Origin of the sequence: Cryobacterium aureum (genome assembly GCF_002954245.1) — a bacterium.
Lineage (GTDB): Bacteria > Actinomycetota > Actinomycetes > Actinomycetales > Microbacteriaceae > Cryobacterium > Cryobacterium aureum.
Map to the genome: position 1 here is coordinate 1 of NZ_PPTG01000003.1, position 47,571 is coordinate 47,571.

At 64.7% G+C, this 47,571-nt stretch carries 55 protein-coding genes and 2 pseudogenes; 33 read left to right on the forward strand and 24 right to left on the reverse strand.

From position 1 onward, the window contains the following. Positions 1 to 183 (reverse strand): annotated as a pseudogene (locus CJ028_RS21125) (hypothetical protein); the annotation flags it as partial. Positions 184 to 307: 124 nt separating this feature from the next. Continuing rightward, positions 308 to 910, reverse strand: coding sequence for an LON peptidase substrate-binding domain-containing protein (locus CJ028_RS01890; RefSeq protein ID WP_105033600.1), 603 nt, complete (start codon positions 908 to 910; stop codon positions 308 to 310). A gap of 287 nt (positions 911 to 1,197) precedes the next feature. Between CJ028_RS01890 and CJ028_RS01895 the strand changes: the two genes are divergently transcribed. After that, positions 1,198 to 1,557 carry a LysR family transcriptional regulator gene (locus CJ028_RS01895; protein ID WP_105033601.1) on the forward strand — a complete coding sequence of 120 codons (360 nt, stop codon included), beginning with the start codon at positions 1,198 to 1,200 and terminating at the stop codon, positions 1,555 to 1,557. 160 nt (positions 1,558 to 1,717) lie between these two features. On the opposite strand, the gene CJ028_RS01900 is transcribed toward CJ028_RS01895, so the two are convergent. Further along, entirely contained in the window at positions 1,718 to 3,382 is a 1,665-nt protein-coding gene (locus tag CJ028_RS01900; RefSeq protein WP_105033602.1) for an ABC-F family ATP-binding cassette domain-containing protein, read from the reverse strand. Between the two features lie 145 nt (positions 3,383 to 3,527). Between CJ028_RS01900 and CJ028_RS01905 the strand changes: the two genes are divergently transcribed. Then, on the forward strand, positions 3,528 to 4,799 hold the full coding sequence (locus tag CJ028_RS01905) for an MFS transporter (protein ID WP_105033603.1): 1,272 nt from the start codon (positions 3,528 to 3,530) through the stop codon (positions 4,797 to 4,799). 49 nt (positions 4,800 to 4,848) lie between these two features. Further along, a pseudogene (locus CJ028_RS21270) lies at positions 4,849 to 5,058 on the forward strand (thioredoxin family protein); the annotation flags it as partial. A gap of 376 nt (positions 5,059 to 5,434) precedes the next feature. Here CJ028_RS21270 and CJ028_RS01915 read toward each other — a convergent pair. Further along, complete coding sequence (locus CJ028_RS01915) at positions 5,435 to 6,001, reverse strand: HhH-GPD-type base excision DNA repair protein (RefSeq protein WP_105033605.1); 567 nt, start codon at positions 5,999 to 6,001, stop codon at positions 5,435 to 5,437. Positions 6,002 to 6,196: 195 nt separating this feature from the next. On the opposite strand from CJ028_RS01915, the gene CJ028_RS01920 reads away from it, so the two are divergent. Further along, positions 6,197 to 6,379: a hypothetical protein gene (locus CJ028_RS01920; RefSeq protein ID WP_105033606.1), complete on the forward strand. Its 183-nt coding sequence runs from the start codon at positions 6,197 to 6,199 to the stop codon at positions 6,377 to 6,379. A 65-nt stretch (positions 6,380 to 6,444) separates the two neighbouring features. Here CJ028_RS01920 and CJ028_RS01925 read toward each other — a convergent pair whose 3' ends face one another. The 5 genes from CJ028_RS01925 to ychF all read right to left on the reverse strand — a co-directional run bounded on the left by CJ028_RS01925 (position 6,445) and on the right by ychF (position 9,388). Further along, positions 6,445 to 6,660, reverse strand: a complete 216-nt coding sequence (locus tag CJ028_RS01925) for a dodecin (protein WP_105033607.1) — start codon at positions 6,658 to 6,660, stop codon at positions 6,445 to 6,447. 147 nt (positions 6,661 to 6,807) lie between these two features. Then, complete coding sequence (locus CJ028_RS01930; protein WP_240607030.1) at positions 6,808 to 7,065, reverse strand: DUF4177 domain-containing protein; 258 nt, start codon at positions 7,063 to 7,065, stop codon at positions 6,808 to 6,810. 184 nt (positions 7,066 to 7,249) lie between these two features. After that, entirely contained in the window at positions 7,250 to 7,924 is a 675-nt protein-coding gene (locus CJ028_RS01935; protein ID WP_105033609.1) for an SDR family NAD(P)-dependent oxidoreductase, read from the reverse strand. 77 nt (positions 7,925 to 8,001) lie between these two features. Then, positions 8,002 to 8,301, reverse strand: coding sequence for a HigA family addiction module antitoxin (locus CJ028_RS01940; RefSeq protein ID WP_276309361.1), 300 nt, complete (start codon positions 8,299 to 8,301; stop codon positions 8,002 to 8,004). A gap of 13 nt (positions 8,302 to 8,314) precedes the next feature. Then, on the reverse strand, positions 8,315 to 9,388 hold the full coding sequence (ychF, locus tag CJ028_RS01945) for a redox-regulated ATPase YchF (RefSeq protein WP_105033611.1): 1,074 nt from the start codon (positions 9,386 to 9,388) through the stop codon (positions 8,315 to 8,317). A gap of 76 nt (positions 9,389 to 9,464) precedes the next feature. Between ychF and CJ028_RS01950 the strand changes: the two genes are divergently transcribed. Continuing rightward, complete coding sequence (locus CJ028_RS01950; RefSeq protein ID WP_105033612.1) at positions 9,465 to 10,079, forward strand: exonuclease domain-containing protein; 615 nt, start codon at positions 9,465 to 9,467, stop codon at positions 10,077 to 10,079. 90 nt (positions 10,080 to 10,169) lie between these two features. Further along, complete coding sequence (locus tag CJ028_RS01955; protein WP_105033613.1) at positions 10,170 to 11,603, forward strand: DNA recombination protein RmuC; 1,434 nt, start codon at positions 10,170 to 10,172, stop codon at positions 11,601 to 11,603. 121 nt (positions 11,604 to 11,724) lie between these two features. On the opposite strand, the gene glpX is transcribed toward CJ028_RS01955, so the two are convergent. Continuing rightward, complete coding sequence (gene glpX / locus CJ028_RS01960; protein ID WP_105033643.1) at positions 11,725 to 12,657, reverse strand: class II fructose-bisphosphatase; 933 nt, start codon at positions 12,655 to 12,657, stop codon at positions 11,725 to 11,727. Positions 12,658 to 12,866: 209 nt separating this feature from the next. Here glpX and fbaA point away from each other — a divergent pair, with 209 nt between their 5' ends. Together fbaA and CJ028_RS01970 are read left to right on the forward strand one after the other, a co-directional pair. Further along, positions 12,867 to 13,892 carry a class II fructose-bisphosphate aldolase gene (fbaA, locus tag CJ028_RS01965; RefSeq protein ID WP_105033614.1) on the forward strand — a complete coding sequence of 342 codons (1,026 nt, stop codon included), beginning with the start codon at positions 12,867 to 12,869 and terminating at the stop codon, positions 13,890 to 13,892. Between the two features lie 17 nt (positions 13,893 to 13,909). Further along, entirely contained in the window at positions 13,910 to 14,485 is a 576-nt protein-coding gene (locus tag CJ028_RS01970) for a DUF6264 family protein (protein ID WP_129590352.1), read from the forward strand. Between the two features lie 60 nt (positions 14,486 to 14,545). Here CJ028_RS01970 and CJ028_RS01975 read toward each other — a convergent pair whose 3' ends face one another. Beyond that, a complete protein-coding gene (locus CJ028_RS01975) occupies positions 14,546 to 15,586 on the reverse strand; it encodes a 4-hydroxy-3-methylbut-2-enyl diphosphate reductase (RefSeq protein WP_105033644.1) in 1,041 nt (346 codons plus the stop codon). 147 nt (positions 15,587 to 15,733) lie between these two features. On the opposite strand from CJ028_RS01975, the gene xseA reads away from it, so the two are divergent. The 7 genes from xseA to CJ028_RS02010 all read left to right on the forward strand — a co-directional run bounded on the left by xseA (position 15,734) and on the right by CJ028_RS02010 (position 20,710). Further along, entirely contained in the window at positions 15,734 to 16,981 is a 1,248-nt protein-coding gene (gene xseA, locus CJ028_RS01980) for an exodeoxyribonuclease VII large subunit (protein WP_105033616.1), read from the forward strand. Positions 16,982 to 17,001: 20 nt separating this feature from the next. Beyond that, complete coding sequence (locus tag CJ028_RS01985; protein ID WP_105033645.1) at positions 17,002 to 17,256, forward strand: exodeoxyribonuclease VII small subunit; 255 nt, start codon at positions 17,002 to 17,004, stop codon at positions 17,254 to 17,256. Further along, positions 17,253 to 17,906 carry a DUF4245 domain-containing protein gene (locus tag CJ028_RS01990; protein WP_161498870.1) on the forward strand — a complete coding sequence of 218 codons (654 nt, stop codon included), beginning with the start codon at positions 17,253 to 17,255 and terminating at the stop codon, positions 17,904 to 17,906. The genes CJ028_RS01985 and CJ028_RS01990 overlap by 4 nt, the downstream gene beginning before the upstream one ends. Then, positions 17,903 to 18,553, forward strand: coding sequence for a carbonic anhydrase (locus CJ028_RS01995; protein WP_105033618.1), 651 nt, complete (start codon positions 17,903 to 17,905; stop codon positions 18,551 to 18,553). The genes CJ028_RS01990 and CJ028_RS01995 overlap by 4 nt, the downstream gene beginning before the upstream one ends. Before the next feature lie 59 nt (positions 18,554 to 18,612). Then, positions 18,613 to 20,037 (forward strand): class II fumarate hydratase, encoded by a 1,425-nt coding sequence (locus tag CJ028_RS02000; RefSeq protein WP_105033619.1) that lies wholly within the window; start codon positions 18,613 to 18,615, stop codon positions 20,035 to 20,037. 152 nt (positions 20,038 to 20,189) lie between these two features. Beyond that, entirely contained in the window at positions 20,190 to 20,453 is a 264-nt protein-coding gene (locus tag CJ028_RS02005; protein ID WP_105033620.1) for a type II toxin-antitoxin system Phd/YefM family antitoxin, read from the forward strand. Beyond that, positions 20,453 to 20,710, forward strand: coding sequence for a Txe/YoeB family addiction module toxin (locus CJ028_RS02010; protein ID WP_105033621.1), 258 nt, complete (start codon positions 20,453 to 20,455; stop codon positions 20,708 to 20,710). Before CJ028_RS02005 ends, CJ028_RS02010 begins: the two co-directional genes overlap by 1 nt. Here the strand turns inward: CJ028_RS02010 and CJ028_RS02015 are convergent. After that, on the reverse strand, positions 20,660 to 21,247 hold the full coding sequence (locus tag CJ028_RS02015; RefSeq protein WP_105033622.1) for a GNAT family N-acetyltransferase: 588 nt from the start codon (positions 21,245 to 21,247) through the stop codon (positions 20,660 to 20,662). The two genes, CJ028_RS02010 and CJ028_RS02015, sit on opposite strands and share 51 nt — an antisense overlap. 60 nt (positions 21,248 to 21,307) lie before the next feature. Between CJ028_RS02015 and CJ028_RS21680 the strand changes: the two genes are divergently transcribed. Together CJ028_RS21680 and CJ028_RS02020 are read left to right on the forward strand one after the other, a co-directional pair. Next, a complete protein-coding gene (locus tag CJ028_RS21680; protein ID WP_276309360.1) occupies positions 21,308 to 21,433 on the forward strand; it encodes a hypothetical protein in 126 nt (41 codons plus the stop codon). A gap of 204 nt (positions 21,434 to 21,637) precedes the next feature. Beyond that, the gene (locus CJ028_RS02020) at positions 21,638 to 22,624 is read left to right on the forward strand and encodes an NAD-dependent epimerase/dehydratase family protein (RefSeq protein WP_205683915.1); all 987 of its coding nucleotides are present in this window, start codon (positions 21,638 to 21,640) and stop codon (positions 22,622 to 22,624) included. A 97-nt stretch (positions 22,625 to 22,721) separates the two neighbouring features. Here CJ028_RS02020 and phoH2 read toward each other — a convergent pair whose 3' ends face one another. The 3 genes from phoH2 to CJ028_RS02035 all read right to left on the reverse strand — a co-directional run bounded on the left by phoH2 (position 22,722) and on the right by CJ028_RS02035 (position 26,258). Then, the gene (gene phoH2 / locus CJ028_RS02025) at positions 22,722 to 24,071 is read right to left on the reverse strand and encodes an RNA 5'-3' helicase PhoH2 (RefSeq protein WP_439099020.1); all 1,350 of its coding nucleotides are present in this window, start codon (positions 24,069 to 24,071) and stop codon (positions 22,722 to 22,724) included. Between the two features lie 218 nt (positions 24,072 to 24,289). Continuing rightward, positions 24,290 to 25,411, reverse strand: coding sequence for an aminotransferase class V-fold PLP-dependent enzyme (locus CJ028_RS02030; RefSeq protein ID WP_105033623.1), 1,122 nt, complete (start codon positions 25,409 to 25,411; stop codon positions 24,290 to 24,292). A 61-nt stretch (positions 25,412 to 25,472) separates the two neighbouring features. Then, positions 25,473 to 26,258 (reverse strand): isoprenyl transferase, encoded by a 786-nt coding sequence (locus tag CJ028_RS02035; protein WP_105033624.1) that lies wholly within the window; start codon positions 26,256 to 26,258, stop codon positions 25,473 to 25,475. A gap of 69 nt (positions 26,259 to 26,327) precedes the next feature. Between CJ028_RS02035 and trhA the strand changes: the two genes are divergently transcribed. Then, positions 26,328 to 27,029 (forward strand): PAQR family membrane homeostasis protein TrhA, encoded by a 702-nt coding sequence (trhA, locus tag CJ028_RS02040; RefSeq protein ID WP_105033625.1) that lies wholly within the window; start codon positions 26,328 to 26,330, stop codon positions 27,027 to 27,029. Positions 27,030 to 27,035: 6 nt separating this feature from the next. Here the strand turns inward: trhA and CJ028_RS02045 are convergent, their stop codons facing one another. Together CJ028_RS02045 and mca are read right to left on the reverse strand one after the other, a co-directional pair. After that, complete coding sequence (locus tag CJ028_RS02045) at positions 27,036 to 27,299, reverse strand: hypothetical protein (protein WP_105033626.1); 264 nt, start codon at positions 27,297 to 27,299, stop codon at positions 27,036 to 27,038. After that, positions 27,296 to 28,144, reverse strand: coding sequence for a mycothiol conjugate amidase Mca (gene mca, locus CJ028_RS02050; protein ID WP_105033647.1), 849 nt, complete (start codon positions 28,142 to 28,144; stop codon positions 27,296 to 27,298). Before mca ends, CJ028_RS02045 begins: the two co-directional genes overlap by 4 nt. A 100-nt stretch (positions 28,145 to 28,244) precedes the next feature. On the opposite strand from mca, the gene CJ028_RS02055 reads away from it, so the two are divergent. Then, on the forward strand, positions 28,245 to 28,733 hold the full coding sequence (locus tag CJ028_RS02055) for a DUF4307 domain-containing protein (protein WP_161498871.1): 489 nt from the start codon (positions 28,245 to 28,247) through the stop codon (positions 28,731 to 28,733). Between the two features lie 95 nt (positions 28,734 to 28,828). Continuing rightward, entirely contained in the window at positions 28,829 to 29,320 is a 492-nt protein-coding gene (gene greA / locus CJ028_RS02060) for a transcription elongation factor GreA (protein WP_092340688.1), read from the forward strand. Between the two features lie 17 nt (positions 29,321 to 29,337). On the opposite strand, the gene ilvA is transcribed toward greA, so the two are convergent. Together ilvA and CJ028_RS02070 are read right to left on the reverse strand one after the other, a co-directional pair. Then, a complete protein-coding gene (ilvA, locus tag CJ028_RS02065) occupies positions 29,338 to 30,573 on the reverse strand; it encodes a threonine ammonia-lyase (protein WP_105033628.1) in 1,236 nt (411 codons plus the stop codon). Positions 30,574 to 30,576: 3 nt separating this feature from the next. Then, positions 30,577 to 31,908, reverse strand: coding sequence for an AI-2E family transporter (locus CJ028_RS02070; protein WP_240607032.1), 1,332 nt, complete (start codon positions 31,906 to 31,908; stop codon positions 30,577 to 30,579). A gap of 209 nt (positions 31,909 to 32,117) precedes the next feature. On the opposite strand from CJ028_RS02070, the gene CJ028_RS02075 reads away from it, so the two are divergent. From CJ028_RS02075 to CJ028_RS02090, 4 genes are all read left to right on the forward strand, one after another. Further along, positions 32,118 to 33,338, forward strand: a complete 1,221-nt coding sequence (locus tag CJ028_RS02075; protein WP_105033629.1) for a winged helix-turn-helix domain-containing protein — start codon at positions 32,118 to 32,120, stop codon at positions 33,336 to 33,338. A gap of 130 nt (positions 33,339 to 33,468) precedes the next feature. Next, entirely contained in the window at positions 33,469 to 34,062 is a 594-nt protein-coding gene (locus CJ028_RS02080) for a molybdopterin-dependent oxidoreductase (RefSeq protein ID WP_105033630.1), read from the forward strand. Further along, entirely contained in the window at positions 34,059 to 34,805 is a 747-nt protein-coding gene (locus tag CJ028_RS02085) for a ferredoxin reductase (protein ID WP_240607033.1), read from the forward strand. The genes CJ028_RS02080 and CJ028_RS02085 overlap by 4 nt, the downstream gene beginning before the upstream one ends. Further along, positions 34,805 to 35,062 (forward strand): DUF6510 family protein, encoded by a 258-nt coding sequence (locus tag CJ028_RS02090; protein WP_105033631.1) that lies wholly within the window; start codon positions 34,805 to 34,807, stop codon positions 35,060 to 35,062. Before CJ028_RS02085 ends, CJ028_RS02090 begins: the two co-directional genes overlap by 1 nt. Positions 35,063 to 35,118: 56 nt before the next feature. Here CJ028_RS02090 and CJ028_RS02095 read toward each other — a convergent pair whose 3' ends face one another. Beyond that, positions 35,119 to 36,003 carry a M48 family metalloprotease gene (locus tag CJ028_RS02095; protein WP_105033632.1) on the reverse strand — a complete coding sequence of 295 codons (885 nt, stop codon included), beginning with the start codon at positions 36,001 to 36,003 and terminating at the stop codon, positions 35,119 to 35,121. Between the two features lie 12 nt (positions 36,004 to 36,015). Then, positions 36,016 to 36,582 carry a LemA family protein gene (locus CJ028_RS02100; RefSeq protein WP_105033633.1) on the reverse strand — a complete coding sequence of 189 codons (567 nt, stop codon included), beginning with the start codon at positions 36,580 to 36,582 and terminating at the stop codon, positions 36,016 to 36,018. A 264-nt stretch (positions 36,583 to 36,846) separates the two neighbouring features. Here CJ028_RS02100 and CJ028_RS02105 point away from each other — a divergent pair, with 264 nt between their 5' ends. Beyond that, a complete protein-coding gene (locus CJ028_RS02105; RefSeq protein WP_105033634.1) occupies positions 36,847 to 37,434 on the forward strand; it encodes a cysteine hydrolase family protein in 588 nt (195 codons plus the stop codon). Here CJ028_RS02105 and CJ028_RS02110 read toward each other — a convergent pair. After that, positions 37,415 to 37,927, reverse strand: coding sequence for a VOC family protein (locus CJ028_RS02110; RefSeq protein ID WP_105033635.1), 513 nt, complete (start codon positions 37,925 to 37,927; stop codon positions 37,415 to 37,417). The genes CJ028_RS02105 and CJ028_RS02110 overlap by 20 nt on opposite strands. Between CJ028_RS02110 and CJ028_RS02115 the strand changes: the two genes are divergently transcribed. Further along, positions 37,926 to 38,327: a MerR family transcriptional regulator gene (locus tag CJ028_RS02115; protein ID WP_240607034.1), complete on the forward strand. Its 402-nt coding sequence runs from the start codon at positions 37,926 to 37,928 to the stop codon at positions 38,325 to 38,327. The genes CJ028_RS02110 and CJ028_RS02115 overlap by 2 nt on opposite strands. Before the next feature lie 34 nt (positions 38,328 to 38,361). Here the strand turns inward: CJ028_RS02115 and CJ028_RS02120 are convergent, their stop codons facing one another. After that, on the reverse strand, positions 38,362 to 38,772 hold the full coding sequence (locus tag CJ028_RS02120; RefSeq protein ID WP_205683917.1) for a tautomerase family protein: 411 nt from the start codon (positions 38,770 to 38,772) through the stop codon (positions 38,362 to 38,364). A gap of 75 nt (positions 38,773 to 38,847) precedes the next feature. On the opposite strand from CJ028_RS02120, the gene CJ028_RS02125 reads away from it, so the two are divergent. Then, a complete protein-coding gene (locus CJ028_RS02125) occupies positions 38,848 to 39,600 on the forward strand; it encodes an ABC transporter ATP-binding protein (protein ID WP_105033637.1) in 753 nt (250 codons plus the stop codon). Next, positions 39,597 to 40,331: an ABC transporter permease gene (locus CJ028_RS02130; RefSeq protein WP_105033638.1), complete on the forward strand. Its 735-nt coding sequence runs from the start codon at positions 39,597 to 39,599 to the stop codon at positions 40,329 to 40,331. The genes CJ028_RS02125 and CJ028_RS02130 overlap by 4 nt, the downstream gene beginning before the upstream one ends. 122 nt (positions 40,332 to 40,453) lie before the next feature. Here the strand turns inward: CJ028_RS02130 and CJ028_RS02135 are convergent, their stop codons facing one another. Then, a complete protein-coding gene (locus CJ028_RS02135) occupies positions 40,454 to 41,920 on the reverse strand; it encodes a glycoside hydrolase family 1 protein (RefSeq protein WP_105033651.1) in 1,467 nt (488 codons plus the stop codon). Between the two features lie 249 nt (positions 41,921 to 42,169). Here CJ028_RS02135 and CJ028_RS02140 point away from each other — a divergent pair, with 249 nt between their 5' ends. The 5 genes from CJ028_RS02140 to CJ028_RS02160 form a co-directional block, all read left to right on the forward strand. Continuing rightward, entirely contained in the window at positions 42,170 to 44,380 is a 2,211-nt protein-coding gene (locus tag CJ028_RS02140; protein ID WP_105033639.1) for a hypothetical protein, read from the forward strand. 26 nt (positions 44,381 to 44,406) lie between these two features. After that, positions 44,407 to 45,333 (forward strand): Ppx/GppA phosphatase family protein, encoded by a 927-nt coding sequence (locus CJ028_RS02145; RefSeq protein ID WP_105033640.1) that lies wholly within the window; start codon positions 44,407 to 44,409, stop codon positions 45,331 to 45,333. Between the two features lie 37 nt (positions 45,334 to 45,370). Next, the gene (locus CJ028_RS02150) at positions 45,371 to 45,922 is read left to right on the forward strand and encodes a dihydrofolate reductase family protein (RefSeq protein WP_105033641.1); all 552 of its coding nucleotides are present in this window, start codon (positions 45,371 to 45,373) and stop codon (positions 45,920 to 45,922) included. A gap of 78 nt (positions 45,923 to 46,000) precedes the next feature. After that, positions 46,001 to 46,345 (forward strand): RidA family protein, encoded by a 345-nt coding sequence (locus CJ028_RS02155; protein ID WP_105033642.1) that lies wholly within the window; start codon positions 46,001 to 46,003, stop codon positions 46,343 to 46,345. Between the two features lie 297 nt (positions 46,346 to 46,642). After that, a partial coding sequence (locus tag CJ028_RS02160) for a DUF222 domain-containing protein (protein WP_148666431.1) occupies positions 46,643 to 47,571 on the forward strand: 929 nt, incomplete at its 3' end.

Consider the following 47,571-nt stretch of genomic DNA (forward strand, 5'->3'; position numbering starts at 1 on the left):
TTTCGAGTGTTCGGCGACGGAGGAAAGATCACCGTCCACTCTGGCACGTTTGCGGATCTTGTCGAACCAGGATCTCGACACGTCGTACTCACGCAGGAACGCGGCCACAGCGCCCCGCGGGGCGTCCAAGGGCCAGTGAGCGACGAGCATCCGAATGTCTACGCGAGACGAATTCTTCACCATTCATGAACTGTGACGTTATCGAGAACTGCCCACGATGACCTGAGACACAAATGCGTAACTCACAGTGAGACTTCACAGGCAAATTTCTCGACTTTTCAGCGCGAAACTCACACTTCGGTGGCGCTCACCATGCCAAAGACTCGGCCGCAGCCTCGGTCAGCTCGATGATGTTGTCGAGCAGGGCCGCCATGGTGTCGGATCTCAGCAGCACGATCTGGTCGAGCGGCCCGACCGGGGCGATCGCGGCAAGCTGCCAGGCAGCGGCAGTCGGGTCGTGGGAGAGCTCCACGTCGGGCGACCATTCCTGGTCCCTGAATTCGCTCGCGAGCGACAGGGTGCGACGCACGAGTTGTTCGGCCTGTTCGCGGCGCGGTAATAGTGCGTCGTCCCATTCCAGGTCGGGCAGTTCACGCACCGTGGCGAGTGGATGCGGGTCCTCCGGCATCCACTCGGTCACCTCGATTCTGCGCTCACCCTGAACGACCAGACCGAGGTAGCCTTCTGGCGCCTCCAGCTGGGTGACCCGGGCGACGGTGCCGATGCTGAAGCGACGTTCGCCGCCGCCGACCTCCTGGCCGCGTTCGATCAACACAATGCCGAACTCGGCCGGCGGGGAATCGAGCACGCGTGCGAGCATGACGAGGTACCGCTCCTCGAACACGCGCAGTTGCAGCGGCATGTAGGGGAACAGCACGGATCCCAGGGGAAACATCGGCAGGGTCGTCATGCTCCCAGCGAACCACGTCGGCGGCGCAGCGCCAAGCCCCCGTCGCGTGTTTTCTGACTCGCCTGGGGCAGCGGTTGGGACATCGGCGACTCCGCCGCTGGGCTCGGGATTGGGCCATAGGCAGCGACACTGTTCTGAGCACAGGCGGCTTCGCCCGGGGCGAATCGATCGGGACATTCTCGGGGAATCGATGGAGACATCCGTGGGGTCGGCGGTGGGGTCGGCCGGTTTCGGCGCGTAGCCTAGAAGAGCTGCGCGCAACCCGCGCAACAGACGAGAGGCTCCACGTGGACATCACCCTGCTGGCACATTTCGTGGCGGCCGCTGAGGCACCCGATTTCGCCCGCGCCGCGCAGTCGCTCGGTGTCTCCCGTGACACCCTCAGCGCGTCGGTGAAGCGGGTCGAAGCCGAACTCGGTTACGCGCTGTTCGATCGTGCCGCCGAGAGCACGACCCTCACTGAGATCGGGGTTGCCTTTCTCGACGACGCGCGGCTCGAGCTGGCCCAGACTGCCGGTCGCGGCGGGCAATCCGGCGGCGGTTCAGGTGGTTCCGGCGGCGGCAAGGCGAAGGCCAACAAGGGCAAGGGCCGCGCCCCCGCGGTGAAGGGCCAGCCGAAGCTTGGCAAGAAGCGCCAGTCGCGCTAATTCCCGGCACTTTCACAAAGCGCGGGAGCTGCGCCGGTGCGCGCGAGGCACAACTCGCGCGCAGCGGCGCAGCTCCCGCGTACTGGCGCACCTCCCGCGCAGTGCGAATCCGGGCGCTTGGCTCCATCTCGGCGGCCGTCAGCCACGGGAATCCGACCGGTCAGAGCTCGGTGACCTGCCCGGCCTCGACCTTCCAATGCCGATCGGTGTGCACGTTGGCGAGCATGCGCCGGTCGTGGGTGACGAGCAGAAGTGTTCCCTCATAGCTGTCAAGCGCCTGCTCGAGCTGTTCGATAGCGGCGAGATCGAGGTGGTTGGTAGGTTCGTCGAGTACGAGCAGGTTGACGCCGCGCGCCTGCAGCAGCGCCAGACCGGCGCGGGTGCGCTCCCCCGGCGAGAGCTCACCGATCGGGCGGTTCACGTGGTCGGCTTTCAGCCCGAACTTGGCCAGCAACGTGCGCACCTCGGCGGGCGAAAGTTCGGGAACGAGCAACTCGAAGCTCACGGCGAGAGGCCGGACACCGGTCAGCAGCGCCCGGGCCTGGTCGATTTCGCCGATCATGACGCTGGGGCCGAGGAGAGCGGTGCCGGCATCCGCTTTCTGACGGCCGAGCAGGGCGCGCAGCAGCGTCGATTTACCGGCGCCGTTCGGGCCGGTGATGCCGATGCGTTCGCCGCCGTTGACCTGCAGCGACAGCGGGCCGAGCACGAAGTCGCCCTGCCGAAACTCCGCGTTGCTCAGCGTGGCCACGACCGCACTGGAACGCGGGGCCGAACCGATGGTGAACTCGAGCTGCCACTCCTTACGGGGTTCCTCGACCTCGTCGAGGCGGGCGATGCGGCTTTCCATCTGCCGCACCTTCTGAGCCTGCTTCTCGCTTGACTCGACGGAGGCCTTGCGGCGGATCTTGTCGTTGTCTGGTGCCTTCTTGATGGCGTTTCGCACGCCCTGGCTCGACCATTCCCGCTGAGTTCTGGCCCGGCCAACGAGGTCGGCTTTCTTGGCAGCGAACTCGTCATAGTTCTCCCGGTTGTGCCGGCGCGCCGTTTCGCGTTCCTCGAGGTAGGAGTCGTAGCCGCCACCGAACACCCGATTTGCGCCCTGGGCGAGGTCGAGTTCGAGCACCCGGGTCACGCAGCGGGCGAGAAATTCGCGATCGTGGCTGACCAACACGACGCCGCCGCGCAAGGCCCTGACGAAGGCTTCGAGGCGTTCCAGCCCGTCGAGGTCGAGGTCGTTGGTGGGCTCATCGAGCAGCACAATATCGAATCGGGAGAGCAGCAGAGCGGCGAGCCCGACGCGCGCGGCCTGGCCGCCGGAGAGCGCCGTCATCAGGCTGTCGGCGGTGAGTGTGGTGCCGAGCGCGAGGCCGAGGTCGGCGAGAACGAGGGGCAGCCGCTCGTCGAGGTCGGCAGCGCCGCTGGCCAGCCAACGCTCGAGCGCGGTCGAATAGGTGTCGGCCGGGTCGGCACCATCAGCGCGCCGCTGCGTATCTCCGAGAGCGGATGCCGCGGCATCCATTTCGCGCGTCGCCTCGGCACAGCCGGTGCGCCGGGCGATATAGCCGACGATGGTCTCGCCGGGAACTCGTTCGTGCTCCTGCGGGAGCGCGCCGACGAAGGCGTCCGTCGGGCTCAGGGTGATGGTGCCGGCCTGCGGTTCGGTGAGCCCGGCCAACAGGTTCAACAGGGTGGACTTGCCCGCGCCGTTGGCGCCGACCACGCCGATGACGTCGCCGGGGGCGACCGTGAGGTCGAGCGCTTCAAAAAGGGTGCGGTGGGCATAGCCGCCGGCCAAGCCCTTGGCCACGAGTGTTCCGGTCATTGCTCAATGGTGCCATTTATTGCGCGGTCTCAGTGACGGCACGGATTCAGCGCACCGAGGCGTGCACAGCTCAGTAAAGTGAACTGCAGACGGTGGATCAGCATCACGCGCACGCCAGCGCGAGGCCGCAATCAGAAAAGCACACATGATGAAAAACGACACGACACCCGCCGAACCGACGAAGTTTCCCATCGCTCCGGTTGCGCACACCGCACTGCAGAAGCGCGTGGTGCGGGTACTCATCACCGGCCAGATTCTGGGCGGCATCGGCATGGGCGCGACCCTGTCCCTCGGCGCGCTGCTTGCTGCCCAGTTGTCGGGGTCGAGTGCCTGGTCGGGCATGGCCGCGACTATGAGCACCCTCGGCGCCGCGATCGTGGCCATACCGCTCGCTCGGCTGGCCCAGGCCCGCGGGCGTCGCGTGTCGCTCGCGACCGGCTCGCTAGCCGCCGGCACGGGCGCGATACTCGCCATCACCTCGGTGTCCGTCAACAGCTTTCCGCTGCTGCTTCTCTCGCTCATGCTGCTCGGTGCTGGCTCGGCCACCAACCTCCAGGCCCGCTTCGCGGCCACCGACCTCGCCACCCCGAGCTTTCGGGCCCGCGACCTGTCAATCGTGGTCTGGTCGACCACGATTGGCGCCGTACTCGGCCCGAACCTGTTCGGACCGGGCGAAGTGCTCGGCGCAGCGATCGGCCTGCCAGTGATGACGGGTGCTTTCGCCTTTTCCCTCGCGGCCACGGTCGCCGCCGCCTTCGTCTACGCGCTCGGGCTGCGACCCGACCCTCTGCTGACCGCGCTGGCCGCACGCACGGGCAGCGCGGGCATCCGTCGGGCCAGTGGCGGTCTGGCCATTCTGCGCGGCAACGCCGCGGCCCGTTATGCCGTCGTGGTCATCGCCCTCAGTCACGCCACGATGGTGGCCCTGATGTCGATGGCGCCGGTGCACCTGCGCGACCACGGCGCGACCCTCACGATCGTGGGGCTGACCATCAGCCTGCACGTGGCCGGAATGTACGCCCTCTCCCCCGTGTTCGGCTCCCTCTCCGACCGGCTCGGTCGCCTACCGGTCATTCTCGGCGGGCAAGCGCTACTGGTAGTCGCCCTCACTGTGGCCTGGCTCAGCGACGGATCGCAGGGCACCATGACCGTGAGCCTGATCTTTCTGGGATTGGGCTGGTCGGCATCCGTCGTGGCCGGTTCGGCACTGGTATCTGAGGCCGTCGACATTGAGGATCGCTCCTCGCTGCAGGGATTCTCCGACCTCTCCATGAACGCGGCCGGTGCCCTCGGCGGCGCGATCGCCGGGCCAATCCTGGCACTGGCCGGATATTCTGGGCTCGCCCTCGCCGCCATGGCGCTCGTCGCCGTCGTGGTCGTGTGGTCGGTGGTGCGACTGCGCGGCACCCACGCCTGACGACTTCTTCAATATACCCCATAGGGTATATAGTCACACCAAGGCCACCATAGGCATCACCGAGATAACGTTCGACGCGACCATCATCAACAACGCCATGGTGCTCGTCGACTTCTGGGCCTTATGGTGCGGACCGTGCCGCAACTTCGCCCCGACCTTCACCGCGGCGTCGGAGAAGCACCCCGAGATCACCTTCGCCAAGGTGGACACCGAGGCCGAGCAGGCCCTCGCGTCGGCGGCCGGCATCCGCTCCATCCCACCCTCATGGCCTTTGTGCAGCGTATGCCTCACCCTGCTCTTTCTGGAGACGGCCTTCGGCATCTACGTGAGCTGCGAACTCTCCCAGGTTCTCCCGGACGAAGCCCACGCTGTACCCCGGCGACACCTGCAACTACACGCCGCCGCCGCGTGGCCGCAACGCTGCGGTCACACCGCGACGGTGAGTAGCGGATGCCGCCGGTCGCGAGAATTCGCGGCCCCCGGCATCCGTTCTGCCGCCTTCAGGCCGAGCGTCGCCAGCCAGTAGCCGCCTCCTGCTCGAGGGGGGTGGCGGCGGACAGGTGTGCGACCAGCGCCCAGCGCCCAACTGCGATTGAGCAACAGGTTAGCCGCCGGATGCTAATGGGGGCCCACAGCTAAGCCTTCGCCGCCGCTTTGGCAGCTCGCTTGGTCTCGCGCACGCGGGTGAGCGATTCTGGATCGACGATGTCGGCCACCGATCGGAAAGACCCTTTTTCACCGTAAGGAGCGGATGCCTCGCGCCAGCCGTTCGCGTCGACCCCGAGTCGCTTGCCGAGAAGCGCGAGAAAAATCTTCGCCTTCTGCTCGCCGAATCCGGGCAGCGCCTTCAAACGGTTCAAGATCTCGGGGCCGGTCGGGTTGTCAGCGGTCCAGATCGACGCCGTGTCGCCGTTCCAGTTGCTCACGATGACTGCGGCGATCTCCTGCACGCGTTTGGCCATGGAGCCCGGAAACCGGTGCACGGCCGGCGACTGGCGGAACACGTCGACGAGAGCATCGGCGTCGTAGCGGGCGATCGTTGCGGGATCGAGGGCACCGATGCGGTCGCGAATCTTGGCCGGGCCGGCGAAAGCAGTCTCCATGGCAATCTGCTGGTCGAGGAGCATGCCTACGAGCAGGGCGAACGGGTTCTCGCTGAGGAGAGCGTCGGCGTCGGTATCGCCGGTGAGGTGCAGGGTCATTCGCCCATTGTGCCACTTCGGGCGCGCGGCGTGCAGTGACGCTTGGAGCCCCAGCCGTGCGATCGACCCCGCACAGCGCGTGCAGCACACTAGGAAATTAGACGAGAAACGGACCGAAATTCCTGGACACAACTATGCTGTGCTTACCACCCACACGGGGAAATTAGACGATACGCAGGAATGGCGGTGGGCCCAATGCGCGGACGCGGAACAGGTCTTATCGGGATCATCTATCTCGTCATCGGAATAGTGGTCGCCGCCACGCAGGGGTATCTGGTGGCGTGGAACATTCCCGGCAACATTCTGGAGGGTTTGGCGGCCATCGTTCTGTGGCCGCTCGTTCTCTTCGGGGTTGATCTGCACTCCCTGATTGCCTAGCGCGTCTGCCCAGGGCCACCTCCCAGTCGCAACGACGGACGCAACGCGCTGCCAATTAGAGGGCTCTAACTCACGGGATTGAGCCTGAATCCCAGCTTCAGGTCCACTTGGAAGTGGTCTACGGCGCCGTCCACGATATGACCTTTGATCTGGACCACCTCGAACCAATCCAGGTTCTCCACCGTCTCGCTGGCGCGCCGAACCGCGTTGGCGATCGCCTCGTCGGAACCAACTTTCGACGTGCCGACCACTTCGATAACACGATAGCTATTGTCAGTCATTGTGAGCTCCCTGGCTGTTCGACGTTGAACGGATAGCGTCACGCTACCGCGTACTGAGGTCCTGCAACAGCCACGGGTGCAAATGGCTGACCATGCCGCAGAGAGTCAATACGCAGGACGTGGTCTAGAGGATTACTGGTGCCCGACTCACACGATTCGCTCGAACACCATCGTCGCTTGGACACGATCGCCGCCTCCGAAGCCCTTACTGCCCGACGCCGCGGTGGTAATGGTGTGCAGTCGGTAGCCGAGCGCGGCCTGCGAATTAATCGCCTTCTCCAGCTCCGTAAGATTGCCGGAGCCAGTGCCCAAAAACTTCTCCTTGAGCACGATCTGGATCACTACGTACATGCCATCTGCCGCCATCTGTGCTTCACCTTCACCGCCCCGCAGTCGGAGCATCATCTGAGGAAACCAAGGTTACAGGTGTTGGACGCAATCGCCGCCCAGTAGATTTCGTCACCCGCGAACATCAGGAGCAGAGTCATATCTACCGACGTCGGTGTCGATCGAGGCTCAAGCCTGCGCAGCCATCGGTGCTGACACAGTCATCGGTGGCGAGCATTGCGCGAAGCGCGATGCTGCGACGCTACTCCCTGCCGTCCTCAAGTGGGATGAGCATGGTGCGGAACGGACCGGCTACGTCGTGGAGGTCCCAAATGCGATCGGCGACGCCATCAATGCCGTTGACTAGCTGCAGCTGTGGGATACCGCCAGGAATCACCAGTTGGTTGACACGGATGCCCTCACCCTCGAGTGCATCATGGAGCATCTCGCCGTAGGCGCTCTCGGCGGGAAACGCGATCGACGTTCCGGCGAAGCCGGCGCGGGCCTTCACCGAGGTTCCGCCGTTGATCATGATGATGCTGCCGCTACCTGCCTGCTGCATCGCCGGAAGCACCGCACGTACCGCGTGGATGAGCCCAAGGGCCGAGAACTGCAGTGCCTCTAACGCCAGCTCGGGCGTCATTTCAAGCACCGGCTTCAGGTAGTCGCGCGACGGGAGCGGGCTATATTGCAGCGCGGTGATGGGCCCGAGCTCTGCTGCGGCACTCGCCAGGGCAGCTTCGAGCGACGCCGGCGTGCGGACATCCGCAAGGTAAGCACTCGCGGTGAAGCCGGCAGCGGTGAGCTCGGCTGCCATGGCGTCTAGTTTCGACTGGTTTCTGGCGATCAGGGCAATGGAGAAGCCTTCGCGCCCGAACCTTCGCGCAACTGCTGCGCCGAGTCCTGGTCCGGCTCCGATGATGGCGATGACTGGCACGATGGTCTCCTTAGATTGATACTTCTGTCGAATCTCGCGAGGAGCTTAAGCCTAACCGCCCTTAGTCGAGGGAACTGTCACGCGACCTTCAGCGGTGTGATCGATGCAACCTTGTCCCGCAGCGCCCGGCGCTCGCGACGCAGCTCATAGTTGGACTGCAGGTTCATCCAGAACTCTTCCGATGTTCCGAAGTATCGCGCCAGGCGGATCGCCGTGTCGGCCGTGATACCCCGCTTGCCGTGCACGATCTCATTGATCCGGCGCGGCGGCACCCCAATGCTGACCGAGAGCTTGTTCTGCGTGATCCCGAATCCATCGATGAAGTCCTGCATCAGGATCTCTCCCGGATGGATCGGCTCGATCAGTGCATAACGCAGCGCGTCAATAACGCTAGACGTTAAAGCGGAACTCGACCACGTCGCCGTCTTGCATAGCGTACTCTTTGCCCTCGATTCGGGCCTTGCCCTTGGAGCGAGCCTCGGCGATCGAACCGGCGGCCATGAGGTCTTCGAAGGAGAAGATCTCGGCCTTGATGAATCCCTTCTGGAAATCGGTGTGGATGACTCCGGCGGCCTGCGGCGCGGTCCAGCCCTTGTGAATGGTCCAGGCGCGGCACTCTTTCGGACCGGCCGTGAGGTAGGTCTGCAGGCCGAGGGTGTCGAAGCCGATGCGGGCGAGCTGGTCGAGGCCGCTCTCGGCCTGGCCGGTCGAGGCGAGCATCTCGGCGGCGTCCTCGACGTCGAGTTCGCTCAGTTCGCTTTCCAGCTTGGCGTCGAGGAACACAGCGTTGGCCGGAGCGACGAGCGCGGCGAGGGTGTCGAGCTTGGCCTGGTCTTGCAGAACGGCCTCATCAACGTTAAAAACGTAGATGAACGGCTTGGCCGTGAGCAGGCCCAGTTCACGAATCGGCTCGATGTCGAGCGAGGCCGAGGACAGCGGCTGACCGGCGTCGAGGATGGCCTGCGCCTTGAGCGCGGTCTCCAGCACGATGGCGGGCAGCTTGCGCCCCTTGACCTCTTTCTCGAAGCGCAGCACGGCTTTCTCGAGGGTCTGCAGGTCGGCGAGGATCAGCTCGGTATTGATCGTCTCCATGTCGCCGGCCGGGTTGACTTTGCCGTCGACGTGCACGACGTCGGGGTCGGCGAATCCGCGAATTACCTGGGCGATGGCATCCGCTTCGCGAATGTTGGCGAGGAACTTGTTGCCGAGTCCCTCCCCCTCGCTTGCCCCACGCACGATGCCGGCGATGTCGACGAATGACACCGGCGCCGGCAGCAGGGTCTTGCTGCCATAGATTGTCGCCAAGTCGGCCAGGCGCGAATCGGGAAGGTTCACGATTCCAACGTTGGGCTCGATCGTGGCGAACGGGTAATTCGCGGCGAGCACGTTGTTCTTGGTCAGGGCGTTGAACAGGGTTGACTTGCCCACATTGGGGAGTCCGACGATTGCAATAGTAAGAGCCACGAGAGACCATTCTACCGGCCACGTCGCCACGCCCTTCGTCGGCGGCTCGTGTCGGTGGCTCGTGAGAGCATAAGTCGTGCTCAATTTCACCGCGATCGATTTCGAAACCGCCAACTCCTCGGGCGCCTCAGCGTGCTCCGTCGGGATGGTGAAAGTACGTGACGGAATCGTCGTCGATTCGGCCTACTGGCTCATCGCACCGCCGCCCGGCCACGACGAGTTCTCCGAATGGAACACCCGCATCCACGGCATCACCGCAGCGGATGTCGTGGGCGCGGCCACCTGGGCGAAGCAGCTTCCGCAGCTGGTCGCCTTCGTGGGCGACGACTATCTCGTCGCCCACAACGCCGGTTTCGACCTCGGCGTCATCAAGACGGCGTCGCTCGTGACCGGCCAGCCGGTACCGGATTTTCGCTATGTCTGCAGCCTGCAGGTGGCCCGCCGCACCTATCACCTGGAGTCGTACCGTCTACCGGTCGCGGCCATGGCGGCCGGCTTCGAGGACTTCTCGCACCACAACGCGCTCGCCGATGCCGAGGCGTGTGCGGCCATCATGATCCATGCAGCAGGGCGCCACGAGGTCGACACGATCGAGCAGCTCGCCCACGTGACCCGGGTGAAGGTCGGCGTGATCGGGCCGGTGGCCACCCAGGAGCACGCGTCGACGCACGGGCCAATGGCGCTCAATTAGAACGAGTCTCAGCTGGCCTGATCGCCCCAGGCATTTGGGCTGTTCCGAGTGTCATCCAGCGATGTCAGTGGTCACTGCCAGACTTAAAGCATGGATCCACTGCTGAGTTTGATCGTCGGTCTCGTCGTCGGAGCCGCGCTGGGCGCCCTGTTGGCCATGGTGCTGCTGCAACGCACCCGCGCGGGAGCGACCGGCGCTGGGGGCGAGGGCCCTGCCGTGCTCGAAGCCCGCCACCAGGTAGCCCTCGCCGAGGCACGAGCGAGTGAGGCCACGGTTCGCGCTGCCCTGCAGAGTGAGCTATCGGCCGCTCTCGCCACCGTCGACGGTCTTTCGGCACAGATCGAGCATGACCGAGCCACGGCGCGCGAAACCGTGGAACGGCAACGCTCCGACCAACAACTGCAGTCTGAGAGGGAGAAGCGCGAACACCTCGTACTCGAGGCTCTCAGCCCTGTGCGCGAGACACTGCGCACCATGCAGGAGAAGGTCACCGAGCTGGAGACGCAGCGCAGCGAACAGTACGGGTCGCTGTCTGAGCAGCTCAAACAGGCGCAGATTTCGGACCAGCAGCTGCGGGTGACCACGGAGTCGCTCGCGAGCGCCCTGCGTTCCAACAGCACTCGCGGTGTCTGGGGCGAGACCCAGTTGCGGCGCGTCGTCGAGGCCGCCGGTCTCGCCCAGTACGTCGACTTCAACACGCAGACCAACATCACGACGGATGCCGGTCTCGGCCGACCCGACATGGTCGTGCGGCTGCCCGGCAACAAGTCCATAGCGATCGATGCCAAGGTTCCGCTCGAGCACTACATTGAAGCGAGCACCATTCCCTACACGGCTACCGGCGAAGAGGGTGCTCGCCGTAAGGTGCTGATCGACAAGCACGTGAAGGCCGTGCGCGCACACATCGACGCGCTCGCCAAGAAGACCTATTGGGAAGGCTTTGATGCCAGCCCGGAATTCGTGATCGCCTTCATTCCGAGCGAATCGCTGCTGTCCGCGGCGCTCGAAGCCGACCCGTCGATTCTCGACTATTCGTTCAGCAAGCGGGTAGCCCTGGCGTCACCGGTGAACCTGTGGGCGGTGCTGAAGACGGTGGCCTTCACCTGGCAGCAGCAGGCCGTCACCGACGAGGCGCAGAAACTCTTCGACCTCGGCAACGCCCTGTACCAGCGGCTCGGTGCGCTGAGCGGCCACGCCGAGTCCCTGCGCAAGGCGCTCGAGCGCACGGTGGACAGCTACAATAAATTCGCCAACTCACTCGAATCCCGGGTGCTCGTGACCGCCAGGCAGTTTCCGGGAATCGACCAAACCAAGATCGGGCTGCTCACCGAACCGGCCATCGTTCACGATTCTCCGCGCAAGCTGACCGCGCCCGAGCTGGAGGCACCAGCATCCGTTTCCGTTTTCGACGAACCGGACCTGCCCGTTCACCTGAACGGCGCCGAATTGAATGAGACCAGACACAGCGTGATCAACCGGCGTCTCGCTGATGCCGACGAATCTGATTCCGAGGTCCACGTGTAAGTCGCGCGTCGGGTGCCGTGAACCAAAAACTGCACGCTTCGAGTCTGAACGAACAGACCCGAGACGTGCAGTTTCGATTAGTAGCCCGTTTTGTTTACGAGCTGCGAGCCGATCGAAGCGGCTACAGCCACTTCTCGGCAAGGTGCTCGGCGATGACGCGACGGGCGGTGCCCGACCGCGAGCGCAGCACGATGCTTTCGGTGCGGATCATCGGACCCTTGCGACGTACGCCATCGACGAGTCCGCCGTCGGTCACACCGGTCGCCACGAAGAACGTGTTATCACCGCTGACCATGTCGTCGACTTCGAGCAGCTTGTCGATGTCGAGCCCGGCCGCGACGCCACGAGCGCGCTCAGCGTCGTCCTTCGGGGCGAGGCGTCCCTGCATATAGCCGCCGAGCGCCTTGAGCGCGCAGGCCGTGGTGATGCCTTCCGGGCTTCCCCCAATGCCGACGCACATGTCAATGCGGGTTTCGTAGCGGGCCGCGTTGATGCCGCCGGCCACGTCGCCGTCGAGCATGAGGCGCGTTCCGGCACCGGCGCTGCGAATCGCGTCGATCAGGCCGGCGTGGCGGGGACGGTCGAGCACGGCGACCGTCAGCTCTCCGACTGGTTTCTTCAGTGCTTTGGCAAGCTCACGCAGGTTGTCTGCGATCGACTGGTCGAGGCTGACGACGCCGCGACCGGCGGCACCGGTGACGATCTTGTCCATGTAGAAGATCGACGAGGCGTCGAGCATGGTGCCGCGGTCCGAAACGGCGATGACGGAGACGGCGTTTTGGCGGCCGGCGGCGGTGAGGCTCGTTCCGTCGATCGGGTCCACGGCAATGTCGCAGGCGGGGCCGCGGCCGTTGCCGACGTGCTCACCGTTGAAGAGCATGGGGGCTTCGTCTTTTTCGCCCTCACCGATAACGATGAGTCCGTCGAAGTTGACGGTGCCGAGGAAGGCGCGCATGGCGTCGACGGCGGCCTTGTCGGCGGCATTTTTGTCGCCGCGGCCGATGAAGGGCACGGCACGGATGGCGGCGGCCTCGGTGGCGCGCACGAGCTCCATCGCGAGGTTACGGTCGGGGTGTTGAAACAGAGTGGCGGTCTCGGTGCTGTTCAAAAGGTCCTCCCGGACGTAAGTTCGACTTCGAATACGACGGATGCGCGGCGGGTCGCGCGGATTGTCCGCCCGAGTCACCTTATCGCGCACGGACCACGCCGAGGCGGGCGTCGCTAGACTCGGGTCACACCCCCGCACACTTTCGAGGAGAAGCAATGCCCATCGCAACCCCCGACCAGTACGCCGCAATGCTCGACAAAGCGAAGACAGGCGGGTTCGCCTACCCGGCGTTCAACGTGTCATCGTCGCAGAGCATCAACGCCGTTCTCCAGGGCCTCACCGAGGCCGGATCCGACGGCATCATTCAAGTCACGACCGGCGGTGCCGACTACTTCGCCGGCCACACCGTGAAGAACCGGGCCTCCGGCGCACTCGCCTTCGCTCGTTTTGCGCACTCCGTCGCTGACAACTACCCGATCACCGTCGCGTTGCACACCGATCATTGTCCAGAGGGCGCGCTGGGTGACTTCGTCATTCCGCTCATCGAAGCGTCGGAGTCTGCGGTAGCCGATGGTGGTCACCCCATTTTCCAGTCGCACATGTGGGACGGCTCAGCCATCGCCCTCGACAAGAACCTCGACATCGCGACCGACATTCTGAAGCGCACCCGCGCGATCAACGCCATCCTCGAGGTTGAGATCGGTGCCGTCGGCGGCGAGGAAGACGGCGTGCAGGCCGACGTGAACGAGAACCTGTATACGACCCTCGACGACGCCATCAAGATGGTCGAGGCCCTCGGCCTCGGCGAGCAGGGCCGCTACATGGCCGCCCTCACCTTCGGCAACGTGCACGGCGTCTACAAGCCCGGCAACGTGAAGCTGCGCCCGGAACTGCTCAAGCAGATCCAGACCGGCCTCTCCGCTAAGTTCGGTCTCGCAGCACTGCCCCTCGACTTGGTCTTTCACGGCGGCTCAGGCTCGACCGATGCCGAAATCGCTGAAGCCGTCGCCAACGGCGTCGTCAAGATGAACATCGATACCGACACTCAGTACGCCTTCACCCGCTCGATCGCCGACTACATGCTCAAGAACTACGACAGCGTGATCAAGGTCGACGGCGAAGTTGGCAACAAGAAGGTCTATGATCCGCGCGCCTGGGGCAAGGTTGCCGAGTCGGCCATGGCCGCCCGCGTCGTAGATTCCACCCGCCAGCTCGGTTCAGCCGGGCACTCAAACAGTTAGAGCAAACAGTTAGAGCAATGTCAGAGAACCCGGACTCCGTTCCACCTCCCGCGAAGGACCAACGCCCACGCCCGCAGTACGGCGAACTCGCCCCTGAAGGCTGGACCTGGCAACCTCCGCAGGACACAAACCGGGTTGACCCCGCTCCCGCCCCCACCGCTGGGGCGGGAGCGGGAGCACCATCGCCCGCGCACATCGCGAACGTTCCGGTGACACCCGGTCCACGCACCGTTCCTCGCTGGGATCGTCAGTGGACCATTGCCCTGCTCGTACTGGGGCTGCTCGGCACGACGTATTTCATTTCGTCCCTCCTGGCTCTGCCGCAACTCATGGCGCAAATGTACGCTCAGTTCGACCTCGGCGCCTACGCGTCAAGTCCAGCGATTTCGGCGATCGTCGTTGCCGGAGTCGTCGTGGAATCCGTCGTCTGGATTGCAGCGACTGGCGTGTCGTTCTTGATGCTCAGGCGCGAGAAACGCGCGTTTTACATTCCGATCATCGGCGGAATTATTTCGCTGGTCGTGGTCTTCATCTTCCTCCTGGCGGCGATACTGACCGACCCGACCCTCCTCGAGTTCGCGAGCCGCCAGTAACGCAGTACTACCCCGCGGGACGGCAGCGATCACGCTCCCGTCCTTCGGTTATTCGGCCGTCTACTCGGCCGGGGCGGCGCGACCGCCGAAGGCACGGGCATCCGTTTCGCCCGACAGGTCTTTGCGCAGTTCCTTGGGCAGCGAGAAGATCAGGTCTTCTTCGGCCGTCTTGACCGGCACAACGTCGGCGTAGCCGGCGTCGGCGAGGGCTGCGAGTAGTTCGTCGACCAGTTCTTCGGGAACGGATGCCCCGCTCGTCACGCCCACGGTCGCCGCGTTGTCGAGCCACTCTTGTTTGACCTCGCTCGCGAAGTCGACGCGATACGCCGCCTTGGCGCCGTATTCCAGGGCCACCTCGACCAGACGCACGGAGTTTGACGAGTTGGCGGAGCCGACCACAATCACCAGGTCGGAGTCGCGGGCCACCTTCTTAATGGCGACCTGACGGTTCTGAGTGGCATAGCAAATGTCGTCGCTGGGCGGATCCTGCAGGTTGGGAAAACGCGCCCGTAACCGGCGCACGGTCTCCATGGTTTCGTCGACGCTCAGCGTGGTCTGCGACAGCCAGACCACGCGGTCCGGGTCGCGAACGACGACGGTGTCGGCTTCCTCCGGGCTGCCGACCAGCGTGGTGTGCTCTGGGGCTTCACCGGCGGTGCCCTCAACCTCTTCGTGGCCTTCGTGGCCGATCAGCAAAATCTGAAAATCGTCGCGGGCAAAGCGAACGGCTTCGCGGTGCACCTTGGTCACGAGCGGGCAGGTCGCGTCGATGGCTTGCAGGCCGCGTGCGGCGGCGGCGTTGACGACGGCCGGCGACACCCCGTGGGCGCTGAAGACGATGTGCGCGCCGCGGGGCACTTCGTCGACCTCGTCGACGAAGATGGCACCGAGATTTTCGAGCTCGGAGACCACGTGAATGTTGTGCACGATCTGCTTGCGCACGTACACGGGCGCGCCGTAGTGTTCGAGGGCTTTCTCCACGGCGATGACCGCGCGGTCGACTCCGGCGCAGTAACCACGCGGGGCAGCGAGCAGCACCCGCTTATGTCCGACCACCGGGGTATCCTTAAGCCTGTTGCGAGCGCTGGGAATGCGCGGCATGCCCAGGCCGATAACGGGAGGCTTGCTAGTAGTGTGCGCGCTGGTGTTCACTGCCTCAGTCTACGCACGCACGACCGAAGAACTCTGGGAGGACCCGCCTGTGCCCCACGCCAGCGCCACGATCAGCACCAATACCAGGACCATCGCATGACGGATGCCCCCGCCACCGTCGAAACGCCGTGGCCGGTCGCCCTGCTTTCGGGCAAGATCCGTGGTTATATCGAGCGGCTCGGCATGGTCTGGGTCGAGGGCGAGATCACCCAGTGGGGTGCCAGCGGCGGCAACGTCTACGGCAAGCTCAAAGACCTTTCCGAAGACGCGACCGTGAGTTTCACCATCTGGTCCTCGGTGCGCGCCAAACTCACCGCTGACTTCAAAGCGGGCGACCGCGTCGTGGCCCTGGTCAAGCCCAACTTCTGGGTCAAGGGCGGCACCCTCACCATGCAGGCCTTCGAAATGCGCCACGTCGGGCTCGGCGACCTGCTCGAGCGACTGGAACGCCTGCGCAAACAGCTCGCGAGCGAGGGCCTGTTCGATGCCTCGCGCAAGAAACGCCTGCCCTTTCTGCCGCACTGCATCGGCCTGATCACCGGCAAAGATTCCGACGCCGAGAAAGACGTCATACGCAACGCACAGCTGCGCTGGCCAGCCGTCAACTTTCGGGTCGCGCACGCCGCCGTGCAGGGAGACCGCGCCGTCGGCGAGGTGACGAGCGCAATCCAACGGCTCGACGCCGATCCCGAGGTCGACGTCATCATCGTCGCCCGAGGCGGCGGCGACTTTCAGAACCTGCTCACCTTCAGCGACGAGGGCCTCGTGCGCGCCGCCGCCGCCTGCCGAACGCCACTGGTGAGCGCGATCGGGCACGAGGCCGACCGTCCGTTGCTCGACGACGTCGCCGACCTGCGAGCTTCCACCCCCACGGATGCCGCCAAGCGCGTCGTTCCCGACGTCAGCGACGAACTGAACCGGGTGCAGCAGGCCAGGGCGCGCCTCAGCAGCCGACTCACCGGCATCCTCTCGTCGGAAATCGACCGCATTTCACAGCTGCGCAGCCGCCCGGCGTTGGTCGACCCGCGCTGGATCATCGATTCCCGCAGCGAAGACCTCACCCGCTACGTCGCACGCGGCGCCGAACTCACCGGGCGCATTCTAGAACGCGCCGGAGCCACCGTGGTAGAACTGCGTTCTCAGCTGCGGGCCCTGTCGCCCCAGGGCACCCTCGACCGCGGTTATGCGATCGCCCAGCTGCCGGACGGCCACGTGCTGCGCAGCGCCGATGACGCCCCCGCCGGAACCGAGCTGCTGCTCACCCTGGCCAGCGGAACGGTTTCCAGCACCGCGAACGCGAGCGTGCCGGCCGACTCGCAGGCTGCACCCGCCGTGTCGAAATAAACAGTGTCGAAATAATTAGAATGGATGCCATGACCTCGCCCGCCGCAGACATCAGTGAACTCAGCTACGAACAGGCCCGCGATGAGCTCATCCGCGTGGTCAACGAGCTCGAGCAGGGTTCGAGCACGCTGGAGCAGTCGCTCACGCTCTGGGAACGTGGCGAAGCACTCGCCCGCCGCTGCGAGGAATGGCTGATCGGCGCCAAGGCGCGCCTCGACGCTGCTCGGCTGGCCGCGACGGCACCCACGGACGAAGCGGCCAGCCCCACCCGATGAGCCGCGCGCCCAAGCAGCCACGCGTCGTCGCCGAACTCGGCCGACCGGAGACTCCCCAGGAGACCGCCGACCGGCTCGCCGAGAATTCGCGCAAGTACCGGTCGCACAAGACGGTCAACAATCTCGTACTGTCGCTGCTCGTGACCGTGGGCGCCGTGCTCGTGCTCGTGCTGCTCGTGCCGCGCAACGACAATCCGATCACTCGCGACGTCGACTACGCGACCATTGCCGCCCAGACCCAGCCCGTTGTCGACCATGCCCTGGCCAGTCCCGAGCTGCCGGCCGACTGGAGCGCGAATGACGCCGAGTGGCGGGCGGGCAGCAACGGCCAGGTTCCGTTCTGGTACATCGGGCTGCTCACGCCCGACAGTCAATTCATCGGTTTCAACCAGGCATTCGACGCCAACCCGACTTGGCTGGCCCAGAAGCTGCCTGATTCCCCCGTCGTTGACACCGTCAATATCTCGGGAGTCGTCTGGGACGTCTACCGCAACAGCGCCCCGTCCGCCGATCGGGGCAATTTCGACTACGCCCTCGTGACCACCGCCGGCACCAGCACGTATCTGCTGATCGGCACGGCTCCCACCGGCGACTTCGAGACGCTGGCCACCGCCCTGACCGCCAACATTGCACAGAATGGATCCGAATGAACCGGACGTCGACGGCTTTCCCGTCTCCCGCCCAGGCCTGGAACGAACTGCGCGAGGGCAATGTGCGCTTTGTTGCCGGCACCCCGCGGCACCGCGAAGACGTTGACCGGCGGGCCGAGCTCGTCGGACAGCAGACGCCGCACGCCGCCCTGTTCGGCTGCAGCGACTCCCGCCTCGCCGCTGAGATCATCTTCGACCAGGGCCTGGGTGACCTGTTCGTCGTGCGCAACGCCGGGCAGGTCATCTCCTCATCCGTGCTCGGTTCCCTGGAATATGCGGTGGCCGTGCTGCACGTTCCGCTGATCCTCGTGCTGGGCCACGACGAGTGCGGTGCCGTGCGTGCCGCGATCGATTCTCAAGTAGCGGATGCCCCGGCTCTGCCCGTGCACATTGCGCGCATTATCGAGAAGATCGTGCCGGCGGTGCGTCGAGTGAGCGGGCAGGCGGTATCCGCTCAACTGGACCCTCAGCTGGTCGATGCCGGTCTCGTGGGCAGGGAACACCTCAAAGACACGGTCACCGAACTGCTCGAGCAGTCCGAGGTGATCAGCACGGCCATTGCAGCCGGTACATTGGCTATCGTCGGTGCGAACTACGTTCTAAGCGAAGGACATGCCGACCCCAACATCGTGGTGGGCGTCATTTAGACCCCACCATCCGCGCACCCGTTGCGCACAGCACGACTCTCATACAGCACCGAAAGGGAATGCACATAGTGGTGGACACCTCCGCAAACGCCGGCTACCGGATCGAACACGACACGATGGGTGAGGTCCGGGTTCCGACGGACGCACTCTACGGTGCCCAGACGCAGCGAGCCGTGGAGAACTTCCCGATCTCGGGTTCCACGCTCGAGTCCGCGCAGATCGCGGCCCTCGCCCGCATCAAGAAATCCGCAGCCCTCGCCAACGCCCAGCTCGGCGTGCTCGATGCCGACATCGCCAACGCGATCGCCGCGGCCGCCGACGAGGTCATCACCGGCCAGTTCGACACCGAGTTTCCGATCGACGTCTACCAGACCGGCAGCGGCACCAGCTCGAACATGAACATGAACGAGGTCATCGCGACCCTCGCGACCCGCGCCCTCGGTCGCCCGGTGCACCCGAACGATCACGTCAACGCGAGCCAGTCCTCCAACGACGTGTTCCCCACCTCGGTGCATATCGCCGTCACGAGCGCCCTCATCGACGAGCTCATCCCCTCGCTCGACCACCTCGCCGTCTCGTTCGAGTCCAAGGCCGAGCTGTGGAAAGAGGCCGTCAAGGCCGGCCGCACCCACCTCATGGATGCCACCCCGGTCACCCTCGGCCAGGAATTCGGCGGCTACGCCCGCCAGATGCGCCTCGGCATCGAGCGTATCCGCACGGCTCTGCCCCGCATCGCCGAGGTTCCGCTCGGCGGCACCGCGGTCGGCACCGGCATCAACACCCCCTACGGTTTCCCGCAGCTCGTCATTGAACTGCTGGTCGAAGAGACCGAACTACCAATTACAGAGGCCCGCGACCACTTCGAGGCCCAGGCCAACCGCGACGGTCTCGTCGACGCGTCCGGAGCCCTGCGCACCATCGCCGTCTCGCTGACCAAGATCTGCAACGACCTGCGTTGGATGGGCTCTGGCCCCAACACCGGGTTCGGCGAGATCAGCATCCCCGACCTGCAGCCCGGCTCGTCGATCATGCCCGGTAAGGTCAATCCGGTCATTCCGGAGGCCGTGCTCATGGTCTGCTCGCGGGTCATCGGCAACGACGCCACCATCGCCTGGTCCGGTGCCTCCGGTTCGTTTGAACTCAACGTCGGTATTCCCGTGATGGGCACCGCCCTGCTCGAGTCGATCCGTCTGCTGACCAACGCGACCCGCGTACTCGCCGACAAGACCGTTGACGGCCTCGTCGCCAACCTTGAGCATGCTCGGGCGCTGGCCGAGAAGTCGCCCTCGATTGTGACCCCGCTCAACCGCGTCATCGGCTACGAAGCCGCCGCAAAGGTGGCCAAGAAGGCCGTCGCCGAGGGCCTCACCGTGCGTGAGTCCGTTATCGCACTCGGCCACGTCGAACGCGGTGACCTCACCCTCGCTGAGCTCGACACTGCCCTCGACGTGCTGAGCATGACGCGTCCCCCGCAGAAGAAGTAGCAGCACCGCCCACAGCGAGTGTTTCCGATGCGCCCCGGGCGCTATCGGCAACACTCGCTGTCGTTAACCAGCCACTCTGAGCTCTTGCGAAGAGGATCCCGACCGCATGCGGTTAAAGCGTGCGTGATAACGTACGTGAAAGGGATGACGCCATGGCTATCACAGCAACTGCGGCACGCAAGGACTTGTATCGTCTCCTTGAAGAGGTCAATCTTGACCGCAGCGAAATCGAGATCACCTCCAAGAACGGCTCCGCCTTTCTCGTGTCTGCTCACGAATACAACGCACTCCGCGAAACGGCCTATCTCCTTCGTTCCCCAGAAAATGCGGCTCGTCTCGCCGCGTCTGCGCGACAGGTCAGGGAAGGTGGCGCAACTCCCCACGACCTGATCGAGACAGACCACGAACCTGCGTAGTGCTTACTCTCGCCTTCACTGACGATGGATGGGACGATTATCAGCACTGGATATCAACCGATAGGGCGATCCTCAAGCGGCTGAACATGCTGATCAAGGAAGCACGTCGCGATCCCCCATCGGGAATAGGGAAGCCTGAGCAACTCAAGTATTTGGAGGGCTCACCGTGGTCCCGGCGGACCACACAGGAAAACCGTCTGATCTACTCATTCGACAGCGAGCGACTCGTGGTCTGGCAGTGCCGCTACCACTACTAACTCCCGCGGCGACCAAACACCAAACCACTGCTCGGCACCGAACTCCTCGAATCGTTCAGCCTCGGTGAAACCCAGCTTCGCCGCGACGCGCACCGAGGCGTCGTTGGCAATCTGGGTGCAGAGCACCACCGGCTCACCAGGGCGCACGCTGGCGAACCAGCGGAGCCCCGCGGCGCAAGCCTCGGTGGCGTAACCGAATCCCCACACATGCGGCAAGAACATATAGCCGAGCTCGGCCTCACCGCAATCCGGGTGAATGTGCCCCGGACGCTCCGTGTCGCGGCGATCGAACGTGACGATGCCGATCGCCGTGCCGTCGCGTTCGACGACGAAATAGCCCGGGCGTCGTCCGGGAATTTCGGGCGCTGCAAGCTCAAGCGCGTCGCGCGGCTGGGGACCGCCGAGGTGGGTGCACACTTCTGGTGAGCCGAACAGATCGATGATGGCCGTGCGGTCCCGAGCCTCCGACTTCCGGAGAACGAGGCGTTCGGTCCTGATCGGGCGTGGCGGCCAGCGGACGGATCCCAGATGTGCCATGCGCTCATACTAACTGCGCATGCTCTGTCGGCCATGGTCTCTCGTCGGCAGGTTGTGCATATGGACATCTCTGATCGCGATCCGGAGGACTTCCCGCGGCCCCCGACGGTGGCCGAGCTGGCCAGCACCTTCACCGTTCCGGTCTCATCGACGTACGTCTGGCTGAGAGCAGGGGTTGAAAACTGATCATCGACGCACAGCTGCACGTCGCTGACGCCATCCGTTGCGCCTTCGAGCGTCAATGAGTGCATCCGGGACGGTCGCGCTCTCGCCGTTACTACTCGAATTCGTCTTCCTGCCCTGGCCGACTAGTGCAGGTCGATTTTCCGCTTTCGTTTCGCTGCGCGGTAGTGTTTGGGAGGCTCCGATGGCGCCCGAAGGAGTGATGCAGTGCGAGCTGTGATTTTGGGCGGAACCGGAGCCATCGGAGGAGCGACGGCGGCAACGCTGGCTGCTCAAGGATGGGCAGTGGATGTGACGGGGCGTGACCCGGCATCGATGCCGCCCGAGCTCACACGGGCCGGCGTGCAATTCCACTCAGTCGAGCGCAACGACGTTACTGCGATTGAACATCTCGTCGGTCAGGGAGTCGACCTTCTGGTGGACCTGCTGGCGTATCGGGCAGCAGACGTGCGAGCACTGTTGCCGGTTATGGGATCAGCAGCGAGCTCAGTTCTCATCTCGGGGAGAGCGGTCTACGTCGATCCCCGCGGCAACCACATCAACAGTGAGGTTGCGCCGCAGTTCCCCCTCCCCATCGTTGAGAGCACGCCCACATTGCCGCCGGCAGCGGACGACGTGGATCCGTTCAGCCGCGAGGGATACGCACCCTCAAAAGTGGCCGCCGAGCTGACAGCCTTGCACAGCGGACTCCCGATCACCATCATTCGCTTGTCCAAGGTTCATGGGCGCTGGGCGCGCAACTCGCGGACGCGCCAAATCGTCGACGCGATGTTGGGCGGTCAGCAGATCATCGAGCTCGCGGCGCGGGGATCAAGCATCGACCATCTCACTGCGGCCGCAAACACCGCCGCCCTGATCGCCATAGTGGCAGCGAAACCCGGGCAGCGAGTCCTGAACAGTGCCGATCCCGACACCCCCACGGCCGAGCAGATCGTTCAGGCGATCGGCGCACGGTTGGGATGGACAGGGACAATCGACCTTCTCGCCCGCACGGCGGATCCGCAGCGGGGACGGCACCCCTGGCTCACGACCCATCCGATCGTGCTCGACACAACTGCAGCTACTCAGCTGGGGTACGTGCCCGTGGCGACCGGAATCGACCTGCTCGAGGACGAAATCGACTGGGTTGCCGCGCAGCACGTTGCCCATCGTCACAGGTGTTCTGACACAGTCCACGCCGCGACCCACTCCTGACTCGCCTGACCAGATGGACCAGGCGAGCGGATGACCTGTTGCCTCGATGGTCACCAGCTGCGACGACGCGACCACACCCATCCGCTCCCCCGCACAGCTACATAACCTCGTTTCCCTCCAGCATCTCCGTCACGAGGGCTGCGATGGCGCTGCGCTCCGACCGGGTCAGCGTCATGTGTGCGAACAGCGGATGCCCCTTCAACGTTTCAATCACGCTGGCCACGCCGTCGAAACGGCCGACCCGCAGATTGTCGCGCTGAGCGACGTCGTGGGTGAGCACCACGCGGGAGTTCTGACCGATGCGGCTCAGCACGGTCAGCAGCACGTTGCGTTCCAGGGACTGCGCCTCGTCGACGATCACGAAGGCGTCGTGCAAGGACCGGCCGCGAATGTGGGTGAGCGGCAGCACCTCGAGGATGCCGCGCTCCATCACCTCCTCGACCACGTTCTCCGACACGATCGCGCCGAGCGTGTCGAAGACTGCCTGCGCCCAGGGCCCCATCTTCTCGCCCTGGTCACCGGGCAGAAAGCCGAGATCCTGACCGCCGACCGCATACAGCGGCCGGAACACCATGATCTTGCGGTACTGCTGGCGTTCCAGCACAGCCTCCAGGCCCGCGCACAGGGCGAGCGCCGATTTGCCTGTTCCGGCCCGGCCGCCGAGCGACAGGATGCCAATCTCCGGGTCGAGCAGCAGGTCGATGGCGAGGCGTTGCTCGGCCGAGCGGCCGTGTAGTCCGAAAACATCCCGGTCGCCGCGCACGAGCTTGAGTGTGCCCCGGCTGGTCACCCGCCCCAGTGCCGACCCGCGGTCGGAGTGAATCACCAGGCCGGTGTTGATAGGCATATCCTGCACCGCGCGCGAGTCGAGCGTCTCTTTGTCGTAGAGCACGCTCATCTGCTCGGCACTGAGAGTGATCTCGTCCAGACCGGTCCAGCCGGAATCGACGGCGAGTTCGTGCCGGTATTCATCGGCCGCGAGGCCGAGCGAGGCGGCTTTCACACGCAGCGGTAGGTCCTTGGAGACGACGGTCACGGTCATTCCCTCATTGGCCAGGTTCAGGGCCACGGCGAGAATGCGGGAATCATTGTCGTTCAGTTGCAGGCCCGATGGCAGCACCGACATGTTTGAGTGGTTCAGTTCCACTCGCAGGCTGCCGCCCTCGCCGACTGGAATCGGAAAGTCGAGGCGTTCGTGCTTGAGCCTCAGCTCGTCGAGGTTGCGCAGTGCCTGCCGGGCGAAATACCCGATCTCCGGGTCGTTGCGCTTGGACTCCAGTTCGCTGATCACCACCACGGGCAAGACAACGGCGTGCTCGGCAAAGCGGAAAATCGCTTTCGGATCGGACAAAAGCACCGAGGTGTCCAACACAAAGGTGCGCTCGGTTTGCGAAGCGGATGTCTCCACCCGGTCAGTCGCGTTAAGGTCGGTTCGATTAGCGGTCACAGCCACTCCCACCCTGCGTCCAAAGGACGCGGATCAAATTGGCGAGCTGGCCATCAAGCAATTCTCGAGCCGTACTTATATGGCCGTCTCGATCAGGTGCCGTACCTGATGAAAGCGACGCTACGACTTACCGGCGCAAAATGGAACCCGACACGCCCACCAAAATCTGACGTTCACCTTACCTTGGGGCAGACGCCGGGTCCGCGCGCGCGGCGATGCTAGTAGGTAGCGGCGAGCGTGTAGGCGATGAGTGCACCCCTCAACATGGTGATCGTGTCGGGGTCGAGGGCCGCGTGCACGCTGAGCCGCACGGTGGTGCCGCGGGTGGTCGCGGTGATGCCGTGGTTGTGCAGGCTGGCCACGAGGGTAGTGAGCAGTTCAGCCGGCGGTTCGAGTACGACAATTCCCGCCCGCTCGCTTACATCGCGAGGCGAGACGATGTCGATGACGAATTCGTCAACGAGCTCGATGATCTGCGAAACGTTGTCATTCATGGCGGTCTGGATGACGTCGACACCGACGTCTGCGATCTGCTCGAGAGCTGCGGCGAATCGGGCCTGCGCGATGGAGTCGCCGTTGGTCACCCGGAAGGCACTGGCGGCTCGGCTGGGCGGGGTCACCTCGTCCCAGGGCTCGGCGGTGTCGGTGCCGACATAGCCGGAATAGACCGGTACGAGGCGTTCCAGGGCCCGCTCGCTGAGCGCCAGAAAGCCGGTGCCCCAGCCGGCCCGCGTCCATTTCTGACCACCGGAGGCGACGACATCCGCTGCCCCATAGGCGGCGTCGACGACGCCGAAGCCCTGGATGGCGTCAACGATGAGAAGCCGATCGCCGATGACCTGACGGATGCCTTCGAGGTCGGCACGATAGCCCGTGCGAGAATCGACCAGGCACACCGCAACGGCGGCGACGGCCGGGGTGAGCTGGTCGCGGATCTGCCCCGGAGTGACGCGGCCATGCTCGGTCTGCAACCAGAGCGCGCTGACCACGTGAAGGGCCTCAGCGGCCCGCACTGCGGCGAACGGCACGCTGGGAAAATCCCCCGCCGACAGCAGCACTGAACCGGTCAGACCGAACATGGCCTGCATCAGGCCCGAGCTGGTGTTGGGCTGCAGCACGATCTGTTCGGGCGTAAAACCGGTGAGAGCGGAAACCGCGGTGCGCGCACGCAGATCCTGCTCGGCGAGGTGGTCAAGGCTGCCGTAGCGCGCGCGAGATAGCACCTCAGTCTGGCCGAGGCTCTCGGTGACGACGGCTTCGGAGAGCGGACCAACCCGGCCATAGTTGAGGTAGCCGGGTTCATCACGAAAACCGTCGGTGAAGCTCAGGAGCGAATTCATGCTTGGGTCCAATCGGTTATCAAACTAAGACTCCCCCGTTGGTCTCACCCCACCAACGGGTCTAGCCGCCGAACCGGCGCTGCCGGCGGGAAAAGTCGCGAAGTGCCCGCAGAAAATCAATCTGACGTAGGTCGGGTCCCAGAGCTTCAACGAAGTAGAACTCGCTGTGGGCGCTCTGCCAGAGCATGAAGTCGCTCAGTCGTTGCTCGCCCGAGGTGCGGATGACGAGGTCGGGGTCAGGCTGACCGCCGGTATACAGGTGCTGGCCGATCAGTTCGGGCGTGAGGGTCTCTGCGAGGTCTTCCAAGCTGCCGCCGTGCGCGTGGTGGGTGGCGACGATGCTGCGCATCGCATCGGTGATCTCGGTGCGCCCACCGTAGCCGACCGCGAGATTCACGTGCAGGCCCTTACGGTCGCTGGTGCGGGCATCCGCTGCGTCAAGGGCGGCGACGAGCGGAAGGGGCAGGCCGGCCTTGGACCCCACCTGCTGCACCCGCCAATCGCGATAGTGCGAGAGCTCTTCGGCCAGATCGGCGATGATCTCGATCAGATCCGTGAGTTCGTCAGCGGGCCGCTGGGTGAGGTTATCGGAGGAGAGCAGGTACAGGGTGACGACCGAAACTCCGAGGTCGTCGCACCATTCCAGAAATTCGCGCATCTTCGCAGCACCGGCACGGTGACCGTGTGCGGCCGTCTGAAACCCCAGTTGTCTGGCCCAGCGGCGGTTGCCGTCGATGATCATTGCCACATGACGGGGCAGATGCTCCGGCGTCAGTCCGCGCCTCAGGCGGCGCTGATACAGCCTGTAGAGGAGGCCGCGCGCTGAGGGAACTTGGGGTTTCTGCACACAGTTACGCTAGTCCACTCCGACGAGCGTTCGGGGCACGCCGGGGTCGCCCTGTCGTATCCTTGCAGCATGGCCACCGAGCACGATATCCCCAATCTGCCGCTGATCGAGGCGGCTGACGTCCATCCGGAGGACGTCAAACCCACCTGGCGCGGCTGGATTCACGCCGGAACTTTTCCCGTCACAATCGTGGCCGGCATCGTTCTGCTTGTTCTGGCCGAGGGGTCGGCGGCCAAGATCAGCTCGGCCGTGTTCGTGCTGAGCTCGATGCTGCTGTTTGGCAATTCGGCGCTGTATCACCGCTTCAACTGGCAGCCGCGCACCCGTATCATTCTCAAACGCATCGACCACGCCAACATTTTTCTGCTGATCGCCGGATCGTACACGCCGATCACCGTGCTCGCCCTACCGCCAGAGAAGGCCACGCTGTTGCTCTGGCTGGTCTGGGGCGGCGCCGGGCTCGGCATCATCTTTCGGGTGTTCTGGATCCACGCGCCGCGCTGGCTCTACGTGCCGCTCTATCTGGTGCTCGGTTACGGCGCGCTGTTGTTCATCGTGGACTTTTTTCAGGCCAACGCCACCATGATGACGCTCATTCTGATCGGTGGACTCTGCTACACCGTCGGCGCGGTAGTGTACGGGCTGAAGAGGCCCAACCCGCTTCCGGGCGTATTCGGCTTTCACGAGATCTTCCACACCCTGACAGTCGTGGCGTTCCTGTGTCATTTTGCGGCGATTCTGCTGATCGCCACGCATCCGCTCTACCCGTAACGCTGATTATTCGGGCTTGTCGCCCGGAGCTTTCGGTGTGTTCTGGTCGGCGTCGCGCTCGGCGATTTCGGCTTCGAGCCGGGCAGAGATTTCCGCGCGATAGGTGGTGCGACGGATGCGACGCACCAGGTCGAAGCCAAGCAACAGGGTCGCCGCTCCGATCAGGAAGACCACGATGAACCCGACGACGCCAGGGGTGACGGTGTTCGGGTCGATTTCGGGCGCTGGGGTCGGCGTGACGGCGAGTACGACGCTGATCAGAGAGATCATTCGTCGTCCTGGATTCCGGCGAATAGATCAGATTCGGGCATTGCGGTGTCTACTTTCGATTCGACGAGTTGGAAGTCTTCGTACGGCCAGGCCTCGCGTACCAGATCGTTGGGCCAGAAGAAGAAGCTGCTGTCCGGGGCGACCTGGCTCGCGTGCGAGCGCAGGGCCGAATCGCGCACGTCGAGAAAGTCGCCGGCCGGAACATGGGTGGTGGCGAGCTTAGGATAATTCTCCATGCGCTCCCGCGCCGCCTCAAGCGGTTCCAGCAGCGGAGAATCGGGCTCGGCGACGCTGAGCGCGAGGTACATCGCGTCGATGCGTTCGAGGTTGAAGATGCGGTCGTAGTAGAGCTTGTCGATCTGCCACGGCTCGCCGGAATTTGGGTAACGGCCGGGGTCTGCGGCCGCGCGAAACGCTTCGAGGGAGACCTCGTGGCAGCGGATGTGATCGGGGTGCGGGTAGCCGCCGTTTTCGTCGTAGGTGATGAGGACCTGGGGGCGAAACTCACGAACGAGCGTGACGAGCGGTTCAGCCGAAAACTCCAGCGGAATATCGGCGAACGAGTTCGGCGGCACCGACTTGTCCTCGTTCATGCCGGAATCCTCGAAGCCGAGCCAGCGGTGCTGCACCCCGAGCACCCGCTGCGCGCCCTGCATCTCGAGGCGGCGCAGGCCCGAGATATCGCGCTCGCCCATGGCGTGACCGTTCAGAGCCGGGTTCAGGATGCTGCCCCGCTCGCCGCCCGTGCAGCTCACGATCATCACCTCGACGCCAAGGCTCCGGTAGTAGGCATACGCTGCCGCGCCTTTGCTCGACTCGTCGTCGGGATGGGCATGCACAGCCATCAGTCGCAGCGTCACCATACTCCTCAGGAATGCCGGATAACCTTAGGCCAGATAACCTAGATACCAGCCTAATCGCTCCCGTGAAAGTGTGAAATCACCAGTGCCCCTAAACAGCACGCCTGCCGGGGTTCAGCCAAGCCGCGAGCCCTACCACCTGGACGAATCCGACGAGACGGCGGCACCCGCGCCGATCGAGAGTGCCGTGATCCAGTCGCGCTACGGGCGCACGCCCACTCGCAGGCTTCGCGACCGTCGAATCCTCTGGGCCCTTGGCGGCATTTTTGTGGTGGTGCTGGGAGCGTGGGTGCTGTGGACCGGCCTGGATGGAGCATCCACTCAAATCGAGGCACGCGATATCGGGCACACCATCATCGATGAGCACACGGTCAGCGTGACGTTCGAAGTGTCGCTCCCGGTGAACCGTACGGCGAGTTGCGCGGTGCAGGCCCTCAACGAAAGCTATTCTGTGGTTGGCTGGAAGATCGTCGATCTGCCGCCGTCAACGCTGTACAACCGGTCATTCACCGAGATTTTGCGCACCACCGACCTGAGCAACACGGGTTTGATTTACGAGTGCTGGCTGACCTAAACTGACGTATTCGCCTCGCCAATCGTCGGGGCGTCGACCATATCCGCGCGGCCTTCGCGCCTTTCTGCGCTCGACCGTAATAAAGGAGATCACTCGTGACAACCGACACAACGGTCACCTGGCTAACTCAGGAGGCTCACGACCGCCTCGCAGCGGAACTGGCGACACTGAGCAACTTCGGCCGGGGCGACATCGCGAAGAAGATCGAATCTGCTCGCGAAGAGGGCGACCTCAAGGAGAACGCCGGCTACCACGCCGCCAAAGAAGAGCAGGGCAAGATGGAGGCGCGCATTCGCACCCTCACCGTGCTGCTGCGCACCGCTGAAGTCGGCCATGCCCCCGAAAGCAACGGCATCGTCGTTCCCGGCACCGTCATCACTGCCACGATCGCCGGCGACGAGAGCCGTTTTCTCATCGGCAGCCGCGAGATCGGCGCCAACAGCGACCTCGACGTGTTCAGCGAGCAGAGCCCGCTCGGCGCCGCGATCATCGGCCTCAAGGTGGGCGCAAAGACGAGCTACACCACGCCGAACGGCAAGGAAATCACCGTGCACGTCACCAACGTGGAGACCTTCACCGGAGCCTGACCCGTCTCGTAGCGCTGCTAGTCGATCTGCGGGTCGTAGCCGGCCGCGCGCAGGGTGTCGACGACGTGCTGGCGATGTTCAGGGCCTCTGGTCTCGACGCTGACGTCGAGCTCGACCTCGCTGATCCGCAGGCCGGCACCGTGCCGAGTGTGCAGCACCTCGATGACGTTCGCGGTCGCCTCGGCGAGCAGCTCGGAGATGCGCGCCAGCTGGCCCGGGCGGTCAGGCAGCATGATGCGCAGCGTGAGGTATCGTCCCGACGCGGCGAGGCCGTGGCTGATCACCCGCTGCATCAGCAGCGGGTCGATGTTGCCGCCGGAGAGGATGGCCACTGTCGGCCCGGTCGGGGTGACCTTGCCGGCCAGGATGGCGGCGACCGCCACGGCTCCGGCCGGCTCCACGACGAGCTTCGCGCGCTCGAGCAACACGAGCAGCGCCCGGGCTGTGTCGTCTTCGCTGACGGTGACGATCTCGTCGACGGCGTCGCGCACGATCTCAAAGTTGAGCAATCCTGGTTTGGCGACGGCGATGCCGTCGGCGATGGTCGGCAGGATGCTGATCATCGTGGCCTCACCCGCCTCGAGGGAGGGCGGGTAGGCTGCCGCGTTCTCGGCCTGCACCCCGATGACGCGGATGCGGCGCCCGTCGCGCGCGGCGCGCTGCTTGAGCGCGCTGGCCACCCCGGAGATGAGCCCGCCGCCGCCGATGGGAACGATGACCGTTTCGAGGTCGGGGACCTGGTCGAGAATTTCGAGGCCCAGTGTCCCCTGCCCGGTGACGACATCCACGTGGTCAAACGGTGGAATGAGGATCGCGCCGGTCTCGCGGGCGTATTCGGCCGCGGCGAGCAGCGGTTCGGTGACGGTCGTGCCGCGCAGAATAACCTCGGCGCCGTAGTCGCGCGTGGCCGACAGCTTGGGCAGCGCGACGCCGACCGGCATGAAGATGGTGGCCTTGATACCCAGCTCGCGGGCAGCGAACGCCACGCCCTGCGCGTGATTGCCGGCCGAGGCCGCGACAACCCCGCGAGCCTTCTCCTCGTCGGTTAGCTTCGACAACCGATTGTAGGCGCCGCGAATCTTGTAGGAACCGGTGCGTTGCAGATTCTCACACTTGAGGTATACCGGCGCTCCCAGCACGTCGGCGAGATACCGCGAGCTTTCCATGGGGGTCACGTCGGCGACTTGGGCGACAACCGTGCGCGCCGCCTCGAACTGCGCGAGAGTGGGTGCGACGAGGGTGATCTCTGGCATATCTTAGTTCTCCGAACTGTCCTGCGGGGCGCGGGGTGCGCTCAAATCTGAGGGGGTGCTGCGGGCTGAGCCGTCACGAGCGGTGCGAATGCTCCGCGGCCGCACCCGTGCGGTGCGTTCCGGTGCACCGGTCGAACGGTAGCCCGGTCTGCTCTGGGGCACGGTCTGCCACAGCACCGATCCGGTCGTCGGCACCTCCGTCGGCGGACGCGACCGCCAGGTGCCACCCGCAATGTAACTGGTCATGGCGTTGAGAACTGCGGCGACGGGAACGGCAAACAGCGCACCCGGAATTCCGGCGAGTAACGCACCGGCAGCAACCACGAGAACGACGGCAAGCGGATGCACCTTCACGGCCGTTCCCATAATGAGCGGTTGCAGAACGTGCCCCTCGACCTGCTGTACGAGAAGCACCACTCCAAGCATGCCGAGGGCGACGGCCCAGTTGTTGAAGATCAGGGCAATGATAATCGCGACAGAGCCGGTCGCCACGGCACCGACGATGGGAATAAAGGAGCCGAGAAACACCAGGATGCCGATCGGGATGGCCATCGGTACCCCGAGCAGGGCGGCGCCGACACCGATGCCGACGGCGTCGATGGAGGCCACCAGAATTTGCACCCTGGCGAAGTTACCGAGTGTGGTCCAGCCGGCAACGCCGGCGCCGTCAACGGCGGCGCGGGCACGCAGGGGAAAGAATCGCACGATCCAAGCCCAGATGGCTTTGCCGTCGATGAGAATGAACAGCAGGCTGAACAGCGCCAGCAGCAGACCGGTGAGCAGATGCCCGAGGGTGGTACCCACCGAGAGGGCGCCGCTAATGAACACGGCGCTGTCGTTCTGAATCGCTTTCCAACCCTGTTGCAGGTAGTTGGTGATCTCGGTATCCGACAGTTGCAGCGGAGACGCGGCCAGGACCGACTTCAAGCTATCAAAACTGGCGGTCAGTCGGTCGCTCAGACCGACCGTACCCTCGGCGATTTGCGTTGACGCCAGGGTGACGAGACCGGCCACCACAACGAGTGTGCCGACCATCGCCACCGCGACGGCCAGACCTTTCGGCCACCGATGCCGCACCAGGAAAGCTACGAGGGGAACCAGCAGGGCGGACACCAGCACCGCGACCAGCAGCGGAATGATAATGAGGCGCAGCTGAATGATGAGAAAAATCAGAATGGCGATGGCCGCGGCGATCACAATGATTCGCCAGGACCACGCTCCAGCCAAGCGGATGCCGGCCGGCAGATTCTCGTCGACCCCGTTGGGCACGACGGCCGGGGTCACCACCTCAACTGGGGTGAGGAGGAGTTCGGAACCGGCCTGATCGGCGCTCACGCGAGCACGCTCAGCACGGGCTCGCTGAAGACCTTGACGGCGCCGCAGACGTAACAGGGCGCGCGCGCCCGGATTGCCCGTAGATTCACTCACCCGCCCAGTCTAGGACTGCCGCGTGGCCTCACGACGCGATCCGCACCGTGCGGCGTAACAGAGGATTGTGCCGCCCGAATGGCCGGTAGACCGCTACGCCGGATAGAGTCGAAAAGATGGTTCACACGGTCTCCCCCACGACGATTTCCCCCGCACTGGCGCGGCGAATTGCGCTGGCCGCGCAGGGGTTCGGTACCCACCCCACAACTCCCGTCGGTATCCGCCAGCTGACCGCTATGGTGAACCGGCTCGAGCTGCTGCAGATCGACTCCGTGAACGTCTTTGAACGCAGCCACTACATGCCGGCCTTCAGCCGGCTCGGTCCCTACGACAAGGCCCAGCTCGATCGCCTCACGACCGGACGCGAGGCGCGTTTCACCGAATACTGGGCGCACGAGGCATCCTTTCTGCCCGTCGACGTCTGGCCGTTGTTTCGCTGGCGCATGCAGCAGAATCGAGACCGGTCGGCGCGCACCGTTGGCCACTGGTCGAGTGCCAACCAGCCGATGCTGGACTGGCTCCTGGCCGAACTCGCCGCCAACGGTCCGATGCGCGCGAGCGAGATCGAGCACGACGCCAACAAGCGCAGCGGCCCGTGGTGGGGCTGGTCCGACGTCAAGACCGGACTCGAGGTTCTGTTCCGCTGGGGCGACGTGGTGAGCGCTGGGCGCATCCGTTTTGAGCGGGTGTATGCCCTGCCCCAGCAGGTATTCTCGCCTGATCTGCTCGGCCGAGAGATTTTAGAAGCGGATGCCCACCGCGAGCTGGTGCGCCGCTCGGCCCGCGCCCACGGCATCGGAACCGTGAAGGACTTCGCCGACTACTTTCGGCTGAAGTCAGCACCGACCCTGGTGGCTATTGGGGAGTTGGCCGAGGCCGGCGAGCTCATTCCGGTCGAGGTGCCGGGCTGGAGGCCGCATGGTGCGGTCGGGGCGGCCTGGCTGCACCGGGACGCCCGACTCCCGCGCACCATGGACGCGCAGGCGATACTGTCGCCGTTCGACCCGGTGGTCTGGGAGCGCGCCCGGGCCCTGCGCCTGTTCAATTTTCACTACCGCATCGAGATCTACACGCCAGAACCGAAGCGTGTGTTCGGCTACTACTCACTGCCGATTCTGCTCGGCGATACCGTGGTGGGCCGGGTCGACCTCAAGAACGACCGGCAGGCCGGCGTGCTTCGGGTGCAATCAGCCTGGGCCGAACCGACGTCACCAGCGGATGCCGCCGCGCGACTCGCAGTCGTGCTGCGGGAGGCGGCCACTTGGCAGGGGCTCGACGAGATCGTCGTGGTGCCGCGCGGCAACCTCGCGGCTGGGCTCGCCGCAGAGCTGGACTAGGCCCGTTGCGTTTCCGCCGAAGGCCAGTGCAGGTCAATGGTCTGGGTCAATCGGTGCCGTTGGCCACAGCTCGCGGAAGGCGATTTCGGGAGCATTCTGCTATTCTCGACAGGAACCGAAGGAGCATCCTGTGGCAGTCATTTCTCGTGGCTTCGTCGGCCGCGGTGGCGAAGTAGACCCAGACCTTCCGGCCGGTCAGTATCTGACTGCCGACTTCCCAGTGCTGTCCGCAGGGCCTACCCCTCACATCGACACCGTCGACTGGCAGTTCAGCATCCGCACTGACTCGGACACCCTGCACACCTGGAGCTGGGACGAATTGCACGCGCTGCCGATTGAGGATATCGACACCGACATCCACTGCGTGACTCGCTGGTCGAAGCTCGGGACGAGCTGGCGGGGCGTCTCTCTCGATACCCTGTTCGCGACCGTGAAGACGACAGATAAGTACGTGATGGCACGTTCCTATGGTGGCTACACAACAAATGTGCCACTCGCCGACCTGCTGGGTGGTCAGGCTTGGATTGCCCTTGAGTTTGACGGTGACAAGCTCGATCCGGAGCATGGGGGTCCGGCGAGACTGCTCATCCCGCACCTGTATTTCTGGAAGAGTGCCAAATGGATTCACGGCCTCGAGATGCAGAGCCAGGATGAACCCGGGTTCTGGGAGCAGAACGGCTATAACATGTATGGCGATCCCTGGCTCGAACAGCGCTATTGGTGACGGGTACGAGTGAGGCCAGGGACGGCCGCATCGGCAACTGGAAGGTGGGCGTCGTGACCTCGATCCGGCGGGAGAGCGCGTCCGGCCGCAGCATCACGATCGACGTTCCGGGGTGGGGCGGCAACATCGCGGGTCAGCACACCGATGTGCGGCTGACCGCCCAGAACGGCTACACCGCGGTGCGGTCGTATTCCGTCGCGTCGGCCGGTGTCGGCGACCGCATCGAGCTGGCCGTCGACCGCCTACCCACCGGTGAGGTGTCGCCATACCTGGTCGACACGCTCCGCGAGGGCGACGAGCTCGAGCTGCGCGGCCCCCTGGGTGGCTGGTTCGTTTGGACGCCGCAGCAGGCCGAGAGCGTACAGCTGATCGGCGGCGGATCGGGGATCGTTCCCCTGATGGCGATGATCCGCTCGCACGAGGCATCCGGCAGCGCAACGCCGTTCCGGCTGCTCTACTCGGTGCGCACGCCGCTGGACGCATTCTTCCGGGCAGAACTCGAGTCCCCCTCTGCCAACCTCGAGGTGACCTGGATCTTCACTCGTCGTGCGCCGAGCGGATGTTCCCGCCCCGCCGGGCGTATCACTGCCGCAGATCTGGAGGCCCATGGTTTTCCGGCCGCTCTATCACCGACGGTGTTCGTGTGCGGTCCAACCGGATTCGTCGAGACTGTCGCTACCGCGCTCGTCGCCCTCGGACACGAACCGAACCGCGTCAAGACCGAACGGTTCGGAGGCGCGTAGTGGTTGAGCACATCGACGGGAACGCCCTCGCGGGCCCGCTGTCTGACCTGTTCACGTTTGACCCGACCACCGCATCCGCTCGCTGTGCCGGATGCGGTGACGTCGCGGTTCTTGCGCGTGCGATGGTGTACGGCGAACCTGACACTTTCGTCGTTCGCTGTGCCAACTGCGACGACGTGCTCATGACCATCGTGCAGGCACCCGATCGGTTCTGCATCGAACTGCGTGGCATGACCTGGCTGAAAATCCCGCGCTAGCGTTCTGAGCCCGCCGCACGTGATCACGAGGCGGTTGCTGGCAGCTGCGAACTGGGTCAGAACTTGCGGCCCATGGCCGTGAGGCGTTCGATGCGCTCTTCGATCGGCGGGTGCGTCGCGAACAGCTTGCCCATGGCACCCTTCTTCAGCGGGTCGGAGATCCAGAGGTGCGCCATCGAGCTGTTCTGCTTCTGCATCGGGCGGCCGTACTGGCCGAGTTTGGCCAGAGCCGAGGCGAGGGCGTCCGGGTGCCGCGTCGTCAACGCGCTGGTAGCATCCGCCAGGTACTCGCGCTGGCGGGAGATGGCGAGCTGCACAACGGTCGCGATGAGTGGAGCCACGATCATGGCGACGAGGCCGAACACCATGACGACGGGGTTGCCATTGCTGTTGTTGCTGCGGCCGAAAAACGCCATGCGCAGGAACATGTCGGAGATGAACCCAATCGCCACGACGAGGCCGAACACGACCATTGACACTCGAATGTCGTAGTTGCGCACGTGGCCGATCTCGTGGGCCATGACGCCCTCCAGTTCGGAATCGTCCATGATGTCCAGCAGTCCGGTGGTCGCGGCGACGATTGCGTGTTTCGGGTCGCGGCCGGTGGCGAACGCGTTCGGTGCCGGGTCGTTGATGATGTAGACCTCTGGCATCGGGGTGCCGGTCGTGATCGACAGGTTCTCGACGATGCGCCACAGCCTAGGGTGATCGGACTGGCTGTTGACCCTGATGCCGCCGCTCATGGAGATGGCTTGGCGACCCGCCGCGTAGTACTGAATGATGACGTACAGGGCTGTGATGACGACCGTGGCAATGAGAATGCCGTACCCGCCACCGCCATAGGCAGCGTTGGCCAGCCAGCCGAGCCCGGCGATGATCACGAAGAAGAGGATCATGATAAAAACAGTGTTGCGTTTGTTTTTCGCTATCGCGCTGTACATCGAAGCGCTCCCTTAGAACTGCACGCGAGGCGGCTCCGCAACGCTCGCGAAATCGGCCACCTCGAAGAATTCGCGTTCGGTGAAACCAAGGTTGACGGCGAACAAGTGGTTCGGAAACACCTTGATCTTGGTGTTCATCTCACGCACGCCACCGTTGTAGAACCGACGCGCGGCCTGGATCTTGTCTTCGGTGTCGACGATCGCGCCCTGCAACTGGAGGTAGTTCTGGCTGGCCTGCAACTGCGGGTACGCCTCGGCGACGGCGAAGATGCTCTTCAGCGCGGTCTGCATGTGGTTCTCCGCAGCGGATGCGTCGGCCGGGCCTTGGGCAGACAGCGTCTCGGCCCGTGCTTTGGTCACGTTCTCAAACACACTCTTTTCGTGCGCCGCGTAACCCTTGACCGTTTCGATCAGGTTGGGCAGCAGGTCGGCACGACGCTTGAGCATTACCGTTATGTCGCTCCAGGCTTCGTCAACGCGCACGTTGAGCGTTACGAGGGAGTTGTAGGTCGACCACAGGTAGATACCCACGATGGCAACGAGTGCGACAACGATCAAAACCGGGATGAGCCATTCCATGGCAGCGTCTCCTTGCAAATTGGCACGATGTGTACGTTGGCACGGAGACATGAACTGGCCAAACGACCCCCCGTGCGTACTTCCTCATACTATCCGCGACCCCGGAGGCTCCCACCCGCTTCCCATGACACTCCAAGCAAGCTCAGGGCGCGCAGGGATCCCGCGCTGTCGGGCGTTTGGAAGTCGTGCTCTTGGCGCTTTTTCATCGTTCGCTGTCGCTTCGGCCACTGTTCTCTTCGAACAAGATCCGCTTCGATAGAAGACATGAGTCAGAAACACCGCGAGCGGCAAGCCCTAATTGTGATCGACGTGCAGGAAGGATTCGAGGACACCACGTTCTGGGGCATGTCATCTAACCCCGACTGTGAACAAAACATTGCTGTTCTTCTTAGCGAGTGGAAAACCCACGATCTGCCCATAATCGTCGTGCGCCACGACTCTCAGTCGCCAACTTCACCGCTTCATCCAGACCAACCTGGGAACCGACTCATGTCCTTTGTCTCTGAAACAGTTCCCGACCTCCTCGTCACTAAGCACGTCAACTCCGCTTTCTACGGAGATCCCGGGCTCCATGAATGGTTACAGAAACAGGACATCAATCGCTTGGTTATCTGCGGCATCCAGACAAACATGTGTGTCGAAACCACTGCTCGAATGGCGGGGAATCTGGGCTACGACGTCACCGTTGCACTCGACGCGACGAGAACTTTCGACTTGGCAACCACTATTCCGGGTCTGGGAACGATTACTCATACTGCCGATGAACTCATGAAAGTGACTGCATTGAATCTGCAGGCTGGAGGCTTCGCGCGTATTTCCGCCACCAAGGAGATCACGGCGACGATGAGCTGAATGCTCGACGAGCGTCAGGTTCGGGCGACCGCGAGTCTGCGGTACCGAATCCGGCACGCTGGCTGCGTTCCGGTGTGCCCTCAAGTTCTTGGAACACCGTTATCTGCAGACCAGCCGGTGCGTCGAGCCTCGAGTTAAGGGACTTCCACGGCGTCTCGCGCGGCTCTGCGATGACGGTGGCCCCTGTTGCCTCCAATCGGGTCGTGACCCCACGCACGTCAGATACCTCGAATGCGAGCCGAATACCGGGGCCTTGTCGCTCGCCGGTTTCGACCTCGTCGATCATGCGCTTCTGGGCCGGGTTTGAAATTTCCAGGGTCGCTCGACCGGCGTCCAGAATCGAAACACGGGCGTTACCCTCTCCCTCGAACGCGGCCTGTTCGGGCAGTCCGAGGGCGTCACGGTAGAACGCAATGGCGGCATCGAAATCGTTGGCTTCGACGATGACGCGGAGCTGAAGTACCGCAGCTGGATCGTTCGCGTGTGTGTTCATGATCGCTACAGTAAGACCTGACATCAATGTGAGGGGCAAGCTTTCGATGCGAATTGGCGAACTCGCTGCACTGACCGGAGCAAGCGCGAGGTCACTTCGATACTACGAAGAGCAGCATTTACTCTCGTCGTATCGCACCAGAAGCAGCCAGCGGGTGTACGCCGATGAGGCCGAGGAGCGTGTCCGTCTAATTCAGCGGCTGTATCGGGCCGGCCTGTGCAGTTCGACGATCGCAGATCTACTGCCCTGCATGACGAACCCCGCTGCACGAACGCCGCTGCTGCGCGAGCGGCTCATCGGTGAGCAAGCCAGAATCTCGGCACAAGTCGAGTCTTTACAAGAAACGCTGATCTCGCTGAACCGTATCGTGGACGATCTCGGCGATCCACACGGAGTCTGAGCCAGGTCACGGAGCACAATAGGCGACCGAGTGCTCAGACTTCCACTGCATAGTTCAGCAGCAGTTCGTCGGCGGGCACTCCGCGAATTCCCCAGTTCGCACGCGGCGTCTCGGTAATCGTGATTTCCAGATCGTTCGGCGTGACGCCGATATCCGCGACATTGCTGATGAGTTGGCGGATGAAGTCCTTCTTCGTGGCCGCCGAGCGGCCCTCGAAGATGCTGACCTCCACGATGGTGTAATCAATCGACCGATCCGACGGCGTGATGAACTGCTCGGGATCCAGTGGGATGAACCGGTGGAATCGCTTCTCCGATGGCAGCTGGAGCGCAGACACCGCCGCCGCGTGGATCGCATCGGACAGCGCGGTGATGCGGGGGGCAAGCGCGGCCTTGTGACCGTAGACAATAATTTGAGCCATGTGTGAGTTTCGCAGGTCGCCCAATGCGCATCGTTCGCGCCCAACCGAACCGCCCATTGTGGACTTGACAGAGCGGGTGCGGCGGCGGAGAGTTCGGTCATGGTGAACAAGTCCGCCCCCGCGGTCGACGTGATCGATCTGCATGTGCGGCGCGGCAAGCATCCGGTACTGCATGGGTTGTCGGTGAGCATTCCCCGCGGAGTTGTGGTGGGGCTGCTCGGTCCGAGTGGATGCGGTAAAACCACGCTCCTCCGAACAATCGTCGGCGTGCAGGTGGTGCAGTCCGGCACCGTGACGGTGCTGGGCGTCGAGGCCGGATCGGCGTCGCTTCGCCACCGGGTGGGTTACGTGACGCAGGATGCCAGCGTGTACGACGATTTGACCGTGCGGCAGAACCTGCAGTATTTTCGTGCCGTGCTGGGGGCTCCGCGCAGTGATGTCGACCGGGTGCTGGCCCTGACGGACCTTATCTCCCAGGCTGGCCAGCTGGTCGGGTCGTTGTCCGGCGGGCAGCGCAGCCGGGTGTCGCTGGCCGGCGCTCTGCTCGGCTCCCCCGACCTGCTCGTGCTCGACGAACCGACTGTGGGCCTCGACCCGCTGCTGCGAGTCGAACTGTGGACCTTGTTTCACCAGCTCGCCGCCGCGGGAACGAGCCTGCTCGTCTCCAGTCACGTGATGGATGAAGCCAACCGCTGCGACCGGCTGCTGCTCATGCGGGACGGTGAGATTCTGGCCGACGACACCCCCGCGGGGTTGCTGGCTTCGACCGGCACCGAGGATACCGAGGGGGCGTTTTTGGCGCTGATCGCGCGGCATCCGTCTGTCGACACCAGCGACGGGATCGCCTCATGAACCCGCAACGCACGCTCGCGACCGCCGGTCGGGTACTCAGCCAGGTGCGGCACGACCCGCGCACGATCGTGCTGCTGCTCGTGGTGCCGAGCCTGCTGATCGGACTGCTGGCCTGGATCTTCTCGGACACCCCCGTATTCGCCACGATCGGGCCCGGCATGATCGCGCTGTTTCCGTTCATCGTGATGTTTCTCGTGACCAGCATCACCACTCTGCGGGAGCGCCGCACCGGCACGCTCGAGCGCCTGCTGTCGATGCCGCTCGGCAAGGGCGACCTCATTCTGGGCTATACGCTCGCGTTCGGGCTGCTCGCGGTGGCGCAATCGGCCGTCGCCGTGGGGTTCGCAGTCTGGGTGTGCGGGCTTACGATCAGCGGATCGATCTGGCTGCTGCTCGCCGTCGCCGTAGCGGATGCGATACTCGGCACGACCCTCGGGCTGCTCGCGAGCGCGTTCGCCCGAACGGAATTTCAGGTGGTGCAGTTCATGCCGGCGCTGGTGTTTCCGCAGATTCTGCTCGGCGGCATTTTTCTGCCGCGCGACCAACTGCCCGATCTGCTGCGGATCATCAGCGACTGGTTGCCGCTTTCCCACGCGATCGATGCACTGCAGGCGGTCGCGACCGACTCGAAGGATGCCGCCTATGTGGGCGGGGAACTGCTCATCATCGGCGCCTGGATCGTGGGAGCGGTCGTGCTCGGCTCGGTGACGCTACGGCGGCGCACCCCGTAGCCGAGCGCCGGTACGCTATGCCGGTAAATTTGCGACACGCCGAGATTTCCTGTGCAGATGCGCGGCGTGTCGCGAAATTTACCGGCATTAGCTACCAGGGGTCACGTTAGCGCCGGCTCATGCTAGCGGTTGGCCAGGGCGTGCTGCAGCCAGCGGTAGCTCAGCTTGGGGGTGCGGGTGCGGCGGTCGTCGGCGAAATCGACGTGCACGAGGCCGGTGGGCTCGGTGTAGCCGGCGTTCCACTCGAAGGCGTCGAGCAGGGACCAGAAGGTGATGCCGCGGAGATCGATGGCGGCGGCCGGGGCTCCGGGCGCGGTCGCGTCGAGGGCTGCCGTGAGGTGCTCGGCCAGGTAGTCGATGCGAGCGGGGTCGTGCACCTGGTGCCGGGCATCCGCTTGGTCGGAGAAGGCGCCGCCAGCCAGCGAGAGGTACACCGGCGGCAGGTCTGGGTAGCGCGCGATGAGTTCGGTCAGTGTCACGGCGACATATTCGGCAGCATTGACGACGCCGGCCGGGGTGATCGGGTGTTCGCGAAACGGCTCGAGGTGGAACGGCCAGGATGTGACCGGGATCGGCCGACCGTCGGGGGCCTTCAGCACCGTCGGGCCGGCGGCAACACGGGCGGGCTCGGTGTAGCTCAGTCCGTAGAAGTCGAGCGGCTGGTGGATCGTGCGGAGGTCGGCCGGGTCGGCCTCGAGCAGGGTGCGCAGTTCGACCGCGAACGGTTCGAGCGGGGCGGGATAATGCCCGAGCAGTACGGGGTCGGCGAACAGGCGGTTCGCCAGCAGGTCGTAGAGATCGGCATAGGAACGGTCCTGGTCGCGGTCGGTGGCGGACTGCACGGGGGTGTGCGAGTTGACCAGACCGATGCGACCGCGCACGTCGGCGGCGCGCAGGGCCTGCACGGCGAGTCCGTGCGCGAGCAGCTGGTTGTGCGCGGTCGGCAACGCGTCGAACAGCAGCGTGCGACCGGGCGCATGGGTGCCGAGCGCGTAACCCTTCGTGGTGACCGTGGCCGGCTCGAAGAGGGTCACCCAGGCGTCGATGCGGTCGCCGAACGCCTCCCCCACCGCGTGGGCGTAGTCGGCGAAGCGGCCGGCGGTGTCGCGGTTCAGCCAGCCGCCGCGCAGGGTGGTAGGCAGATCCCAGTGCGAGAGAGTAGCGGTCGAACGGATGCCGTCGGCCAGCAACGCGTCAAGCAAACGATCGTAGAACGCCAGTCCGTTGCGGTTCAGTGCGCCACGGCCCTCCGGCTGCAGCCGGGTCCAGCCGAAGGAGAACGCGTAGGAATCGACGCCGAGGTCGCGCAGCAAAGCGGTGTCTTCCTCGTAGTTCTTGACGTGGTCGGCCGAGACGGAGGCGTTCGAGCCGTCGCGGATGCGACCGGGTACCTGGCTGAAGGAGTCCCAGACGCTGTCACCGCGCCCGCCGTCGCGGGCGGCGCCCTCGATCTGAAAGGCGGAGCTGGCCACGGCCACCTCGAAGCCGGTGGGCAGTCGATCACCGAACTCACCGGCGCGGTGTTCCCAGTCCCGGGCGGCGATGGCGCGATTGGCTGGTGCTACCGGGGTGCGGGGAGTGGGATTCATGGCGGCGAGACTCATTTCGGCGTGCGGCGCGGGGCATCCGCTTCTCTTGAGGGTGTCACGTTTGTGACCAACTGACGGTAGGTTTTGGGGTCCGCGAAGAATTCCCCTGGTTTGTTACTCTTTTCGCAGGCGCGGGAGGTTGACTTTGCCGCCGACTACCCCTCAAATTGGGGCAGGGGGTGAATTGTGTCCGAATCGGCTCATACCGCAGTCTGGAGCGCGTCAGCGCGCCCGCGACACTCCCGTAGCGTGGCGGCGATCTGCACCCTGTTGCTCGGCTGCGCCATTGCACTCGCCGCTCCCGTGCTGTCGAGCGCCCAGGCCGAAGAAACAGCGGCGCCCACCGTCGTGCAGCCGGACTCGACCCCAGCGGCCACCGAAGAACCCGCCCCGAACGCGACCATCGCACCCGATCGGCCGCAAATCGCGAGCCCGGATGACGGTCAATTCATTGGCAGTAATCGCACAACCGTGTCAGGGTCGAAAGCGGCCGGCCAACAAATTCAGCTCCTGTCGCCGCGCGGCGGGGATCCCCTCTGTATCTTCCCGAGTGACGCAGCGCTGGAAGACGACACATCCACGGCCTGGAGTTGCAAGAACCTCTACCTGCAGAACGGTCCGACCATCACCCTCCGGGTCGTGGTCACCGGCAATTCGACCCTGAGCGACGAGATCTCCGTTGCCGTGCTCGGCGCCCCCACCGTGCTCGGCGGGCTGACCGGGTCGCAATCCAACGGCTGGGTGCGCGGAACCGGTCACCCCCAGGCCATCGTGACGGCGACCCTGCCAAACGGTGATACCTGCAACAGCACCGCCGACAGCTCAGGGGCCTGGGCTTGCCTGTTCTCGGGCCTCGGAAATGGCAGCCTGAACGTGACGGCGAGTCAAACGTCATCCTTTAGCGAACCGTCCTCGTCGAATTCGAGCACGCCGGTCACGATCGTGTTCGATGTCACCGTACCTGAGGCCCCGGTCGTGACGTCTCCGAGCGCCGGCGCGCAGGTCTCCGTCGCCGGCGCCCAGTACAGCGGAACCGGAGAGACCGGCGCCACGGTGACGGTGTTCGCCGGCGCCTACTCGGTCTGCTCCGCACCGGTGACCGGCGGAACCTGGACCTGCTCGGCCAGCGGAGTGGCTGCCGGGTCGTACTCGGTCATCGCGGTGCAGAAGGACAACGCCGGCAACGTCGGCCCGGGCTCGACGCCCGCATCGGTCAGCTACGTGGCTGAAAGCACGCCGACGCCGTCTGAGTCCGCCTCGGTAGTACCACCGGTCACGCCCACTCCGAGCCCGAGCGCGGCGGCCTCGCCGTCACCGGACGGTGCCGCGGCCGTACCCGGCGCTCCGGTCGAGCCGTCGCCGAGCCCGGGGCCGGGCACCACCGCGCCAGACCCGCAAACGGCGGAGCCGGAGAACGAGGGGGCTGCGGCATCCGCTTTTCCCGGTCAGTGGAATGACCCGACCCGGTTTGCCGCGACTATCGGCCCGACCGGCACCGGCTCGCCGTTTCCGTGGTTGCAGGCCGGCCTGCTCGCACTGGGGGCGCTGCTGTTGATCGCGGTTCCATTGCGGCTGCTCGCCGGCACCATCTCCCGCTCTCGCGACGGCCGACCGCTTAGGGCACTCCCCTCACTGGCGGGACGCAACCGGGTGCGCGAGGAATTCGAGGTCGCTCCCACCGTGCAGCTCAACCGGTGGCTGCGTGGCGGGGCGGCTCTCCTGGCGGCCGCGACGTTCGTCATGCTGTCCGGTCCGATCGTCGACCAACCGGCCTATCTGCGCCTGCTCGTCGCCGTGATCATCGGGCTGGTACTGGTCAATGCGGTGGCCGTTCTGGTTCCGCTGTGGTGGAGTTCGCGCGTGCTGCGGCTGCGCGGAACTGTCACCTTTCTGCCGCGTTATCTGCTGCTCATCGCGGCGGCCGCGATCGCATCCCGGGTGTTCGACGTGCACCCCGCCCTGCTGTTCGGCCTGCTCGGCAGCGTCACCCTCACCGCCACAACGGATACTGCAGGCCAGACCGGCGCGCACCCCACGACAGCGCGCCCCACGACAGCGCAGCGCGGCCAGCTCGCCGCAGTGCGCGTAGGCGCGCTGGCGATCGTCGCCGTTCTCGCCTGGTCGCTCAGCTCGGTGTTGCCCGCTGCCAGTGATTTCGTCACGTCACTCGCTGCGGAGACGGGGAACACGATCGTGCTCGCCGCCATCGGCTCGGCGGTACTGATTCTGGTGCCGATTGGCCACACCAGCGGTCGTCGCATCCTGGCATGGTCGCCGCCGCTCTGGACCGGCCTGACCGTCGTCGCGTACGGAATCCTGTTCGCGGCACTGTCACCGATGGTGGAACAGCTGCAGAGCGCGGGCACCGGCATGGCGCTGTGGATCACGGCGGCAACCTTCGCCGCGGTGTGCGCGAGCGCTTGGGCCTGGCAGCGGTTCATCACGCCCGCTCAGCGCTAGCCCGCTGGAGACGGTATCGTACACATGTGCGCCTAGGAGTTCTCGACGTCGGTTCGAATACCGTCCACCTGTTGGTTGTCGACGCGCACGAAGGTGCTCCGCCGGTGCCGATGGCCGCAGATAAGAGCGTGCTGCGTCTCATGCGCTACATCACGCCAGACGGCGCGATCAATGACGAGGGTGTCGCGGCCGTTCTCACCTCCGTGCAACACGCAGCGGATGTTGCCCAGCAGCACAACATCGACGAGCTGCTGCCATTCGCGACGTCGGCTCTGCGCGACGCGACCAACGGCCCCGAACTGCTCGACCGGGTCGAGCGGGAAACCGGTGTCACCCTGCAGGTGTTATCGGGCGAAGACGAAGCCCGGCTGACCTTTCTGGCTGTGCGGCGCTGGTACGGCTGGTCGGCCGGCAATATCCTGCTCTTCGATATTGGCGGCGGGTCACTGGAAATCGCCGCTGGCGGAGCTGAGTTTCCCGAGGTCGCCCTGTCGCTCCCGCTCGGTGCCGGACGCAGCACGATCGGGTTTCTGCACCACGACCCTCCGCTGCCGGAGGAGGTGTCTGCGTTGCGTAAGCACGCGGCATCCGTTCTGCGCGATGCGGTTGACGCGTTCGCGCACCTTCCGGCCCCACACCACATTGTCGGGTCGTCCAAGGCGATCCGTTCGCTGGCCCGCCTGGCCGGCACCACCTCGGATGGCGTTGGTGCCGCCGACCGGCTGCGCCTGGGGCGTGCCGAGCTCGATGACTGGGTGCCGCGGCTCGCGCGCATCCCCGCCGAAGCCCGCCCCGCGCTGCCCGGAATCACCGCCGACCGTACCTTTCAGATCGTGGCCGGGGGCATCGTGCTGGGCGCAGCGATGGCCGCATTCGGGGCTGCCGAACTCGAGGTGTCGCCGTGGGCACTGCGCGAGGGCGTCATTCTGCGCTACCTCGACCGGCTGCGCTAAACGGTACTAGCATTCCACCGACCTAAGGAGAACACTGATGCGAAGACTGACCGCCGGCCTGTTCATGTCCCTCGACGGTGTCGTCGAGTCGCCCAACCTCTGGCAATTCGACAGCTTCGATGAAGAGCTGGGCGAGGAAATGACCGCGATGATGAACCGCGTCGACACCGTGCTGCTCGGCCGGGTCGGCTACGAACAGTGGGCCAGCTACTGGCCGAGCGCCGAGCATGACGACCCGTTTGGCGCCTTCATCAATCCGGTTCCGAAGTTCGTCGCCTCTCGCACGCTGACCGGCGACCTGGCGTGGCAGAATTCGACGCTGATCACCGGTGACCTCGAAGAGTTCGTGACTGACCTGAAGAACACGGCGGGCGGGGAGATTTCGCTGGTCGGCGGAATTTCGCTCGTACGACAGCTGCTCTTTGCCGGCCTGGTCGACTCGCTCACCGTAATGACGCACCCCGTCGTGGCAGGCGTTGGCCGTCACCTGTTCGAGCCGACCGACCCGGTGACTCGACTGACGCTGCAGAAATCGTTGATGACGAGCAAGGGCAACGCTCTGCTGACCTACGGCCTGCGCACCGACTGACTCGGAAGGATCAGGACCATCAATCCCACACCAGTTGACCCGCCCGAGCTTTTTCAGAGCCCCGCCTTTGCACACGGCATGATCGCGCCCGCGGGGCCGACGCTCTATGTTGGCGGGCAAAACGGCACTGATCGCAGCGGCGCGCTGCTCGATGGGTTCGGAGCGCAAACCGAGCAGGCTTTGCGCAACGTACTCGCTGTTCTGACCGAAGCAGGAACCGGACCGGAGTACGTGGTCAAGCTGACGATCTACCTCGCGGCCGGCATCGACCCCGGTGAAGCGTACGCCGCCACTGCCACGGTCTGGGGAAACCGTCGCACCGCGGTCACGGTACTCGCGGTCACCCCGGCCCGCGCGGGCGCTCTCGTCGAAATCGAAGCCGTAGCTGCGTTCCCCGAGCAAGGACTCGGCGTCGGGTCGTAATTGCCAGGCGGGCTTCGACTAACGAGTAAGTCTGCGGGTCGCCCCATCCGTTGGTCGAGCCCGTCGACCCCCTTTGACCTCCGCGAGCGAGCCTGCGCAACCCGCCCATGTCCGGTGGTGGAACCCATCGAAACCGCCATCGATCCACACGCTCAGGTCTCGAAATCTCGACATTAAGGCTCGAATACAGCTTCCAATAATTGAGCCCATGTATCGGAGAATCCCTCGACTTTATAGGGTGAGCTTGGTATACTTGTTCTATGAGCCAGAGCGGCGACACCCCCCCAGCAGCAGGGCGTGAGTGCTCGTTTTCTGGCAATGCTGCCCGATAGCGAGTTCACGCGCTGGGCGTTCTCCGATCAGGACCGAGCCTGGATTGATGCCTTCCAGGAGGAATGCCGCACGGTTTGGGAGGCCGAAGAAGCAGCCGATGCACGATCGGCCGCCGCGCAACGTTCCCCATTCGCTGACGGTCCAGCCGTCCCGACCGGCCTCGACCTGACCCAGGTATTCGCCGCCGTTCCGCCCGAGCATCTGTTCGACGAGGACTTGCGTGAGGAGATCCTCTACGCCGACTACATCGCAGCCAATTACCTCCCCGCGGATTTCATACCCACCGACTGCGCCACTGACTGCGCCACTGACGAGCTCCATCCTGACCGTGCCGCCGCCGCCCCTGCGGCTGATCTGACCCCGTTCCAGCGGCATCAGGCGCAGTTCGTTGACCGGGTGCTTTACTTCGAGAAGGTCATCTCGTGGGCGCAGGCGAGCAAGGCGGAGGTTCTTACCGAGGCGTGGGACTACACGACTAACACCGCCGAAACCGGCCGGCCCCTGGCTGGGCCGGGCCATGCGCATGACTGGGACGCGACCTTCGCCGCGCAGCAGGGCCTCGTGGCCGAGATGGCGTGTGCGCTGCGCATCCCGGGCGGTACCGCGTCCGGGCTCCTGCAGGAGAGCCGGCAACTGGTGGTCGAGCGGCCCGATACTCTCACCGCGCTCCGCGCCGGAGACATTTCCCTCCGCCATGCGCGCCGGGTGATCGAGCAGCTCGGTTCCGTGCCGCAGCCCGCCCGCGCTGAACTGGAGGCGGTGTTGCTGCCGCACGCCAAACGCCTCACCGCGACGCAGTTCGACGGCAAGGCCCGCAAGCTCCGGGAACGGTTCCACCCTGACAGCATCACCGTGCGCCGCAGCCGGTGCCTGTCCGATCGCCGGGTGCTGTT

Coding starts and splice junctions, on each gene's coding strand:
- CJ028_RS01925 (WP_105033607.1), bottom strand. CDS start 6,660: ATGACTGACAATAGCTATCGTGTTATCGAAGTGGTCGGCACGTCGAAA.
- CJ028_RS01900 (WP_105033602.1), bottom strand. CDS start 3,382: ATGACCGGAACACTCGTGGCCAAGGGCTTGGCCGGCGGCTATGCCCAC.
- CJ028_RS02150 (WP_105033641.1), top strand. CDS start 45,371: ATGCGAAGACTGACCGCCGGCCTGTTCATGTCCCTCGACGGTGTCGTC.
- CJ028_RS02015 (WP_105033622.1), bottom strand. CDS start 21,247: ATGGCACATCTGGGATCCGTCCGCTGGCCGCCACGCCCGATCAGGACC.
- CJ028_RS01915 (WP_105033605.1), bottom strand. CDS start 6,001: ATGACCCTGCACCTCACCGGCGATACCGACGCCGACGCTCTCCTCAGC.
- CJ028_RS02000 (WP_105033619.1), top strand. CDS start 18,613: ATGCACATAGTGGTGGACACCTCCGCAAACGCCGGCTACCGGATCGAA.
- CJ028_RS01890 (WP_105033600.1), bottom strand. CDS start 910: ATGACGACCCTGCCGATGTTTCCCCTGGGATCCGTGCTGTTCCCCTAC.
- CJ028_RS01920 (WP_105033606.1), top strand. CDS start 6,197: ATGCGCGGACGCGGAACAGGTCTTATCGGGATCATCTATCTCGTCATC.
- CJ028_RS02030 (WP_105033623.1), bottom strand. CDS start 25,411: ATGAATTCGCTCCTGAGCTTCACCGACGGTTTTCGTGATGAACCCGGC.
- CJ028_RS02075 (WP_105033629.1), top strand. CDS start 32,118: ATGGTTCACACGGTCTCCCCCACGACGATTTCCCCCGCACTGGCGCGG.
- CJ028_RS02115 (WP_240607034.1), top strand. CDS start 37,926: ATGATCGCTACAGTAAGACCTGACATCAATGTGAGGGGCAAGCTTTCG.
- CJ028_RS01990 (WP_161498870.1), top strand. CDS start 17,253: ATGAGCCGCGCGCCCAAGCAGCCACGCGTCGTCGCCGAACTCGGCCGA.
- CJ028_RS02130 (WP_105033638.1), top strand. CDS start 39,597: ATGAACCCGCAACGCACGCTCGCGACCGCCGGTCGGGTACTCAGCCAG.
- CJ028_RS02100 (WP_105033633.1), bottom strand. CDS start 36,582: ATGGAATGGCTCATCCCGGTTTTGATCGTTGTCGCACTCGTTGCCATC.
- CJ028_RS01955 (WP_105033613.1), top strand. CDS start 10,170: ATGGATCCACTGCTGAGTTTGATCGTCGGTCTCGTCGTCGGAGCCGCG.
- CJ028_RS01985 (WP_105033645.1), top strand. CDS start 17,002: ATGGATGCCATGACCTCGCCCGCCGCAGACATCAGTGAACTCAGCTAC.
- CJ028_RS02045 (WP_105033626.1), bottom strand. CDS start 27,299: ATGATCTCTCTGATCAGCGTCGTACTCGCCGTCACGCCGACCCCAGCG.
- CJ028_RS01995 (WP_105033618.1), top strand. CDS start 17,903: ATGAACCGGACGTCGACGGCTTTCCCGTCTCCCGCCCAGGCCTGGAAC.
- CJ028_RS01970 (WP_129590352.1), top strand. CDS start 13,910: ATGTCAGAGAACCCGGACTCCGTTCCACCTCCCGCGAAGGACCAACGC.
- ilvA (WP_105033628.1), bottom strand. CDS start 30,573: ATGCCAGAGATCACCCTCGTCGCACCCACTCTCGCGCAGTTCGAGGCG.
- CJ028_RS02005 (WP_105033620.1), top strand. CDS start 20,190: ATGGCTATCACAGCAACTGCGGCACGCAAGGACTTGTATCGTCTCCTT.
- xseA (WP_105033616.1), top strand. CDS start 15,734: ATGACGGATGCCCCCGCCACCGTCGAAACGCCGTGGCCGGTCGCCCTG.
- trhA (WP_105033625.1), top strand. CDS start 26,328: ATGGCCACCGAGCACGATATCCCCAATCTGCCGCTGATCGAGGCGGCT.
- CJ028_RS21680 (WP_276309360.1), top strand. CDS start 21,308: ATGGACATCTCTGATCGCGATCCGGAGGACTTCCCGCGGCCCCCGACG.
- fbaA (WP_105033614.1), top strand. CDS start 12,867: ATGCCCATCGCAACCCCCGACCAGTACGCCGCAATGCTCGACAAAGCG.
- CJ028_RS02135 (WP_105033651.1), bottom strand. CDS start 41,920: ATGAATCCCACTCCCCGCACCCCGGTAGCACCAGCCAATCGCGCCATC.
- CJ028_RS01930 (WP_240607030.1), bottom strand. CDS start 7,065: ATGATGCTCCGACTGCGGGGCGGTGAAGGTGAAGCACAGATGGCGGCA.
- CJ028_RS02155 (WP_105033642.1), top strand. CDS start 46,001: ATGATCGCGCCCGCGGGGCCGACGCTCTATGTTGGCGGGCAAAACGGC.
- glpX (WP_105033643.1), bottom strand. CDS start 12,657: ATGGAGCTCGTGCGCGCCACCGAGGCCGCCGCCATCCGTGCCGTGCCC.
- CJ028_RS02105 (WP_105033634.1), top strand. CDS start 36,847: ATGAGTCAGAAACACCGCGAGCGGCAAGCCCTAATTGTGATCGACGTG.
- CJ028_RS02125 (WP_105033637.1), top strand. CDS start 38,848: ATGGTGAACAAGTCCGCCCCCGCGGTCGACGTGATCGATCTGCATGTG.
- mca (WP_105033647.1), bottom strand. CDS start 28,144: ATGGCTGTGCATGCCCATCCCGACGACGAGTCGAGCAAAGGCGCGGCA.
- CJ028_RS01905 (WP_105033603.1), top strand. CDS start 3,528: ATGATGAAAAACGACACGACACCCGCCGAACCGACGAAGTTTCCCATC.
- CJ028_RS02095 (WP_105033632.1), bottom strand. CDS start 36,003: ATGTACAGCGCGATAGCGAAAAACAAACGCAACACTGTTTTTATCATG.
- CJ028_RS01975 (WP_105033644.1), bottom strand. CDS start 15,586: ATGCCGCGCATTCCCAGCGCTCGCAACAGGCTTAAGGATACCCCGGTG.
- CJ028_RS02110 (WP_105033635.1), bottom strand. CDS start 37,927: ATGAACACACACGCGAACGATCCAGCTGCGGTACTTCAGCTCCGCGTC.